This is a genomic window from Hymenobacter sp. BT730 (assembly GCF_030542105.1).
Classification (GTDB): Bacteria; Bacteroidota; Bacteroidia; order Cytophagales; family Hymenobacteraceae; genus Hymenobacter.
In genome coordinates, this window is record NZ_JAUOFB010000003.1 from 575,555 (window position 1) to 623,707 (window position 48,153).

The following is a 48,153-nucleotide window of genomic DNA, read 5'->3' on the forward strand; positions in this document are numbered from 1 at the left end:
GATAAGCTGCCCGCCGACCAGCTTAACGCCAAATGGTGGGCATTGGCCAAGCAGTACCAGGGCATTGTGCCGCCCACCACGCGCGGCGAGCAGTACCTGGACCCTGCCACCAAAACGCACATCAACGACGACCCCGCTCAGTATTATGACTATGCCCTGAGCTATGTTATCCTGTTTCAACTGCACGACCACATTGCCAAGAAAATCCTGAAGCAGGATCCGCATGCCACCAACTACTACGGCAGCAAGGAAGTTGGCCAGTTTCTGGCCGACATCATGCGCCCCGGAGCCAGCAAAGACTGGCGCACTGTGCTGAAAGACAAAACCGGGGAAGACCTCTCAGCCCGCGCTATGGTGGATTACTTCCAGCCTCTAATGGCCTATCTGAAGCAGCAGAACAAAGGCCGGAAATACACCATGTAATGGAGCAGCCCGGCTTTAAGTAAACCAAAAAGGCCCCGCCAGATTTGGCGGGGCCTTTTTGGTGGTGAAGAAAATCACCACAGAGTTACTTCTGGACCAAATGCTTATCCAGCACTTTCTGAATGCTTTCCAGGCGGGTATATACCATAGCCAGCACATCAGCATCATAGTTTTCTCCTCCCTGTGAGCGGGACGTCAGGTAGCGGGCCAAGGTGGTGTTTTCGTTCAGGCGCTCTTCCAGTTCATCGTGGGCATGCTCCCACTCTTCCTGCTGCCCCTGAGAGAGGTACTGACCACGCAACTCAATGGTTTGGCTCACAAGAGCGGCCAGCTTAGTGAGAAGCCCTGATTCCGTTTGGGTAAAGTCCCGCGCTTCCCGGCCAATGACACACAAAGTGCCAATGTTGGATTCATCAGGCATACGAATGGCTGAGCCGGCATAAAACCGCAACCCCGCCGACTGCGCCACATAGGGGTTCACTAACGCACAACGCTCCTTTTCCAGATCCGGATATACCAGTGGCTCATCCTGCAGAATAGCAGCGGAGCAGAGACTATCTGAGCGCCCCACACTTTCCAGGCCGGGCAATCCGGTATTGGCCTTAAAAAATACCCTCTCTTCATCTACCAGGGAGATAAGCGAAATAGGCACGTTGAAGAGCTGCGCAGTTAAGGCCACGAAGTCATCAAAGATTTTCTCCGGTGTGGTATTCACAATCTGATACTGGTGTAAAGTCCGCACACGGGCCCCATCTGCATCAGGTATCAGGGCGTTAGGAAGCCTACTATTCATTTGTCCTTATGATAAAAAAGGCAGGTAGCAAAGCAGGGAGCTTCATCCAGTCCACAACCCACACTGCCTTATTTGTCTGTCATTATGTTACTTACCGTAGTGCTCCCCAAGTGGTCAACACCTACCGGGCATTGGCTGGCTGGTCGGCAGTCGGGGTTCAAAGAGTTAAAGATAGGCTCAATAACACCCTGTTGAATTATTACGAACGTAACGCGGCCAGGAATGATGCCTAGCATAACCCGGAGACCTTCATGGAGCCGACGCACTTGGCCGTCTTAATGGGCCCGATCAGAAAACGGCCGGCTAAGCCGCAGCGTGTGTTGGTGCCTTTACTTTCGCCGTACCCGGATACTTACATGCTCCCCGTTTTCACTGGTTTCCGGCACTACTTCAATCCGCTCTTCCTCATTGAAATACACGGCCAGGCCCCGGATGATACCCACCGCCAGGGCCCCCATCCGGCGCGGTGAAACATAGTCTACCTGCAGCTCATTTTTGCCCAGCCGCTCTACCTTCAGCACAGGTGGCGTATGCCCAGGGTTTTGCTGCCGGATGTGGACATGCATGTGCATTTCGGTATTTTCCACCATTTCCAATGTCCGCCATTCCGGGTTCACCAGCTTGCCATACATCAGCATGAGGTCGGGCACCAGGTATTCGCCAAATTTTTCGTGCAGCTCTTCCGGCGGCACGCCGGCCATTTCAGCTGCATGGCCCACCAGAGCATACAGGTCCTGATCAGGATACACTTCCTGCACTTCAAAGTCGCTGCGGCTAATGCCGGAAGTTTCTACCAGCCGTATCCAGGTAGCATGGTCGTATTGCGTTTGAACGTAGCGTTTCAGTAAGGTCATGATGGTTCCGTGCACAGCAATAAGACTAAGTTAATGCATAAAAAAAGCAGCTCCGGCTCTCACCGGGGTTCCGGTAAAGATATAGAGCTGCTTCTTACATGTGTGCCAGGCGGTAATTAGTTCATATTGCCCAGCACAGCCATAGAAGAAAGCGTGGGACTGGCGCTGCCGCCGGCAGGTTCAACCGTCATGGCAAAGGCCTGGGCGCTGGCAATAGATTTCATTAGCTGCACACTGTCGCCCGTCATGGTAGCCTCAGCCAGCATACCGGCGTCTATGGGTTTGCCATTGTCCAGGGCCCAGAGTTGATACTGCTTGCCTTCCGGGGGCTTGGGCAGATTGCGCACTTCCACATAAACTGCCTTGGTAGTTGGGTTGAAATGTACCCGTGCCTTGGCCCCGGGCGCATTCGGCGTACCGTTCAGCTGCACGGTATGATAGGCATCATCCCGAAACATAGCCAGCTCATTGGTGCGCTGGGTTAGCCGTTCTTGCACTACGCGGGTATTGGCAGCCAGCTCGTCGCGGGAGCTTTGCATTGCGGTTAGCTCCTGCGAAGCATTCTGCCAGTTGCGGTAGAAAATAAAGTTGCTGATAAGCAGCAGGGCTACCGCTGCAGCCATGAGCCAAGTGAGGGCCCGCCCGCTGGTACGAGCCGGTTCCTCGGAAGCTGGCATGGCGATAACCCGGCCGGGCTCCGCAACGGGCGGCGTGGCAGCAACAGGTGCCTCCAGCTGGATAGCGGCCTGCCAGCCGGCCAGCACCCGCTCCCGCATGCCGGCGGGCGGCGCGGCAGCGTGAGCCAGGGCATAGCCTTCCAGGGCCTGCGTAATCTGGTCTAGTTCCTGACGAATCTCGGTGTGGGCGTCGGCCAGGCGCTCTACTTCCGTCTGCTCGCGCAGAGTGAGAGTCCCGAGCACATACTGCTCCAGAATACCTGATTCGATGTATTCCTGAATATTCACGGCTATCGAATCAGTTTTGCGAGTACTTTAATAGCTGCCCGGGCGCGGGTCTTAACGGTGCCGAGGGGTAAGTTGAGTTCTTCTGCCACTTCACTTTGCGTAAAACCGCCGAAGTACAATAAGTCAATAACCTGTTTCTGCTCCGGATTGAGCTTGTTGGTCATTTCCTCTAGCCCAATGTGCTCAGGGCGGAACGCCGTGGGGGCGGCCTGCCACTGTGCCGGGCTGTCTTCCAGCGGCTGTGTACGAGTACCTACGCGGTGCTGACGGGAGCGGATTTTGTCAATAGCCAAATTCCGACAAATGTTCAGCACCCAGGTAAACAAACGTCCTTTTGACGTATCGTAGCTCAGGAAAGAATGCCAGATTTTAACCAGTGCTTCCTGTAACACGTCTTCTGCCTCTTCTTCTTTTTTTACAATCCGCAGGATGACGCCATACAGCGCCGTACCGTACTTATCGTAAAACACCGTCATGGCCGATTCGTCTCGGATCCGCAGCCGATGTACCAGCTGCTCTTCGGTGATGGAGGCTAATTTTGTGGATGTTAAAGGCACAAAGTCTGGCGTGTAAGTAGGACGTAAAACCACATAGCGGGAATTGAGCCTATGGCCCAAATGTAACAGTTACCCCGGTCTCTTGCCACGTAAATAACTTAGCAGGCAAATTTGTTATAAATATTATCACTCAGCAAAGACAAAGCCACCCTTTGGTAGCTTTTCAGCCAGGGTCTGCGTAAGGCAACAGAAGGCTTTTCGTGAGCTGTCATCCGTTTTTCATGTCCGGTTTCATATGGCTATTGAATCATTTAACCCCTATACCAACCGTACCCTCCGCCGCTTTCGGCCCTTTAGCTGGGCAAAAGCAGAGCGCATCCTGCGCCTGACTCACCGCGAGGCGGCCCGTTGGCGCACCACATCGTTTGCCGAGCGGGCAGCTTGCCTGCAGGCCGCCGGCCGCCTGTTACGGGAACGGCAGGATGAACTAGCCCGCCTGATGGCGCTGGAAATGGGCAAACCCTTGAACGATGGCCGGGCCGAAGTGCTGAAGTGCGCCCTTACCTGCGACTACTACGCTGAACATGCCGAGCAATTTCTGGCCGATGAAATTATCAAAACCGAGGCCCGGCGCAGCCTTATTTCCCACGAGCCCCTTGGCGTGGTGTTGGCCGTAATGCCCTGGAACTTCCCTTTCTGGCAGGTGGTACGCTTTGCAGCTCCCGCCCTCATGGCTGGCAATGTGGGGCTGCTCAAGCATGCCTCTAACGTGCCGCAATGTGCTCTGGCCTTGGAAAAGATTTTTCAGGATGCGGGCTTTCCCACCAACGCCTTCCGCACGCTCCTCATCGGCTCCGATATAGTTGCGAAGCTTATTGCCGATGACCGGGTACGGGCCGTAACTCTCACCGGAAGTGAGGCTGCCGGCGCCAGCGTAGCCGCTACAGCTGGCGCCAACATCAAGAAAACGGTTCTGGAACTAGGTGGCTCTGATGCGTTTATTGTCCTGGCCGATGCCGACCTGGAACTGGCTGCTAAAACCGCCGCCCAGGCGCGCATGATTAACTCTGGCCAGAGCTGCATTGCGGCCAAGCGCTTTATTGTAGAAAAGCCTGTTCTAAAGGAATTCATCAGCAAGTTGAAAACGCACCTGCTGGCCCTGCGTACCGGCGACCCGCTGGAGGAAACAACCCAATACGGCCCCCTGGCCCGCCCTGACCTGGCCGACGGCCTAACTAAACAAGTGGAAGAATCGGTACGGAAAGGCGCACGCGTGGAGCTGTACGGCGGGCAGTCGAAACCCGGTACTGCCTTATTCCGGCCCATGATCCTTTCTAATGTGAAGCCTGGCCAACCGGCCTACCACGAGGAATTCTTCGGGCCGGTAGCGCTGGTGCTGGAAGCCCGCGACGCCGACCATGCCGTACAGCTGGCCAACGACTCTCCCTTTGGTCTGGGCGCCGCCATCTGGACGCAGGATGTGCGCCGCGGCGAAGCGCTGGCCCGACAGGTCGAAGCCGGGGCAGTATTTGTAAATTCCCTGGTGAAATCCTCGCCGGAAATGCCTTTTGGCGGCGTAAAGAAATCGGGCTACGGGCGGGAGCTTTCGTATCTGGGCATTCGGGAGTTTGTCAACCAGAAAAGTATCTGGATTGCAAATGAAGCCGTTACGCCAGCGCACAAAACCAAAACAGAATAGCGGTTTGATGGTCCAGCGCCTCTAGTTTGCTTTACTACTTCCAGTTGCTGGTTAGCAACTAGCAGTATCCCATCAGCTTATAAATGAAGTAACCGGCCATTTCGTGCAGCAGCGTACTCCAGCGCTCCAGTGCCTGGGTGTTGGGCAAGAGCCAATAATCGGGTGTGCTGCTGGGGTCTTGTGTCAGAAAGCCGGCCGGAAAGGCAGTGGGCTGTAGCCCCGCTTTCTGAAAGCAGCCCATGGCCCGGCGCTGATGAAAAGCTGAGGTAATCAGCACCAATGACTTAATCTCGGGGTGCACCTGCAACAGCTTTCGGGTATACAGGGCGTTTTCGTGGGTGTTGCGGCTACTGTCCTCTATCAGAATGCGGGCAGTAGGTACGGCGGCCAGCCGCAGCAGAATGGCCAGCTCGGCTGCCTCACTGCGCTGGCTGCCCTGCAAAGCTCCGGAGCCCCCGGAAATAATGATGTAGCGGATACGCCCGGCCCGGTACAGCCACAGCGTATGGAGCAGCCGGTCGGCCCCCTCACTTAGATATACCCGGTCGTGCGGCGACTTTTTTCCGTTGGCTACGCCGGTGAGCAGCACACCGGCATCATGCGGGGTTACGCGGCTCAGCGGCACGGGTGGCAGCTCCCAGGCAAGCATAGCCGCATTGGCCAGGGCCAGATTGGTCCCGATAATGGCTACAGCTAACGCCACCAGTTGCCAGCGGCGGCGCCATACAACCCGGCGGTCCAGCACTGCCGCCAGTAAAAGCAATACCAACCAGACGGCGGGCATCAGGGCCCAGTCCAGTACTTTGGAGTGCACAAAGAACATGGCCGCGAAGCTACCGCGAAATCCGCAGCTGTGCTTGCCCAGACGTATACTTGACGGAAAAAACCAACAGGAAAACCAACGTTAGCGCAAACGCGGCCAGGCACATAGTATTCCTATCTCAAGCAGACGAAAGTGCCTTAAAGAGACTGGGGCATATAGTGCCGCAGCCGAAGCACCATATTTTTCACTTCTGCTTCCGTGAAGAGCGTATCACATTCCAGCAGCTGCCCCTGGCAATACGAGACGAAAAATGGAGCCACTTTCTCCTGCATCATCTTACTGGCTACCGGGTTTTCCTCCGAATTCAACCGAACAAAAAAGATGCTTTCGAAAGCTGGGTCTGCGGCAAACTGCATAAAGGAAGGTGCTAATTCTTCGCAGGTAGGACAGTTTTCCGAGGTAAACTTGGCGAAAACCTTTGCTTTCTCGTGCGTCAGGCGGCGAAGGTCGGCATCGTGGGTATCAAGTACGTGCATAGGCGGGCAGTGCAAAGGGAGTAAAGAAGGCAGCTATTAGGCTCACACTATACACCTGTATAGGCTCAATAAATCCTTTTCCTTCAATATTCTGCATAAAATTCTGATTGTCAACATTTTAAATTAATATGAGAGATATTTTGATGAAGCGGTAATACAGGCAATAATCTTATCTGATCTAGCATTGAATAAAAGCCTCCGTAACCAATTTCCCTTTCACAACATGTTTTTATATATCTAATAATCAATATATTAAGTAATGTTTGCTGATTTTTTCAAAGGCGAGGCATCCTTTTGCTGCTTTCCCGGCTCTTACTTATTGATTTGTAACTGAGCTACATATAGCCAGTTTAATTTTATGACCAATACTATTTAAGATGATAACTGCGGCATCCCGTTATTCGCTCTTGGAGCAGAAGCACGAGCAGGTAAACCGCCTGTTGCGCACCTGGACGTTGCTGGGCGCTTCCCTCCTGACGCTGGCATTCCTGACCTGATTTCTGACCGGGTCTGCTTCAGCGCATAAATAAATCCTGCACTCCGACTGGTGTGTTATTTTTGCGCGCCTTATTTACTCTGACCATGCGCGCTATGCTGCCTTTCACCAGCCTCCTGCTGGGCCTTTCGCTTCTGGCTTGCTCTCAGCAGCAACCTCAGACCCCACCTACCGAGCAGACTACTCAAACTCCGGTAGCCGGCAGCTTTCCGGAAACATTTGAAACCGGTAGTAAAACAGCTTATGCGGAGGGCGACGAGCAGCTAGGCACCGGCACCTGGCATTTTACTGATGCCTTGATTGGCTCTGCCCCTGCCGACCATAAAAACGGTACCCACGCTGCCCGCTTGCGAGGTCAGGGCCGTTTGCGCATGAACTTTGATGCCCCGGCAACGGTGCGCACCATTCGCATCAGTGCCGCCGCATATGGTACCGATGGTGCCAGTACCTGGGAGTTGTGGCTGAGTCAGGATGGCGGCCGCAACTTTGTGCGCCAGGGCCAGCCGGTGCGTACTAGTGGTCCACGATTGGCGCCCGCTACGTTTTCAGTAGCTGCCACCCGCCCTATCCGGCTGGAAATTCGCAAGACAGATGGCGGTAGTGGGCGCCTGAACCTGGATGATATTGCGCTGGAAACTACGGCCAGCAGCGCGTCAATTGCCGGAACGCCGGCGCCTGTCCCTACTCAGCAGCAACCGACCGCAGATGCCATTGTGGTGTCCCGCGACGACAACATGGCGCTGGGAAACCCCAGCGGGGCCACCGGCAGCTTGGATAATGCCACCAACTACCTCATGGTGAAGCCGCAGTACACCCTCAGTTACAACGCTATGCGTGGCACACCTAACTGGGTAAGCTGGCATCTCAACCGTGCCTGGATGGGCAGCGCCCCCCGGCAGGACGACTTCCGCCCCGACCCCGCCCTCCCTCGTCAGTTTTACCAGGTAACGCCCCGCAGCTATTCCGGTGGCGGCTTCGATCGGGGCCACAATTGTCCCTCCGCCGACCGCACCACTGACCTGGACGACAACTCGGCTACCTTCCTGATGACTAATATGATTCCGCAGGCCGGCAACAATAACCAGCGCACCTGGTCAAAACTGGAGGAATATGCCCGCTCTCTCGTGCAGCGCGGCAATGAGGTCTATATCATCATGGGCTGCTATGGCAAAGGGGGCACCGGAACCGCAGGCTTCGCAACCACCCTCGATAATGGGCATGTAACTGTACCCGCCCGGGTATGGAAAGTGCTGGTAGTTCTGCCAGAAGGCACCGATGATATTATCCGCATTGGCACGGGTAAAGCCCGCATTATTGCGGTAGATACGCCTAATGACCAAAGCGTTAACCCCGACTGGAGCCGCTACCGGGTTTCAGTAGATGCCATTGAGAATGCCACCGGTCTGGATTTACTTAGCAAGCTGCCTACAGTCGTGCAGGAACGGCTGGAAAGCCAGATAGATACCGGAAATACCCGCTAGCTATTTTGGACTTCCGGCATGCCGCCTCCTGTATACCTGTCTTAGCTACCATGGCTTGCTTTCAAGTGTACAAGGTATGTCAATAGCTAGGCGAGGGGTTCTGTTCCCAGGTACCTTTCCTGATAAATTTCATTAATTGTGCTATTCCTTTATTTAATTATTTACTTTGATAATCAATCAGTTGCTTTAATTATTCAGGTTTCATAAAACATCGACCGTACCTTGCACGATTGATTTAGAAGTACGTTGGATTTAGGTGCGCATGCAAAAGTTTACTCTATTAGGAATACTGTTCTATCTACTGACAGCTCCTGCTTCATTTGCCCAAAAAATTGTATTTAGCGGTCAAATTACAGAAGCCGCTAATGGGCAGCCAGTGCCATTTGCATCGGTATTTGTGCGTGGCACCAGCTTTGGAATCACGGCTGATGAAAATGGCCGCTTTCAGTTGAGTGTTCCCCACTCCGTTGATTCTCTGACGGCTGGCGCGGTGGGCTTTCGGCCGCTGAGCCGGCGCGTTTCGCGGCAGCCGCAGCAAACCATCAGCTTCGCCCTGAAAAGCAGTTCATTTTCGCTGGGCGAGGTAACGGTACACGGCGGTGAGAATCCGGCCTTTGCCATTTTGCGCAAAGTACAGGCCCATAAGAAGGAGCATGATAAAGCCCAACTAACTTCATTTGAGTTTGATAGCTACAACCGGGTCGAGGTTTCTCTTTCTGATGTGACAGCCCGCCTGGCCAAACAGAAGGTTATCCGCGACATGACTTCTGTAGCACAAACGGTGGGCGAAATGGAGCGTAATGCCAGCGGTAAGCCCACCGTGCCGGTTTTTGCTTCTGAGGTGCTTTCGCGCTATTATGTGCGGCACCGGCCCACCCGGGAGCGGGAAGACATCCGGCACTCCCAGCTACATGGGGTAGCCCCACGGGATGGGTCCGTGTTGTCGCAAGTGCTGGGCTCCTCGTTTCAGGATTACGATTTCTACCCCAACTGGCAGATTGTGATGGGGAAAGATTTCATTTCTCCCATTGCGGAAGGCTGGCGCATCACCTACGACTACGACCTGGAGGACTCCGTGATGATAGGCCAGGACCGGTGCTATCAGCTGAAAGTATTTCCACGTCGCCCCCAGGACCTGGCTTTCACCGGGCGTATCTGGATTACAATGCAGGACTATGCTTTGCGCCGCGTAGATCTGAGTGTTGACCCTAAGGCCAACATTAACTTCGTGGATCAGATACGGGTATTCCAGGATCTGGCACCTACCCCGGCTGGGCCCTGGTTGCCGCAGCGTACGCGCGTAGTAGTGGGCCTTAAACCCAATAAAAAGCAAACCGGCCTGCTGGTTCGCTTCAATACCGTAAACTCCAACTTCGCCACGGACCAACCGCATGAAGCCAAGTTTTATGACCAACCCTTTGCCTCTGCAGTAGATGCCCTGGAGGTACCGGCCGGGTTCTGGAATCAGCACCGACCTGATACCCTGTCGGCGCAGGAGGTACGTACCCTTACGGCGCTGGATTCGGTTGGGAAACTCCGCTCGGTACGCTCGGCGCTGGAGTTAGCCGATTTACTGGTGACGGGCTACAAGCAAGTAGGTAAGCTGGAGGTGGGCCCTATTCCCAGCCTTTATACCTACAACAATGTGGAAGGGAGTCGCCTGCAGGTAGGCTTCCGCACCACCGGCGACCTGAATCCCAACTGGTTTGCGCGCACTTACCTGGCTTACGGCACCAAAGACCGGGACGTGAAATACGGCCTTTCCGCTTACCGCATTATGTCCCGGCGCAACTGGACGCTTCTGCGTCTTGAGCGCAGCCACGATGTAGACCAGGTGGCCCTGCTGGATAACGACTACGCCATTGAAAACCCGCTTTTTGATGCCGCCGTACGCTTTGGAAATATTAAACCGGGCCGGCCGCTGTGGCGGGATGTTACCGGACTCTCGGCGCAGTCAGACCTGTTTCACGGCTTCACGCAGAAGCTCACGCTGCGCCACCAGCGCTTCGATCCGCTCTACGATTTCGCCTATTACACCAGCGACCTGCACCAGCCCGGCGCACCTACGGCCGATAAGTTTTCCTTATCAGAAGTTATTCTGGAGTCGCGCTATGCTCCGGATGAAGTCCTGATTCAGAACAAGAACCGCCGGTATGCAGTAGGGCTGCGGAAGTGGCCCGTGTTTACCTTCCGCTACACGCTGGGCATTGATAATGTACTGGGTAGCGACTTCCACTATCAGAAATTTAACCTGCTGGTGTCCCAGAGCCTGCCGCTGGGCCAGTTGGGCCGCACCGAGTATACGCTGGACGCGGGCTACATTCCCAGCACGGTGCCCTACCCTGTGCTGAAAACGCACCTGGGCAATGAGTCGCCGATATATACCAGTAATGCCTACAACCTCATGCGGTACTTTGAGTTTGTGAGCGACCGGTATGCTTCCCTGCACGCCGAGCACTACTTTGAAGGGCTGTTCATCAACTCGGTACCCCTATTGAAAAAACTGGACTGGCGTCTGCTGGCCTCAGCCAATGTGTTATATGGCGGCGTAAGTGAAGCCAACTGCCGGGCTACCCCCACTGTGGACGCTCAGGGCCAGGACCTGCCTACTTTCCGCCCGCTGGGCACGGCGCCGTACATAGAAATGGGCTATGGCATCGAGAATATCTTCAAGGTTTTGCGTGTCGATTTCATCCACCGACTCACCTATCTGGATAATCCGGGGGCCAAAAGTTTCGGCGTAAAAGTGTGCGCTCAGTTTAAGCTGTAGCCAAAACGCTGCCTATATCTGTTGCCCCAACGTGCCGCCACGTTGGGGCAACCGTTTTTTAGACTGAAACTGTAATTTGCCGCATCCTTCCTTTTCCCGCGGCCCATGTCTAACGAAAACATTTACACCGCCCGTCAGCAGCACATCCTGCTTATTGTATGTCTGGTGGGGCTGGCTGCCCTTATTCTGGTGGGCCTGGGTAGCTACACTACGGCCTTTTTAGGCTCGGGCATTTTGTATGTGGTATTCCGCCCGTGGTTTCAGAAGCTGGTAAACGAGCGGGGCTGGAATAAGCAGTTTGTCTCGGCTTTCCTGCTCACTTTCGCCTTTGTAGTTATTATTCTGCCGTTCACTGCCCTCACCTTCATGCTGGTGGACCGCATCCGGCAGTACGCGCAGGACACCAGCCAGATTATGGCCGTGCTGCACCGGGTAGAGCAGCTCATTGGCTACACCTTTACCTCGGAGCAAAACGTGCGCACTATTGTGCAGCAGAGCATGAGCTGGCTGAGTCAGCGCATTCCGTCCCTGGCCAGCGGGCTGCTGCATTTCACGGTGGTAATTGGCCTGATGCTGTTTGCGCTGTATTTCATGTTCATTGAGGAGGCCGCCTTTCTGCGCGGGCTGCACCGCTACCTGCCCTTCCGGCCCGGCACGCTGCGCGAAATGGGTGAGTCTCTTAAAAACAATGTGAATGCCAACGTCATCGGGTCGGCGCTAATTTCCATAGTCCAGGCTATTCTGACGGGGGCAGCGCTTTGGTTTTTTGGTGTGAGCGATGCTGATTTCTGGGGGGTGGTGGCTTTCTTTATGGCTTTTATTCCTGTGTTGGGCACTCCGCTGGTTTGGGGCCCCGCCGCCATCATTAAAATTGCGCAGGGCGAAACTTCTCAGGGAGTAGGCCTGCTGCTGGTGGGAGTTATCGTTATCATGAACATAGACAACCTGCTACGCATTGTGCTGGCTAAGCGCATCGGGGATATTCACCCGCTCATCACGCTGGCCGGGGTGGTGCTGGGCGTTGAGATTTTCGGCATTCTGGGACTGGTACTCGGGCCTTTGCTCCTATCCTATTTTATCGTGCTGACCAAAGTATTTGAGCGCGAAAACCGCATCCGGAGGGAGTCCGGCATTTGATTTCAGACTACTACTCCTAGGCTATTCAACAAAGAAGACCACCTTTCCCAAGGTGGTCTTCTTTGTTGAATAGTATCGGGCGGTTGCCTTCCTCATTCTATGTTTCCGTCAGTACGGTTTTGAAGCCAGCCAGCTTTCCGTTATCGGTTTTGCCCAGGGCATATACAGCTACCTGGGGTCCAGCGCCTAGCCGATACACTTTTACGTCCTGCAGCTCCTGTTTCAGGAACATTTGTAGGGCCTTGAAGCGGTTAGCCAGCGCCGGGTCGCCCAGCACGCCATCATCGGCAGTGTGGTTGCGAAGAAAATAAGTAAGTTCTTGAGTTTCTACTTTAGTGTCATCGGGTTTGCCAACCAGCTTCATCAGGGCTTTATCCGTCAATGCTCCATCCGGGGCGGCCAGGCTAACGGCTTCCAGCGGCGCATCTGATTCGCTTATGTAAAACAGCCCTTTGGTAAGCTGTTGGAGCTGGGCTAGAGTAGCATCTGTCTCCGCAGGCGCCTTCTCCTCACTGCCTGTAGCTTTAGAAGCAGCTACTTTTTTATCATCATTTGCCAGACCATTATCCGGCACTTTGGCGGCAATGGCGGCGGCCAACTCCTTCATGCGCTCCTCAGCCACCTTAATCTTGGGGTTGGCAAAGTTCATATCCGAAACCTTGTGCATCGGTATTAGGTGAATGTGCGCGTGGGGCACTTCCAGCCCAATTACGGCTACTCCAATGCGCCGGCAGGGCACGGCAGCCTGCACTCCATTTGCTACGCGCTGTGCAAACTGGTGCAGGGCAGCCAGCTCAGCAGGTGGCAAGTCAAAAATATAGTCTACCTCTTTCTTCGGAATCACCAGCGTGTGTCCCTCTACCAGCGGCGTAATGTCAAGAAAGGCCAGGTGATGGTCGTCTTCGGCTACTTTGTAGGCTGGCAGCTCGCCGGAAACGATGCGCGAGAAGATAGAAGGCATAGGATGGGCGTTTAGAGTGAATATCAAGAAACCGGAAAAATCAAGCCTAAAGAAGTGGCCCGTCAACTCCTGGTTCATGGGGCAGCAAGGTGAGGCTTCAGGCCCGAAAATGCAAAGAGGCCAGGCCGCATACGCAGCCTGGCCTCTTGTAGATTAGTTTTTAAGCGCGGCAGTAGTAGCTCCGCACTTCAACCCGACTAACGGGAAATTTCCAGAATCTCGAACTGCAACTTGCCAGCGGGCACAGTAATTTCGGCCGTATCACCAGCGGATTTGCCCAGCAGACCTTTACCAATCGGCGACTTCACGGAAATCTTACCGGCGGCCAGGTTGGCTTCTTCCTCAGCTACCAGTGTGTAGTCGAGCACCATGTTGTTTTTCAGATTCTTCAGCTTCACCTTGCTCATAATGAGCACTTTGGTAGCATCCAGGTTGCTTTCGTCCAGCAGACGAGCGTTGCCCAATACTTCCTCCAGCTTGGAAATTTTCAGTTCCAGGTGACCCTGCGACTCCTTGGCGGCGTCATACTCGGCATTCTCGCTCAGGTCGCCCTTGTCGCGTGCTTCAGCCAGCTGGCGGGCGGCCTCGGCGCGGCCGCGGATTTTGAGGTCCTGCAGTTCGTCCTTGAGTCTTTGCAGGCCTTCCGGGGTATAATAGTTGACAGTAGACATGAGCGTGAGATGGTAAGCTAAAAAACAAGGAGAACGGTCAGCAGTGCCGACCGTTCTCCCGATACAGGTTTGAGACAAATATACGAACCTGCCACTAATGTTGCCATAGGCTGGCTCCCGAAGATTCCTTTACGGGCGCAGGAATGCCGCAATTTTATGAGCCAGCACCTGATTAATGCGCTCATACGACTGGTGCGTCCAGCCCCCAATATGCGGCGACAGCACCACGTTAGGGGCAGTTGCCAGAAACTCGAAGCGTGCATGCTGCTCCGGCGAAAGAGCCGGAAGTTTTTCATTTTCGAGCACATCCAGGGCCGCGCCCCGCACCTGCCCGCTTTGCAGCGCCCGCACCAGGGCCACGTGGTCCAGCACCTCCCCACGGGCCGTATTTACCAGCCAGATAGGGTTCCTGAAGCCGCTCAGCAGCCCTTCATTTACAAAATGATGGTTGGCCGCGAAATACGGAATATGCAGGCTCAGTACTTCGGCCCGGGCTTGCAGTTCAGCCAGCGTAACGGCACTGGCAAAGCCGCCGGTGTCGCAGAACGGGTCGTGGTCATAGGTCAAAACCGTGCAGCCAAAGGCAGCCAGGCGGCGCGCAAAGGCCTTGCCCATGTGCCCGCACCCGAGGATGCCCACGGTTTTGCTGCCCAGCTCCTCGCCGCGGTTGGCCTCGCGGCGCCACTGTCCCTGGCGTACTTCCTGGTCGGCGCGAGTGATGTTGCGCAGCAGCGCCAAGAGCAAGCCCAATGTATATTCACCCACGGCGTCGCGGTTACCTTCCGGCGCGTTCAGCAGGGTAACCCCGGCAGCTATAAGGGCATCCTCGTCAATGTTATCCACCCCGGCCCCGGCCCGGGCCACGTAGCGCAGCTGGGGACCGTGGGCGAGCAACGCGGCCGTAATGCGCAGCTTGCTGCGCACCATCAGGCCGTCGTAGGGGTGGGCGGCCAGGGCGGCGGGTACTTCGGCCGCGGTCAGATCAGGTCGGTAATGCAGCTTCACCCCTATTTCTGCCATATAATCGGGCAGGCTGGGGTGCATTTCATCGATAACTAGACAGAGAGACACTGGCTGAATTTTCTACAACTATTGATGAAGTATGCGGTAACGGTGGCGGGAGAAACCAGCTAATCGTTGTGCCGGAATTTCTCCACGTGCTGCGTCAGGCCCACAAAATCAGCCACGCTCAGCTGCTCCGCCCGCTTCTCAAAAATGGAGTCTGTAGTATTCTCTGGCAGCATGCCAAAGGGCTTTAAGGCATTGCGTAGCGTTTTGCGGCGGGTGGAAAAGGCCTGTTTTACTACTTTAAAGAACAGCTTCTCGTCGCAGTCCAACTTTTCGGTGGTGTTGCGGGTGAGGCGAATAACGGCCGACTGCACCTTGGGTGGCGGGTTGAACACGTGCGGCGGCACCGTAAACAGGTACTCTATTTTATAGTAAGCCTGCAAAAGCACGCTCAGAATGCCGTAGGTTTTGGTGCCGGGACCTTCCGCCAAGCGGTCAGCTACTTCCTTCTGAATCATGCCTACTACCTCGCGCACCTGCTGCCGGTGAGCCAGCACCTGAAAGTAAATCTGGGTGCTGATGTTGTAGGGAAAGTTACCAATGATGCTGATGGGCTGATCATTATAGAGCTTACCCAGATCCATCTTCAGAAAGTCGGCGGAATGAATGCGGCCATCCAACGAAGGGAAATGCTGCTGCAGATAAGCCACTGATTCGCGGTCAATTTCTACTACCGACGTGCGGTACTCCGTGTGCTGCAGTAAAGTACCCGTCAGCACGCCCATGCCCGGGCCAATTTCCAGCACCTCGGTTACGCCATCGGGCAGCTGCAACGACTCCACAATGCGTCGCGCAATGTTTGGATCGGCCAGAAAGTGTTGACCGAGGTGTTTTTTGGCTTTAACTGAATCCATTTTCAGGGAAGGTAAGGCGTGGGATGAGGCGGCAGGCCGTAGAGTACGTATGTAGCATTCTGGTGAGCAAACTGGGGAAGAAGGCACGCTACTCAAGTCAGCCTTTCTCGTACCAGCATCTCACTTCTGTAAAACAGCTACCTTGCACGCCCTCAAAGATACGTCTGACTATGTCGCTTCAGCTCGCCTACGCCACCGAATTCCCTAAAAACGCCAACACGGTTTTCCTGCTGCCTGCTGGCACCACCACGCTGCCCCAGGAAGCCACCGCTGATTTACCTGCCCAGGCCCTCCAGTTTGTGGCCGATCAGCTGGCAGCTGATAACAAGCTGATTTCGCTGAATCATTACTCGCACCGCCATTATTATGTAGTGGCTGCCGATAAAAAGACACCCTATCAGGTAGCCGAAGATTTGCGCAAGCAGGGCCACAAGCTCCACGCCCAGCTGAAAGCCGACAAGGTAAAAGAAGTCTTCGTGCAGGATCTGACAGCTGATGGCGCGGGCGCGCTACCCTTTGCCGAAGGCCTTGCCCTCACAGCCTACCAATTTGAAGGCTATAAAACCGATGCCAAGTCGAAAGCCGCGGCCGAGCTCACATCCGTGCACCTCTCCGCCCCTAACCTGACAGAAGCTGCCGTGCAGGAACTGGCTAACATTGTGGAAGGTGTTGTGCTGGCCCGCGACTTGGTAAATGCACCGCTGAATAAGCTGAACGCCATTCAGTTTGCCGAGCGCATGGCCGAGGCCGGTGAGCAGGCTGGTTTCCACACCGAAATTCTGGATCTGGTGCGCATCGAAGCTCTGCGCATGGGCGGCCTGCTGGCCGTGAACCAGGGCAGCCCCGAGCCGCCCACATTCACCATTATGGAATACAAGCCGGCAGATGCTAAAAACGACAAGCCGTTTGTGCTCGTCGGCAAAGGCGTGGTGTACGACACCGGCGGGCTAAGCCTAAAGCCCACCCCCGGCGGCATGGACACCATGAAGTGCGACATGGCCGGTGGCGCCGCCGTAGTAGGCACGCTTTATGCGCTGGCAAAAAACCAGGTGCCCCTCCACGTCATTGGGCTGGTTCCTGCCACCGATAACCGCCCCGGCGGCCTGGCCTTTACCCCCGGCGACGTGATTACCATGTACAGCGGCCTGACCGTAGAAGTCTTGAATACGGATGCCGAAGGCCGCCTGCTGCTGGGTGATGCCTTGGCATTTGCCAAAAAGTATCACCCCGAGCTGGTAGTTGATGTAGCCACCCTGACTGGGGCCGCTGCCCGCGCCGTGGGCAAAGAAGGTATTGCCGCCATGGGCACCGCCGAGGATGACACGATGGCTGCCCTAAAAACCGCCGGTAACCGCGTGTATGAGCGCATCGTGGAATTCCCGCTCTGGGAAGAGTATGCCGAGCACATCAAGAGCGACATTGCCGATCTGGCTAACCTGGGCAAGGCCGAAGCCGGCCAGATTTCCGCCGGTAAATTCCTGGAACGCTTCACCGAAGGCTACCCCTGGATTCACCTCGATATTGCCGCCCCCGCCTACCTGGCCGCCCCAGATAGCTACCGCGGCAAAAACGGCACCGGCACGGCCGTACGCCTGCTCTATGATTTCCTGAAAGCGAAGGCATAAAACGAATAGCCGGTTTCCCGTCTTCTTCGTTGCTACATTTGCCTAACCTTACACTTCTAGATAATGCTCCCACGCATTGGTATTTCCGTCGGTGACCTGGCTGGCATCGGGCCGGAAATCATTTATAAGACGTTTCTCGACAGCCGCCTGCTCAAGTATTGCACGCCCGTAGTGTACGGCACGGCTACCGTCCTTTTCGATGAGTTTCCGGTAGATGAGCAGGCCGGGCACCTCACTTTCCGGCAGGTGCGCTCCGCTGCCGATATCGACCCTGGCAAGCTAAACGCGGTAACCTGCTGGGAAGAGGATTTTGCACTCACGCCGGGCCAGCCCAGCGCTGCTAGTGGTACGGCTGCCCGGCAGTCGTTGCTGGCGGCCGCCCGCGACCTGAAGGCAGGTTTGCTGGATGCGCTGGTAACGGCGCCCATCAGCAAGGAAAACACCCAGGCCGATGACTTCCGCTACCCCGGCCACACCGAGTTCCTGACCAGCTTTTTCGGTGCGCCCGAAAGCCTGATGCTGCTGGCAACCGAAGACCTGCGCGTAGCCACCGTTACGGGCCATATTGCCCTAAAAGACGTGCCGGGCAAAATCACCAAGGAGTTGCTGGCTACCAAGCTGCGGATTCTGCTGAACTCCCTGAAGAACGACTTTGGCATTCGGAAACCCCGTGTGGCAGTACTCGGCCTCAATCCGCACGCCGGTGAAAATGGCCTGCTGGGCACCGAAGAACTGGAGATTGTGCAGCCCGTGATTCAGGACTTTCTGAATGATGGGCACTTAGTTTTCGGCCCCTTCCCGGCCGATGGCTACTTCGGCACCGGTCAGTTCCGGCAGTTTGACGCCACGCTTTCTTTATACCATGATCAGGGGCTGATTCCCTTTAAGACCTTGGCTTTTGAGCGAGGAGTGAATTATACGGCGGGCCTACCTGTTATCCGTACTTCCCCCGACCATGGCACTGCCTATGGCTTGGCTGGCTCCTTCCGCGCTGATCCAACTTCTTTCCGGGAAGCACTATACATGGCCTGCAATCTGGTGCGTGAGCGGGCAAGTCAGGTTGCTGTAAAGGAGAAAAGATAAGGCACCGAAATAAGCACATAAACGAAACAATCTTTCCAAAATTGAAATTTTGTTTGCGGTTTTAAAAATTCAGCCGTAGGTTTGCATCCTCAAATCCGGAGGATGCTTTGCCGGTTTGCTTTTTATCTGCTTTCCATGACGCTCAACACCCCTACTGATTACCGTACTGCGCTCCGCCGACTGGACGCGCTGGTAGCAGCAGGCGTGGAAGGGAATGCCGCCTTGGAAGCCGAGTTTCGGGAGCTGATTATTGCTCTGGACACGTATGAAAGCAAGCTGGGTCTGCTGCCAATTCCCAATCTACCGACCTCCCTGGCCGAAATGATTGAACTGAAACGGCAGCAGATGCGCCTGAAACAAAAGGATCTGGCGCAGTTGCTGGATGTACCCGCCGGGCGCCTCTCCCAGATTTTGAGTGGCAAACGGCGCGTTACGCTTGACTTGGCCAAACGCCTGTACGAACGGTTAGGCATTCCTTCCGATTTCATTTTAAAGAACGCCTGACCCTCTGTCATAAGCCGCTTTAACTTTTAGGAAAGCGGAAATATTCCTACTTTTGCCGCCTGCTATTACCCAATCTGTGAAAAAGGACGCACAATTTGATTTGGCTATTGCCAAGCTCGCGCTTAAAACGCATCCGTTTGCGTTTGAGCTTGACCGTGCGTTTTTCGAGCGGTTCGAGCAGAATATCATTCAGGATGGCAACCTGCACGTGGACCTGGCCCTGACCAAGACCGAGCGGGTGCTGACCTTGGATTTTCACATTAAAGGCACCGTGAAGCTGATCTGCGACCGGAGCCTCGACGAGTTCGATTACCCCATTGACGTGCAGGAGCAATTGCTGGTGCGCTACGGTGATAAGGTGACCGAGCTGGACGACAATGTGCTGCAGATTACTCCGGAGACACAGACGCTGCCCATTGCCGAGCACCTCTTCGATTACATTGCCTTGGCCTTGCCCATGAAGAAGCTGCACCCGCGCTTCCAGAATGAGCCCGACGAAAACCCTGACGCCGACAGTACTTTTATCTTTAGCACCCGCTCGCAGGACGATGCGGATGACGATGATGAGGATACCACGGACCCGCGGTGGAACGCTTTGCGCAACCTTAACTAGTTTTCTCTCGATTTTTCTTTGTTTTTTCTACTGACTTTTACTCATGGCACATCCTAAGCGGCGCACCTCCAAAACCCGTCGCGACAAGCGTCGCACCCACCAGAACCTGACCCCCAAGGCTATTTCTATCTGCAATACCACTGGTGAGTTGCACCTGCGTCACAAGGCTTATGTGGTTGACGGCGACCTGTACCTGCACGGTAAAGTAGCTATTAAGGGTTATGCTCCCGTAGCTACCGCCACCGCTGCTCCCGACGAAGAATAGCCCACCGCTCTTCCTCGTTTTGCCGGCCCCAGGCCGGAGTGCTCTCCCGACCATAGACCCCTTGAACTTTCGTACATGAAGATAGCCCTGGACGCAATGGGGGGCGATTTTGCTCCCCAGGCTGCCGTCGACGGCGCTGTGCTGGCCGCTGGTTTGCTGGCTGGCAAAGCTCAGATTGTGCTTATTGGCCAGGAAGATGCCGTGCGGCCCCTGCTGGAAAAGCATGGGCCCGCGGCTGCCAGCCTTATTCTCGTTTCTGCCTCGCAGGTAATTGAGATGGGCGAACATCCGGCCAAAGCCTACCAGCAAAAACAGGACTCCAGTATTGCCGTAGGCTACCGGATGTTGCATGCCGGCGAGGTAGAAGCCTTCTGTTCTGCTGGCAACACGGGCGCTATGCTGGTGGGAGCCATGTTCAGCGTAAAACCTGTTCCGGGTGTACTGCGACCCGCCATTGCCAACTTTGTTCCGAAGCTGGCAGGCGGGTTTGGTATTATGCTGGACGTGGGCGCCAATGCCGATTGCAAACCCGAAATGCTGGAGCAATTCGGCGAGTTAGGCTCCTTGTATGCCCAGTACGTGCTGGGTATTGCGCAGCCCAAAGTGGGCTTGATGAACCTGGGTGAGGAAGAAGGCAAAGGCACCGCCATTATGCAGGCCGCGCACCAGCTGCTGAAAGTAAATCCGCACCTGCACTTCATCGGCAATATTGAAGGGCGTGACCTGTTCAACGACAAAGCAGACGTAATTGTCTGCGACGGCTATACCGGCAACGTGCTCTTGAAAATGGCCGAGTCAGTGTACGAAATCATGGCGGAGAAGAAGATGCATGACCCCTTCTTCGACAACTTTAACTACGAAGCCATTGGCGGAAGTCCCATCCTGGGTATTAACGACAATGCCATTATCGGACACGGAGTGAGCACGCCGCAGGCTATCTGTAATATGCTCATGCAAGGTTTCCAGATGGCCGATTCCGGCATATCAGACCAGATAAAAAGCACCTTCAAGTCCTAACATGACGAAGTCCGGCCCCGGCCGGATTTTTTCTTAGCTGCGTTTTCTTCTTTTTTCGATGAATATCACTGCTGCCATTACCGGAGTAGGTGCTTACGTACCTGACTACGTGCTGACCAACAAAGAGCTCGAGACGATGGTAGATACCAACGACGAGTGGATCTTGAGCCGCACGGGTATCCAGGAGCGCCGCATTCTGAAAGGCGAGAACCAGGGCACCTCGGTTATGGCTATTAAGGCGGTGCAGCAGTTGCTGGCCAAGACGAATACCAAGGCCGAGGATATTGACCTGCTGATTTGCGCCACCACCACCCCGGACCTGGTTTTTCCGGCTACGGCCAACATTATTTCGGCGGCCATTGGCGCCACCAAGTCATTTAGCTTTGATATGCAGGCCGCTTGTTCCGGCTTCCTGTATGCCCTGGCTACGGGTGCCCAGTTTATCAAAACGGGCACCTACAAAAAGGTTATCGTAGTGGGCGCCGACAAGATGTCGAGTATTATCGACTACACCGACCGTTCTACCTGCATCATTTTCGGCGACGGCGCCGGCGCGGTATTGCTGGAGCCAAATTCGGAAGGCCTTGGTTTGATTGATCAGGAACTGCACTCAGACGGCAACGGCGAACCTTTCCTGCACCAGAAAGCGGGTGGCAGCCGCCGCCCTCCTTCCCTGGAAACGGTCCAGAACCGGGAGCACTACGTGTACCAGGAAGGCGCTACGGTTTTCAAATTTGCCGTGAAGAACATGGCCGATGTAGCCGCTCAGGTAATGGAGCGCAACCACCTCACCCACCAGGATGTGGCGTGGTTGGTCCCGCACCAGGCCAACAAGCGCATTATTGATGCCACTGCCCACCGCATGGGCGTAGGTCCGGAAAAAGTGATGCTGAATATTTACAAGTATGGCAACACTACTAACGGTACCCTCCCGCTCTGCCTGGCCGACTACGAACAGCAGCTGCACAAAGGCGACAACCTGATTCTGGCGGCCTTTGGTGGCGGCTTCACTTGGGGTTCCATTTACCTGAAGTGGGCCTATGACCCAAAACCTGCCGCGCAAAACGCCTGATTCTGGCGACTCTCACGCGGAAAACTTCTATACTTGCACCCGCTTCTGTTCAGAATTACAAATTATGACCGGGGCAGCCCACCGCTTGCGTTTCTCCCCAACCACTCATAATTCATAATTCTGAATTTCTACCTCAGAATTTACTACCATGGCCACAACCGCAGATTTTCGCAACGGGCTCGTCCTGAACTACAACGGCGACCTGCACGTCATCACTGAATTCCAGCACGTGAAGCCTGGCAAAGGTCCGGCCTTTGTGCGGACCAAGCTTCGTAACATCAAAACGGGTCGTGTTATCGACAACACGTTTAACGCTGGCGTGAAAGTAGAAACGGCCCGCGTAGAGCAGCGCCCTCACCAGTACCTATTTAAGGACGAATACGGCTACACTTTCATGGATAATGAGAGTTTTGAGCAGGTAGTACTGCCCGAAGCCATGGTGCCCTTTGCTGATCTGATGAAGGAAGGTCAAGTAGTGACCATCCTGTTTCACGCGGAAACCGAGCAGCCCCTCACAGCCGAGCTGCCCACGACCGTAGAGCTGGTGGTAACCTACACGGAGCCCGGCCTACGCGGTGATACCGCTACCAACACTCTGAAGCCCGCTACCGTGGAAACCGGCGCGCGCATTCAGGTGCCGCTGTTCATCGATACCGATACCAAAATCCGCATCAAGACCAGCGACTACTCCTATGTCGAAAGAGTTAAATAAGCAGCCGAAACAGCCAGCCGCCCCACCCATGAAAGCCAAAGAACTCCAGGACCTCATTGATTTCATCGCCAAGTCAGGTCTGAACAAAGTCAACATTGAAACCGAGGAGTTCAAAATCTCGGTGCAGCGTGAGCCTAACACCAGAATAGTTGGTGGAACTATGGCTCCTGCGGCAGCACCAGCACCACAGGCCGCCGCACCAGCGTCAGCCCCTGTGGCCGCTGCTCCAGCCCCAGCCGCTGCGCCCGCCGCTGCCCCTGCTCCTGAAGCCGGCGGTAACTATGTACCGCTGAAAGCCCCCATGATTGGCACTTTCTACCGCAGCAGCAGCCCGGAAACCCCGGCTTTTGTGCAGGTAGGAGACCTGGTGGAAAAAGGTCAGGTTATCTGCATCATCGAAGCCATGAAGCTTTTCAACGAAATTGAAGCAGAATTGTCCGGACGTGTGGTGAAGGCCATGGTGGAAAATGCTTCGCCCGTGGAGTTCGACCAGCCGTTGTTCCTCATCGAGCCGATGTAATTTTAGAACTTAGAGGTGAGAGCTTAGAGCTTGGACTCCTGAACGGGCATGTTTCCGCTTCATAGTCTGGCCTCTGGGCTCTCACTTCTCACATCTATACCAGAGCTGTGTTCAAGAAAATTTTGATTGCCAACCGGGGCGAAATTGCGCTGCGTATCATTCGTACCTGTAAGGAAATGGGCATTAAAACGGTGGCCGTGTACTCCACCGCCGATAAGGAAAGCCTGCACGTACGCTTCGCCGATGAAGCTGTGTGCATTGGCCCGCCTTCGTCTACGCTGTCTTACCTGAACATGCCTAGCCTGATTGCGGCGGCCGAGATTACCAACGCCGACGCTATTCACCCGGGTTATGGTTTCCTGTCGGAAAACGCGGAGTTCTCGCGCATTTGCCAGGAAAACGGCATCAAGTTCATCGGGGCTTCGCCTGAGATGATCAACCAGATGGGCGACAAGGCTTCGGCCAAAGCCACCATGATTGCAGCCGGCGTGCCCTGCATTCCAGGTTCAGTAGGTTTGCTGGACTCCGTACAACAGGGCCTCAAGATTGCGGCTAAAATTAAATACCCCGTCATTCTGAAGGCCACGGCTGGCGGCGGCGGGCGCGGCATGCGTATTATCAACTCTGAAGACGAGTTTGAGAAGGCCTGGAACGATGCCCGCACCGAAGCCAAAGCCGCTTTCGGCAACGACGGCATGTACCTGGAAAAGTTTGTGGTGGAGCCCCGCCACATTGAAGTACAGATTGTAGGCGACCAGTACGGCCGCGTATGCCACCTCTCAGAGCGGGACTGCAGCATTCAGCGCCGCCACCAAAAGCTGGTGGAAGAGGCTCCTTCACCCTTCATGACCCCCGAGTTGCGGGAAAAGATGGGTAAAGCAGCCGTAGCAGGCGCCAGTTCTATTGGCTACGAAGGCGTAGGCACCATTGAGTTTCTGGTAGATGCCAACCGTGACTTCTACTTCATGGAGATGAACACCCGCATTCAGGTGGAGCATCCTGTGACGGAGGAAATCATCAACTACGACCTCATCAAGGAGCAGATCAAAGTTGCGGCCGGCATCCCAATTTCGGGCCGCAACTACGAGCCGCAAATGCACGCTATGGAGTGCCGCATTAACGCCGAAGATCCTCAGAACGGTTTCCGTCCCTCACCCGGCAAAATTACTACGCTGCACATCCCCGGCGGCCACGGGGTGCGCGTAGATACGCACGTGTATGCCGGCTACACCATTCCGCCCAACTACGACTCCATGATTGCCAAGCTCATCACCGTGGCCCAAACCCGGGAAGAGTGCATTGTGAAGATGAAGCGGGCCCTGTCGGAATTTGTTGTGGAAGGCGTGAAAACCACCATCCCCTTCCACCTGAAACTGATGGACGACGAACAATTCAAAGCAGGCAACTTCACCACGAAATTCCTGGAGTCATTCGACTTTACAAACCTGTAAGCCCAGACTTATAGTGTTAAAAGAAAAGCCCGCCATTTCTGGCGGGCTTTTCTTTTGGGCGGCAAAGTAGCGGCTAGTAATTGGCCTCGGTTGCAGGCAAATCAATCAGAATAAATTGAGCGTCTTTGGAAGCACGAATTTCCAGCACGTACTCATCCGTCATGCGGGCCTGGTCGTTGGGGCCCAGTTCAGTTCCGTTCACGTAAATGGTGCCTTGCTTGATGTAGAGGAAAGTGAGGCGAATGGGAAACGTCTTAAACGTTACGGTCTTTTCCTCGTTTAAATTACACCAGTATACGGTGGTATTCGAGTTCATATACACCACGTCTTCCAGCACTTTCTGGCCAGAAACAAGCGGAATGAGCTCATTTTTAGTATCCAGGAAATCTACGTCCTTTTGCTCGTAGCTGGGCGCCAGGCCTTTCTGATTGGGCAAAAACCAGAGTTGATAAATATGTAGCGGCTTTTCGCTGCGGTTAAATTCGGCATGAGCCATGCCGGTGCCGGCCGTCATACGCTGCACTTCGCCTTTGGTGATGGTAGTTCTGTTTCCCATCGTGTCTTCGTGCGTTACTTCGCCTTCCAGAACCAGCGTAACAATTTCCATTTCGGCGTGAGGGTGCTGCGGAAAACCGGAATGGGGCGCAATGTTGTCATCATTAAAGACACGTAGCGGGCCAAACTGCACGTTGTTCGGATCAAAATAATCGGCAAACGAAAACAGGAAATAGCTACTGAGCCAGTGTACGGGAGCAGCATGATACCTGTCGGAGGAGGGAATGTATTTAAGCATAGGGATGAGGCTAAGATGATAAAGGGCACTTACGCAGGCAATCCTCCGGAAGTTAAGTTTATAGCTTAGCTAGCATAAACCAAGGTTCTGCGTGGACAAGAACAAAAAAGCACTGTTCCTTTGAAGAATATCAAAGGAACAGTGCTTTTTGAAGTTAAACCGCTTGTGAAAACTGGGTTAGACCTTTTTCATGGTGGTCATCTGCTGCTGCAGGTCCAGTACAATGCTGGCCAGACGGTTCAGCGAGAGGTCGGCAATGGGGAAGGTATTGCTGATATATGACTTCGCTTCCCAGATTTCCACTACATCCTCCACGTCAATTTCGTAGGGAGAATACACGGGGTTGTCGGAGTGCAAGGCCAGCATGGCAGAATCCTTCAAGCGGTTGAACACGCGCTTAAAGACAATGCCCTCTTTGCTGCTTACCACGATGCAGGGGGTTCCATCCTTAATGCTCATCCAGTCATCCACATAACGGCCTACAATCACCGTTCCGGAGGCTATAGGCAGCATAGAGTCACCACTGATTTCGAAAGCACGGTAAGTGCCGTTGGTTCCCAGCATGGGCAGGCGGAACTTAGGCAGCTCCTCCAAGTACTCCGGGTCGGCGTAACCGTTAAGGTAACCGGCGCTAGCTTTTAGGGGTACCAGCTCAATGTTCTCATTCTGGTCCTTGTCTACTGTCAGGGCCAGTATGCGCAGGTTGCCACCGGGGCGGGTGGCCGTAGCGTCCAGAGCGGGGGTTGTAGTCTGGGTTTGCATCTGGAGCAGTGCAGCTTTAGCATTCTTTTTCTTGCTAAAGTCAGTGGTAACCAGTGCATCCAGGGTAATACCGAACAAGCGGGCCATGTTCACCAAGGTAGTTAGCTTGGGCTCGGCGCGCCCTTCTTCGTAGGCTCCTACCAAAGAACGTTTTATACCCAGCTTTTCAGCCATCTGCGCTTGCGTCAGGGCTAATTCACGCCGCCAGAATTTAAGATTCGTGTTGATCATCGCAAATAGGAGCCGGGGAATAAGGTCAGTATCAGCAGGTTATTCGGCTCGTGAAAATACTAACAAAGATCGGTGTTTACTAATTCATTTAGCGCAAATTTTTGCTAATTATTTTTGACAGAATGCCACTTCCTAAACCCTCTAGCTGCGCACTACCCCAAAACGTCCCGCTTTTGTGTCCAAAATAATAGTTCGGGAGCTAAATGGCTCGTTACCCAGCATACCACCCATTCCGGAGAAGCGCATCATGAGCTGCTGCGATAAACTAGTTCCTTCCATGTGGGTAACCGTACGCAGCGGAACTGTACTCTTGCCCATCTGCATGGCAGCTGCGGTAGATACCGTATGGGCCGTCAGGGTTTTACCAAAGGAATTGACGTTCACGGTTTGGGTTGGCGAGCCAGGAGCAGCCAGCTTCTGCCAGTTATCCTGACTGGACAGCAACGAAAAGGCACTGCTGCCGGAATCAAATAGAAACTGCTGTGACTTGCCCTGCATACCCACATTCAGCAAAACCCGACGATCCGTAAAAGCCATAGGCACAAAATCGGTTTGCTGTACCAAGTCGCTGGGCACGCTGGCGACGAGGCTAAACCGGCGCTGGCCATAATCCAGGATCAGTGCGCGGCCATCCAGCACATCAGTGCCCAGCGTGCCAATAATGAAAGGAGCCGTAGTATCGGACGGCATGGTGGCCATGCCCATGTGCAATACTCTCAGTTTGCGCGCCTGCACTTTTCCATCTCCAATTGCGAAGCTGAAATTCCGAACGGTATCAGGCGCTTGCTGGAAGGTATGGCGGGTAGCAGGGTAACGCTCCTGCAGCGCAGCTAGAGATTTATCATACAGAACAGAGTACGGAGCCCCTGTATCAAATTGCAGGTAGCATGTACGGGCACAGTTGGCCAGCTTCACTGGAATGAGCAGCGCGGCATGCGGCATGGCGCGTTGCTCTACCGTATCAGCTAGCCAGACAAAGGAAGTGGCGGCAGGCAGCCCGGTTACAGTAAGCTGATTGGTGGGTGCCTGGAACTTCTTACGAGCATAAAAGTAGCCGCCAATACCACTAACGATAAGGAAAGCCAGAACTGAGAAAAGGATTTTAATGAGCAGTTTCATAAGGGGTAGAGCTGAGTGATTTGATGGATCAAAACTACCCTCGCTCCTGCCCCAGGTCGTGCGCCATTATCCCGTCATTTCTACGCCATTTAATACAATGGTCTTTATATCAACAACTTATTATTTTCATTATAGCCGAACCGGATACAGGTTCAGGTTGCCCTGCTTTAACAGCCGATGGTTATAGAGGATTGTTCCGGCATTCAGAGCATAGGTAATTCCGACGATGGCCACATATACTCCAGGCACTTTCAAGTGATAAAAGCGAGCCGCCACTATCTGGGCGGCCAGGGCCAGAGCAAACAGCAGGAAACTAGTAGCCTGCCATAGAATTTGGAACCCCAGCACGCGTCTGCCCACCTCCGCTACATGTTCTGTGTCGAGGCGGTGGGTACGCCATAGCAGGAAAGGCACTATCAGGTTCAGCAGGGGAAAGACCAGGAAGCTGAGCGCGCTCAGGTTGAGCAGCTGTAGATATTGGGGGTCGGAGCGCAGAACGGGAGCGGCACTTGGCTCAGAAGCAACTGCCACAACGGGCACTGGCTTTGGCTCTGTGCGTAGGGCTTCCAAGGGTACTTCCAGCGCCGCCGCCAGTGCCTGCAGGGTATGGCCGCGCGGTATGGTGTCGCCCTGTTCTACGCGCTGAATAGTGCGGAGGCTGATACCTGACTGCTCTGCCAGTAACTCCTGCGAAAGCCCTTTACTTTTTCGGATAGTCAGAATACGTTCGGCAGAAAACATGACGCGTGTAGCTTGAGGAACCAGGTTGTTCCCAAAGCTACACGCGCATTTCACGTAGGCCAATAATTTTTCGGATGATTACTCGCCGCGCAGTTTTTTCTGATACAACATAGCCATGCGCAGCTTGGAGTAGTCATACTTCTCACGCAGGTGGTCGAACAGGTCACGCAACAAAGGCGCGCCACCCAGCTGGCCAATGGCCGTCTGAATTTCGGCAAACTCATCCGTAGTCAGAAATTCTTCCAACCGAATCTGGGCACCCTTGGCGTACAGCGTTTCTATATGGGCCCTAATGGTGCTGGGGCTCAGGCTACGGCGTTCGGCAATGGCATCTATGCTTAAGCCCAGACGGTGTAGCTGCAGAGTAGCTTCGTGCGTGTCGCCGGCTTCGCGCTTGGCGCGAGGCTTACGCGCCGGGGCTTCCTCGGGCGGCACGTCATTGTCCTCCACGGCATCATCCGGACTGGGTGCACCACCCTGGGCCAGGATTTCCCGGATGAAAACGTCACCGTAGTTTTCAAACTTCTTCATACCCACACCGGAAATACCCAGCATGGCTACCCGCGTAACGGGCCGTTCGGCGGCCATTTCCTGCAGCGTAGTATCGGTGAAAATAACATAGGGCGGTACGCCCTGTTCGTCAGCAATTTGCTTGCGCAAAGTGCGCAGGCTTTCGAACAGACGAGCTTCGGGCGTGGCGGGTGTGGCCGTAACGGCTTTCTTGCCCCGTACGGGTTTCTCGGCCTTTTCCGTCACCTGGAATTTCTTCATGGAAACGGTGCGCTGGCCTTTCAGCGTTTGCTGGCCCAGCTCCGTGATTTTCAGCGTGTAGCCATCCTCATAGGCAATATAGAACAGGCCATCATTCAGCATCTGGTGAATGTAGCTGTACCAGTCCAGGTAGGGCAGGTCGGCGCCGGCCCCGTAGGTTTTAATCTGGTCGTAGCCACCCATGAGCACAGCCTGATTACGCATACCGCGCAGCACATCAATCAGCAGGCCAATAGATGCTCGCTCACGCATGCGAAAAACGGCTGACAGGGCTTTCTGGGCCAGCAGCGTGCCGTCGAAAGTAGTGGGTGGATTGCGGCAGATGTCGCAGTTGCCACAGTCCTGGGCCAGGGTTTCGCCAAAGTAATTGAGCAGCACTTTCCGGCGGCAGCCGGCAGCCTCGGCAAACTGCTGCATGCGCTCCAGCTTGGTAAGATTGAGCTGGGTGAGGTGCGGATTCTCCTTGGTGAGCATTTCCCGCAGGCTCATGACATCGGCAAAGCTATAGAACATCACGGCCGTAGCCGGGGCTCCGTCGCGGCCGGCGCGCCCTATTTCCTGGTAGTAGCCTTCAATATTTTTGGGCAGGTTGTAGTGCATCACCCAGCGCACATTGCTCTTGTCGATGCCCATACCGAAGGCAATGGTGGCCACAATCACCTGCAGATCATCCTTCAGGAAGCCTTCCTGTGCGCTGGCCCGCTGATTGGGCGTCATGCCGGCATGGTAGAAGCCCGCCCGAAAGCCTTTGGCTTTAATTTTCTGGGTGAGCGTTTCGCACTGCTTGCGTGAGAGGCAGTAGATGATACCTGGCTCGTCGGGGTGGCGCGCGAGGAAATCCAAGATACTGTCTACCCGGTTCTGGCCGGGACGCACCATCAGGTTCAGGTTAGGCCGGTCGAATGAGGACAGGTACACCTGCGGGTCGCGCAGACGAAGTTGCTGCTGGATGTCGCGCTGCGTGAGGCGGTCGGCGGTGGCGGTGAGGGCAATGATGGGCACCGTCGGGAACTGGTCGCGCAGTACCCGCAGCTGGGTGTACTCGGGGCGGAAATCATGTCCCCAGGACGAGATGCAGTGCGCCTCATCAATAGCGAACATACTCACTTTCAGGCGCTGCACAAACTGCAGAAAGCCATCTGACAAAAGCTTTTCCGGGCTAACGTAGAGCAGTTTCAGGGCGCCAGACTGACAGTCCCGGCCGATGCTGCTTTGCTCGCTCTGGCCCACGCTGCTGTTGATGTAAGCAGCCGGAATGCCATTGGCGCGCAGGGCTTCCACCTGGTCCTTCATTAAGGCAATGAGCGGAGACACGACGATGCAGACTCCTTCCTGCACCACAGCCGGCACCTGAAAGCAGACGGACTTTCCCCCACCCGTGGGCATCAGCACTACGGTGTCCCGGCCTGCCATGATGTTCTCAATGATATCCTCCTGCATGGGCCGGAAGGTATCGTAACCATAGTATTGCTTAAGGACGCGGCGGGCAGATTCGAGGGTAGGCGCGAGAGGCTGAGGAGTAAATAGCATTGCGTAAAAATACGGCGGCTAGCCGGGAAGTCAACGAAAGAAGAAAACCCTCCGGGCCTGGAAATGGTGCACCTTCCGCGCGGAATTCTGTACTACCCTAGTAGTGCTGGTTTTCGTATGAATTAACACCGATTAATTTACCTCAATCCTATCTGCCATGAGCCCAAATCAGCTAAATGCTACCTCCGCCTCTACCAAAGCCAACCAAGCCGTGCTGGATGCGCTGTACCGCTGCATAACGGCCTGTGAAAACTGCGCCACGGCCTGTTTACACGAAGAAGATGTGCAGATGATGACCGGCTGTATTCTGCTGGATCGGGACTGCGCGGATATTTGTTCACTCACCGCCCGCTTAGTGGCCCGCGACTCTGAGCATGCCAAGCACTTAATGAAGGAGTGTATTGAAGTTTGCCAGAAGTGCGCCGCTGAGTGCGGTAAGCACGACCACGACCATTGCAAGGCATGTGCAGAAGCCTGCCGCGCCTGCGCCCACGCCTGCGGGCTGTACGCGGGCTAAGCGCAAAATAAAAACCAAAAGGCCGCTTACAGAAGTAAGCGGCCTTTTGGTTTTTAGATGTCAGGTCTTGATTCTGCTCAATATGCTGTGCAAAACCCCAGCTTACTTCGCCGTCCACTTATTATTAGACTCGTCGGCATCCATGAAAATGCCGCCGTCCAGCTCTACGCTTTGGATAGCCTTGGTGGAAGACAAAGCAACCGTTGCCTGCTGGGGGTTGGCCCGCCAGATAATGGGCGTTTGATGTAGCATTTGCCGCGTACCATCAGTGTACAGAACATGTACATCTACGGGCACGGCAAAGCCCCCAATATTTTTGATGGTGATAGTGGAGCTGCCTTGCGCCGCGGCTACCTGATCAACGGCCAGATCAATGTAGTTATTGGTGAAAAACCAATTCTGGAAAAACCAGTTCAGGTTCTGGCCGGCAGAAGTGTTGAAGGAGTTGAAGTAGTCCCATGGAATGGGGTGCTTACCGTGCCAACGGTCCATGTACTCATGCAGCGCCTTGGTAAATAGCTGCTCGCCCAGCAGGTCGTGCAGAGCCAGGTAGCTCAGGGCGGCTTTGCCGTAGGAGTTGTTGCCGTACCCGCCGGTCAACTCGTTAGAGGGCGTTATAATGGGCAAATCCTGGCTGGTAGACGGGTTGTTTATCCAGCCCTTCACCCGAAACTCTTTGAACAGGGAATCTGCTTCGGCCGGCTTCTTTTCCGTGCGGCCAATCCATAGTTCAAACGTGGTGGCCCAGCCTTCATCCATGAAAGCGTAGCGGCTCTCATTGATGCCCATGTAAAAGGGAAACCAGGTGTGAGCTATTTCGTGGTCCTGCACAAACTGCGCAAATTTTGGGTCCTCCTGCGGGCTGTCGTTCACCATCATGGGGTATTCCATGTCGGCGAAACCCTGCACGGCCGTCATTTTGGGGAAAGGATAGGGCACTCCCGGCTGATTCTTCGAGAACCAGCTCAGGGCGTTGCGGCCGTTCTGCACCGACTGGCGGAAGTCGACGGTTTTATCCTGGTAAGCGGCCTGCATGCTGACCCGGCGCTGGGTAGCATCGTCTACCACCACACTGGCGCCATCCCAGATATACTGGTCGCTCAGGGCCAGGGCTACGTCGGAAATATCATTGGCTTTCCACGTCCAGGTATTCTGCTTGCGCTGGGCCGTGATGCGCTTTTTGGCCAGGTCTTCCTTCGTGACAATGTGTACGGTCTCGTCGCTGGTCATGGATTTTTCCAGACGCTGCGCGTAGGTGGGCTGCAGTACTTCCGTGGGGTTTTGCAGGGTGCCGGTGGCCCACACCAGGAAGTTTTTGGGCACTTTCACGTGCAGGGTGTAGTCGTTGAAGTCGTTGTAGAACTCCTGCGCGTCGGTGAAATCGAGCCGGTCCCAGCCGTTATAGTCGTCATAGACTGCCACGCGGGGGTAGAAATATGCCAGGTAATACGTTGTCTTCTCCAGCATCCCCTCCCGGCCGCTTTCCATGGAAACCGGGAAGTGCCAGGCAAACGACATCTGCACCGAGTCGTGCGGCAGCAGCGGCTTGGGCAGCTGAATCATTTTCCAGGTTGCGCGGCCCTGCTCGTTAGGGAAGGGCTGTGTTTTGCCCGCCACCATAAACGTATCCACCTTCACGCCATCGGTGAGGTAGCCCGCCGACGCATCGCCCAAGCGGGTAGCGCCAGGCTTATGAATGTTCTGAATCAGCTTGATCACGATGCGCCGGAGCGTATCGGGGCTGTTATTGATGTAGGTGATTTTCTCACTGCCCTGGATATTGCGGCTGGGCGGCGTGGCCCGCACCGTAATGGTATAGCGGGCCCGGTTTTGCCAGTATTTGGGGCCGGGGCGGCCGTCTGCGGATCGGGTGCCTTTGGTAAAGGCCTTCTGAATATCGCGCGGCATATACAAGGATTGCGTCTGCGCATTCAGCGTAAAAGCGCCCAGCAACAGGGCACTGAGTAGAAAAAGCCGCATAGTTTTCAGCTTAGGGAGAAAGGAAGTTGCCAGAAGACAGGCCCTCCGAGACGGAGGTTGCTCGGGCTAATCTGTTTTCGAAGGTATATTTTTCGTCGATTCCGGCAATTGCTGCTCCTGCTGCGTAGTGAAGTTCTGACGGCAGAATCCTCCCTGTTAACGTATGTCGCGACTTTTGCGCATTAGCCTTTACCTACTGGCCGCCCTGTTTTTGGTGGGCGGCACGATGCATTTTCTCACACCGGAGCCCTACGCGCGCATTATTCCGCCTTATCTGCCTTTTTCCCAATTACTGGTATTTCTAAGCGGAGTGGCAGAAATCGGACTGGCTGTTCTTTTGCTTCCGAAGCCAACCCGCCGCTGGGCTGCCTGGGGGCTTATTGCCTTACTGATTGCCGTTTTTCCGGCCAACATCTACATGGCTCAGCACATTCCTACTGGCCTAAATATCCCAGCATGGCTGTTATGGGCCCGCCTGCCCGTGCAGCTATTCCTGATCTGGTGGGCGTGGCTATACACGCGCAAAAGTGCATCTAGTTTATAGCTCGAAAGTAATTGCCGGGAACTACTTCATATCCCGACTTCCCCTGCATATGAGGATAGGTTTATTCCATCAGGATGCCGGCTGTGTTTGCTTGCGCGTGCCCTGGTAAAGCTCATACTTCAGCAGCCGGCAATCAATGGGTCCGTTGAAGAGCGGAATTCGGCGAGAGGTTTTCAGGCCAATGCTTTTGGCTGCCTGCAGGTTACCAGTAAACACGTAGGCATCATAGCCCTGGAAATTGGTTTTCAGCGTATCGCCGATGGTTTTGTAGAGGGCGGCCATTTCGGCTTCCTCTCCTATTCGCTCCCCGTAAGGAGGGTTCATGATGACGATACCGGGCTCCTCTTTGGCGGGGGCTTTGGCGTCTTTCACGTCGCGCACCCCCAGGCGGATGTAGTCTTCCAGGTCAGCAGCAGCCACGTTTTCGCGGGCCAGCTCTACGAACTCCGCGGACAGGTCCGAACCCGCAATGTAAGCCTGTGGCTCCTCAATGCGCATTTGTTTGGCATCCATCTGCACCGACTCCCACAGGGCCTTGTCGAAATCAGGCCAGTTTTCGAAGCCGAATTTCCCCTGATGATACAGGCCGGGGGCGATGCGCTGGGCAATGAGCGTCGCCTCTGTGAGTAGCGTTCCGGAGCCACACATAGGATCGATGAGCGGCTTTTTACCATCCCAGCCGGTGAGCAGCAGCAGGCCAGCAGCCAGCACCTCGTTCAGCGGAGCAGCATTGGTCTGCTGGCGGTATCCGCGCCGGTGCAGCGACTCGCCGGAAGCATCCAGACTCAGTACCACTTCATTTTCCAGCATATGCAGGTGCAGGCGAATATCAGCGTTGCGCACATCCACATTGGGGCGCACACCAGTGCGGTTGCGGAACTGGTCTACAATGGCATCCTTAGTCAGCTGGGCTACATACAGGGAGTGCTCCAGGTTGGATTTATTGACTACAGCCGTAATGGCAAAGGTCTGATCCGCGCCTATGTACTTGCTCCAATCGATGCGGCCTACCTCGCGGTAAAGGGACTTTTCGTCGGGGGCGTAGAAGTCGGCGAAGGGCTTAAGGATACGCATGGCCGTGCGGCACCACAACACCGCCTCATACATCTGCTGGGTGGTGCCGGTGAACTCCACCGCACGCTGGCCCATCTTTTCAATCTTCGCGCCCAGGGCCCGCAGCTCATCGGCCAGCACTTCTTCCAGCCCAAACTGGGTGGTGGCGGTCATAAAAAATGGGGCGGAGCGGCGGTTATCGGCCATGAGTGGGAGGCAGTATGAGGTATAGAATGCACAAAGGTCGGCTTTTTTAACCTGTCATCCTGAGCCTGCGAAGGACCTTCTCCCGGCTGAACGACTAGCATAACCACGACTCGTGCTAACGTGACAAGGTCCTTCGCAGGCTCAGGATGACAGATTGGCCCGGGCTTCGCCCGAATTCCTATCTTTAAGGCTCTGTCATTCCTCTTTTTCTACCGCGCATGGCCGCTCCCGCCTCTACTTCTCCCCTTCCTCACACCAGCGCCGCCCCGGCCCACTCCTACGCTGGCCCCATGGTGTTGATGACTACTCTGTTCTTCCTGTTCGGGGCTGTTACTAATTTCAATGATGTGCTCATGCCTTATCTAAAGGACGTGTGCCAGCTGACTGATTTACAGTCGTCGTTAGTGCAATCAGCCTTTTTCGGGGCGTATTTCCTGATGTCATTGCCCGCGGGCTGGGTGCTGAAAAAGCTGGGCTATCAGCGGGGTATTGTGGTGGGCCTGCTGATAATGGCCGGCGGGGCGCTGCTATTCATACCAGCCGCTGATTCGCGGGCTTTTGCTCTGTTTCTGACGGCGCTGGCAGTACTGGGCGCGGGTATTACGCTGCTGCAAGTTGCCGCAAACCCCTATGTGAGTGTACTGGGCCCAGCCCGCGCGGCCGCGGCCCGCGTGAGCATTGTAGGAGTGGCTAACAACTTTGGTGGCAGCCTCTCGCCTCTGGTGGGCGGCCTCGTACTTTTTGGCGGCTCCGTGGCCCTGAAAGCCCGATTGGCAGCCCTACCCTTGGCTCAGCGCTTGGACGAAGAGGCCCAACTAGTAAAAGGCCCTTATATGGGTCTGGCGGTATTTCTGGTGATACTAGCTGCTGTGTTTTTCTTTCTGGTGAAGCTGCCTGAAATTGAAGGCATTCCATCGGAGGGAGAAGTTCGGGGTGCGGAATGGAAGGAAGATGGCCAACTGAGAATAACCCGGCGTACCAGTGCACTGGGCTTTCCGCACCTGGTGCTGGGCATTGTGGCTATTTTCGTGTACGTGGGCGTAGAGGTTGGGCTCGGCTCTTTTCTGATTCGATACGGCGAAAGTCAGGGTATTCAACAGCTCTCTGCATTTACCCAAAGCCTTGTACGAGGGCTGAATGTGGCCACCAATTACGCCTTGGTGCTTTTCGGTCAACATGCCGCTCCCATTGATACCACAGCTGGCTTCACTAAGGCCGTGGGCGCGGTGCTGGTCTCGTCGTATTGGTTTGGCTCCCTAGTGGGCCGGCTTGTGGGTATCCCGCTACTGCTTCGCTTCCACAACCGGGCGCTGCTCATTGCAGTGTGTGCCGCTGCAGCCGCACTGGTACTTGCCTCCATTATGAGCCAAGGCGAAGCTGCTTTGTGGCTTATCGTGCTCTGCGGCTTGATGAACTCCATCATGTGGCCGGTCATCTTCCCGCTGGCTATTACCGGCTTAGGTCGTTTCACTAAGCAAGGATCCTCCTACCTGATTATGGCCATTGTGGGTGGGGCACTCATCCCACCTCTCATGGGCTTTATTGCCACCCACGGCGGCGGACTCCGTATGGCGTTTGTAGTGCCGGCACTGTGCTACGTGTACCTGCTGTTCTACAGCCTCAGCGGCTACCGCGTGCGGTAACGGTATTCCCACTAAACCTTCTGTCATCCTGAGCCCATGCGAAGGGCTTGGTCACATTAAAAAGTGTCGTTGTTACGATGCACTTTCAGCCGTGAGAAGTTTCTTCCCTTCGGCGCAGGATGACAGGAGGTTTTTAGGCATTTGTCCAGCGGCAGCTACATTCTCCAAACCTCTACCTTTGCGGTAGTATTCCTCCTATTTCCGCTTGCCATGACCCCGGCTCCACTGCTTGAAACTAACGTCTCGCTCCGTCCTTACAACACTTTTGGCATGGAGGTGACAGCGCGCCTGTTTGCGCGCTTCACGTCGGTGGAAGAGTTGCGGGCGCTACTGGCTTTGCCCGAAGTACAGGAGGCAGAAAAGTTGGTATTGGGCGGCGGCAGTAACCTGCTTTTCACGCAGGACTTCAACGGCGTAGTGTTGAAGAATGAAATCTGTGGCTTGGAAATTATCCGTCAGGATGAGGCCACCGATACGGCCCTGGTTCGGGCTGGCGCCGGCGAGTCGTGGCATGGGTTGGTGCAGTACACGCTGGATCAGGGGCTGAATGGTATCGAAAACCTTTCTCTGATTCCCGGAACCGTGGGTGCCGCGCCGCTGCAAAACATTGGGGCCTACGGGGCGGAGCTGAAAGACACTTTCGACCACCTGGAAGCGGTGGAAATCAGCAGTGGTGAGCTGCACACATTTACGCACGAGCAGTGTGGCTTTGGCTACCGCGAATCGGTGTTTAAAGGCCCGTTGAAAAACCGCTACATCGTAACGGGGGTGGTGCTGCGCCTGCACCGCAGCCACCAGCCCAATGTTAGCTATGGGGCCATTCAAACCACGCTGCAGGATATGGGCATCGAAAACGAGCCCACCGCCCGCCAGGTGAGCGACGCCGTTATCAGCATCCGGCGCAGCAAGCTCCCCGACCCCGCCCAGATTGGCAACGCCGGCAGCTTCTTTAAAAACCCCGAACTCTCCCAGCAGAAATACGACGAGCTAAAGGCTCTTTTTCCCGACCTGCCCGGCTACCCCGTTCCCGGCGGCGTGAAGGTGCCTGCCGCCTGGCTTATCGAGCAGTGCGGCTGGAAAGGCCAGCGCCGCGGCCCCTACGGCGTCCACGACCGGCAGGCGCTGGTGCTGGTAAACCACGGCGGCGCGCAGGGTCAGGACATCCGCGACCTGGCGTATGAAATCATTGCCTCCGTTCGCGAGAAGTTTGGCGTGGAGCTGCACCCCGAGGTGAATATTCTGTAAGAGAAGGGTTCTGGTTTTTAAGTAAACGAAAGAGGAGATTCCTGAGCTCAGGAATCTCCTCTTTCGTTTACTGCTATTGGGCAGCAGACCCACTATTACCTAGCCTGTAAAACCAATTCTGGAGTACAAGCGGCGGATAGGCATGCAGCAAAGAGAAACCTGTAATGAACCAGCCCTCGATAGCCAGCCAGGCATTGGGAGCATGCTTTGGTAAACCCTCGGCATCATATACTAGCTGCTGATTCAGCACAGAAGAAACCAATAAAGCTATACCCAGCACCAGCAATCCAAACCGGATGGAAGTCCGATGCAACCACCAGTCCCGTAATTTCCCCTGCAGCCGCAGAGGAAGGCCAATACAGGCACACAGACCAATAGTGATTAATGTAAGAATAACACCAAAAAGCGGCTGAACCACTATTAATCCCAGCAACCCATCTATTCCACCCTGATAATCCATTAAGGCAAACAGCAGGTAAATACCCAGTAAACTGCAAAACGTAAGGGCTAACTGACCGAACAAGACCAGCGTGCGATAAATGAATGACATGATGGTTTTTAAGTTGTTGAAAGGTTACTTCAACACCGCCACCGTAGCCCCATCCCCGCCTCTATCAGCGTGCTCATCGGCAATGCTGGCCACGGCGCGCGTGGAGCGGAGGTAGTCGCGGACTACCTGACGCAGAACACCGTTTCCGCGGCCGTGCAGGAACTTGATTTCCGGGATGCCCAGCATAATGGCATCGTCTACGTAGGCCATTACTTTGTGCAGGGCGTCTTCGGCCCGCTCACCGCGCAGGTCCAGCGTGGTATCAAAGCCCGACATCCGGCCGGTGAGGTCGAGGCTGGCGTTGGCGGCCGGGGCCAGGCGTGCGGTTTCCTTCTCCCGCTCCCGAATCTCAGAGCGCGTGAGCTTTTCCAGCAGACCAATCTTCACAATGGTCTTCATGCCGCCGAAGGAAACCTCCGCCGTTTTGCCTTTCACGGCCATAATCTCGCCGTGGCCTTCCTGGCCGATGAGCGCCACTTTGTCGCCGGGCTTGAGCGTGCCGGCTTCGGCCAGCTCGCGGGTGGCTTTGGGCTTGGGCGGCTCAATCTGCAGCTTCTCCCGCACAAACGTATCCAGCTTCTCGCGGGCACCCTTGGTCTTTTCCTTATCAGCCTGCGACAAGCGAATTTCCTGAATGGTAGCCTCAATCTGCTGGTTGGTATCCTTTAGCAGCATTTTGGCTTTGGCCTTGGCATCACGCAGCACATCGAGTGTGGTTTCGTCGAGGTACTTCTTGAGGTCCTGATATTCCTGGGCGGCTTTTTTCAGGCGTCGTTCAGCTTTGGCAGCTTCAGCAGTGCGGTTTTCCAGCTCGGTTTTTTCCTTCTCCAGGCCTTCCAGCAGCCGGTCGTAGCGGATTTTATCCTTACCTACCAGTTGGGAAGCGCGCTCCACTATCTGCTTGGGCAAGCCAATCTTGCGGGCAATTTCAATGGCGAACGACGAGCCCGGCTTGCCAATTTCCAGCCGGTAAAGCGGCTGCAGTTGGTCGGGGTCGTAGCGCATGCCGCCATTCACGATGCCGGGCGTGCGCTCAGCAAAGTTCTTCAGGTTGGTATAGTGCGTGGTGATGACGCCAAACGCACGGGCACGGTTAAGCTGCTCCAGCACCGCCTCGGCAATAGCACCGCCCAGCGCTGGCTCCGTACCGGTACCAAATTCGTCAATCAGCACCAGGCTGCGCTTGCCGGCCAGCGTCACGAACTGCTTCATGCTGAGCAGGTGCGAGGAATAAGTACTGAGGTCGTTTTCCAGACTTTGCTCGTCACCGATGTCGAGAAAAATATCATCGAACATACCCGCCTCAGAGCCATCCCCTGCCGGGATTAGCAGGCCGCATTGCAGCATGTACTGCACCAGCCCTATTGTCTTCATGGCCACTGACTTACCGCCGGCATTCGGCCCCGAAATCAGCAGAATGCGCCGTTCCGGGGTCAACTCAACGTCCAGCGGTACTACTTCGCGTGGGTCGTCCTTGGGGTGGTTCTGAAAGGTCAGGTACAGCAGCGGGTGACGCACCTGCCGCCAGCGCAGCAGCGGCCGCCCCGACAGTGTAGGTAACGAAGCCTCCAACTGGCGCGCCAACTGCGCTTTGGCTCGTACAAAATCCAGCAGGCCCAGGTATTGATAGGCCTTGCGCAAATCAGGAATATGCGGGCGCAACTGGTCCGTTAGAGCTGTAAGAATGCGCACCAGCTCTCGCTGGAAGGCATTTTCCAGGTCTTTGATGTCGTTGTTCAGCTCGAACACCGCTTCCGGCTCAATAAAAACCGTCTGGCCGGATGCTGATTCGTCGTGAATGAGGCCCTTTACACGGCGCTTGTGCTCCGCAATGACGGGTAGCACCAAACGGCCACCGCGGATGGTAGGCTCGGCACCTTCAGGCACCCAGCCTTCCTGGCGGGCGTGCCGCAGAATGCCAGCAATCTGCTTGCGCAGCTGGCCCTGGCGGTTGATGAGTTCCTGACGGATCTGGCGCAGCAGCGGCGAGGCATCGTCGCGCACGTGGCCTTCATCGTCCACCACTTTGTCCATGGCGGCCAGCAGGTTGCGGTCTACCTGCACGCCAATGCCCAGTAGGCGCAGTGTGGGATATAGGCTTTCCTCGGCCTGCGTAAAGAAAACCAGCGCCTGCCGGATGGTGCGCAGCGACATCTTTACCGCAAAAAAAGCGGGCACGTCGAGGTAAGCTCCCGGCAGGGAGGCGCGCACCAAATGCGGATGCACATCGTGGTAATGCTGGCTGGGAAAGTCGGCGCCGGAGTTGAGCAGCTGGCGGAACTCGTCGGTTTGTAGCAGCAGCTTTTGAAGCTGCTCGGCATTGGTCTGGAAGTGCATCTTGGCCACAAACTGCCGGCCCAGGGCACTTAGGCACAGGCCATCCAGCATGGTGCGCAGCTGTGCGAAACCAATTTTTTGCTCGAAATTATTGGGAAGAATCAAGTAGGGTCAGATCAGGGTACTCGGAATAGAATGCTAAGGTAAACAGTCTGAGCGGGGTGAAAGATTCAGCAAGATTAATAAGATGTTTCTTTAAGAGGTAGCTTGCTTTCGCCTGTCCGCCGCGGCTAGCCACGGTCCTAAGTAAGATATATAAGCACCTATAGCACCAATTAGACTGCCCGCCGAAGCATTACCTCCGAGTAGCAGCTTCCCAAAAACCATTAAAAGTACAATGGTGGCAACTCCGAGCAGCACTGTCGAGGCGGGTCGCTCAAAGAAACTGCAGCTTCGCTTCAAGACCAACGGGTTCTGCTGCCGATATTTATTTGCCGCGTTTTCTACTGCTTGCACTAACCCAATAAAGTCGCCAATGGGGCCAAACAGCTTATTAGAACTGATTTTTATGTTACGCCCATTCTCCAGCTTAAAAACAAACTCTTCCCGGTCACGCAACGATTTATACTTGAAGTGCGCCACTTCAATAAATGGAATCAGCAGTGTTTTCGGGCGGCTCTTGAAGTGCACTACTAATTGCTCCGCTTCTACGAAAACTTGTGCTGGTATCGTCACCAGCCATTTCAGCAGCAGATAGCCACCGATTGCCCCCACCGCCAGCGTAGCCCCACCCATCACCTTTATCCAGATTGACCCATCTAATTCTAGCAGCCGAACGAACCCAACTAACAAGACCATTATAGCAGGTAGTCCCAGCGAAAATGCCAGAGTTGAATTGCATAGCCTTACCTCGAATTTCTCCACTACTTATAGCAAATTAGTCATAAAGTATAACCGGGCTTCACTCTACTTCTCTCCGGATACCCCCAGCCCAAATAGCGCGAAGTCATACTTCACTGGGTCGTTGGCATCAAAATGACGTAAGTTTTCCGTCAGCTCCTCGGCGGCGCGCCAATCAACCTGCTCACGCTTTAATAAGCCCAGCAGCCGGGCCTGCCGCTCCACATGCACATCAATCGGACAGATCAAATCTGCTGGTGACATGCGCTGCCAGAGGCCGAAATCTACGCCCTGGTCGTCGTGGCGCACCATCCAGCGCAGGTACATATTGATGCGCTTACAGGCCGAGCCACGGGCGGGCGTGGCAATGTGCTTGCGGGTGCGCTGGGGTGCATCTTCCAGACTAAAGAATAGGTTGTGGAAGTTTTCGAGACGCTGCTTTTGGGTGCTGCCGTGCAGGAAAGCATCTTCCAGCGTTTCGTGCTGCTGATAGAACCACTGTAGCCAGTGCACAAAATAGAGCAGGTCCGTGTCGCAGAAGGTGCGGTGGCAGAAGTGCAGCAGACCCTTCAGGTCCTCATCAGAATGATGCAGAATGAACTGATGCGGCGCATAATCCATGCGCTGCATCAACTCCTGACACTTATTGATAATGGTTTTGCGCTGCCCCCAGGCCAGCAGCGCCGCAAACAGCCCACTGATTTCAATATCCTCCCGCTGCGAGAAGTGGTGGGGAATGCTGATGGGGTCAGCCACAATGAAATCCGGCTGGTTGTAGCGGTGATACCACTCTTCCAGCCGGGCTTTTATTTGTTCGTGTTTCACTGGCAATGCTTACGGCATGTAAGACGTTTCTACCCGGAAGCGCGCATCAGGGGTAGACAGCATCTGCACGGCGCGGGGCGAGAGACGAATCAGGATGTTGCTGTTTTCGCCGGTATCGGGCAACTGACCAATCACGCGCACATACACCGACACATTGTTCATGATGTTGCGTACCTGCACAATAGTGCCTACCGGAGCGGTTTTGTGCAGCGCCAAATACTTTACGGAGGTAGTATTGGGAATAACGGCCGCCAAGCCACTTTCCGTCACGCGGCGAATAACTTCATTGGCTCGTTCCGGGCCCCGCTCCTCTTCTGGCTTGGTGGAAGCCGTAGCAGTTTCGTCAGAATCCGTTTCCTTCTTTCTGGGTTCTTCTTTTTTGGGCTCCTCCTTTGCCACTTCTTTAACTACCGGTGGGGTTTCCCGCTCGGGCCGTGAGGTGGGCAGTGTGGCCGGAGCGTGTGCCGGCAGTGCAGTTACCGGCTCGGGGGCCGATACCGAAGCAGGGGCCGCTGGCTTTACTGCGGCTACGGTCTCGCGGGGAGCAGCCGTTTGGCCGGCAGGTATAATAATGAGCGTTTGTCCCGAGTTTACGGTACCGCTGGCCGGCAGGTGGTTTTGCCGGATTAAAGTACTGGTAGAAACGTCAAATTTGTTGGCGATGGAAAACAGCGTTTGCCCGGGCTTTACCCGATACACGCGGTTGCCCTTGGCATCGGCTGGCAAGCCTTTGGCAGAACCCGCGGCGGCAACGGTTGGTTTAGCACTACGACGGGCCGAGGCGGTAGTAGTGGCTGCGGGAGCCAGTACCACGCGCGTACGGGGTACCAGCACAATCTGGCCAGTGAGCAAGGCCCCTTTTACCTTTGGGTTGGCCTCTAAAATATCTTCTACAGGCACTTTATAGCGCCGCGCCAAACCATAGAGGGTTTCGCCGGGCGCTACCCGGTGCTTAATGAGAAGTTTATTGTTTTGATACTCCACGCCAATAGAATCGGCAGGAAATACCCAAGAGGAAGTAGCAGAGGCGGAAAAACCAGCGAGTAAGAGCGCGGCGAACGGCAACCAAAAACGAATCATGAGCGGTTCGTGAGAAAACGAAAAGTAAAAAAGCAACGAGGACGCCGGGCCTCTAGCATAAACATTGCCGAAAGATAAAACATTATCCTGCTCAAGTACCAGATTCGGCCTGTTTTCGATGAAATTACTGCCTTTGTGCCTGATATTGTAAATACTGATCTACGGGGTGCTTCTTTTACCTTTACCCCCTCATCAGGTCACTCCCCTTCTATATGCTGAATGCCATCGGAATTATTCCTGCCCGCTATGCTTCTACCCGTTTGCCCGCCAAGCCGCTGGTAGATCTGGGCGGTAAATCCATGATTCAGCGGGTAGTAGAGCAGGCCCGGCAGGCTCAACTGAGCCGCGTAGTAGTGGCCACCGATGACGAGCGGATTTTGCGCCACGTACTGGATTTTGGGGGTGAAGCCGTACTAACCTCTCCCGAGCACCCCAGCGGAACCGACCGGGTGTACGAAGCCTACCAGGTACTAGCCCAGCCAGCAGATTGCGTGGTGAATATTCAGGGCGATGAGCCCTTTATTCAGCCCAGCCAGATAGATGCACTTCTGGCATTGTTTGCCCAGGAGACCACACAGATTGCCACCTTGGTGAAGCCCGTTCTGACCACGGAAGAGCTCTTTAGTCCACATTTGCCTAAAGTGGTCCGTAATACGGCCGGGGAAGCGCTTTATTTCAGCCGGCATCCGCTGCCTTACCAGCGTCAGAAAGGTCAGGAAGAATGGCTGGCGCATCATCTATACTTCCGGCATATTGGCTTATATGCCTACCGCCCGGTGGTGCTGGCCTCGTTAACCCAGCTCCTTCCCTCGGCGCTGGAACTGGCCGAAAGCCTGGAGCAGTTGCGGTGGCTGGAACACGGCTACCGCATTATAACGGCCGAAACCGAAGTAGAAACCATTGGGATTGACACCCCAGAGGATGTGGAGCGCGCCCGGCAGTTTCTGGCCCACGCCCTGCCTGGTTAGCAGTTGCCAGTTGCCTACTCTGTACTTACTCCAGCGGCATCATCAGCTTGCTTTGTTATGTGATGCTCGGCCGTGATATGGCGCTCATCCTGCATTTCCTTGGAGAGAAAAAAATTGAGTGCGGTACGAATAACGGCAATGGCACCCAGCTTCCCAATCTGTTCCCAAGTGGGTGCAATGGCCGTTGTCAGGATATCAGCACCGAGCTGAAATTCCAGCGCCAAGGCTAAGTACCGCGCCAGCACCAGCCGGATTGCCGTAAAATTGGCTGTGCGCCTTTGCCATAGTGCCAGAATAAACAACCTTCCTGCAACCAGAATACCCAGGCCAATAATAAAGGCCCCGATGGTTTCAATGCTCAACTTCAGCCACTGCACGGCATTAATTACCCATTCCTCAGCGAGTGTATGAATGGTAACGGGCTCCAGTAGCAGCATAGCAGTTTGAATAGTGGGTCAGGGAGCAAAAGCCTATGTTTTCTGCCCGACAAATTTCCCTACGGTTTTTCTGACGGCACAGCTACCCTGAGCCCAGCGGGCCTTTTGTTTCGAAGTACCAGCGCTACCGATATTCGGCTGATTTAGCCACCTATTTTTTTCACCTTATAGCGCAAATCCGTCAGCACAGCCATGATCTTCTCCCGGAAGTCGCCCTGAATCAGGATTTCGCCATCCTTAGCATTGCCGCCTACGCCGCACTTAGTTTTGAGCAGCTTAGCCAGGGTTTGCAAATCCTCGTCTTTGCCTACGAAGCCGGTGATGAGCGTGACCTGCTTGCCGCCCCGGGACTTTTTATCCAGCTGCACGCGCAGGTTCTGCTGCTGAGGTGGCAGGGTGTTGGTTTCTTCTTCCTGATTGTACTGGTACTCAAAGTCGGAGCTGGTAGAGTAGACGATTCCGTCCCTTTCGCGCCGGTTTTTATCGTTTTTCATCGGTAATTATTATGGATGTTGCTGCCTGCCAGGCAGCAACCATTAGGTTCTTTAAACAGCTACTTCCAGGGCCAGGGGCAGCAGCTCTACCTCAAATTCGGTGTTTTCGCCCACATAGTCGCCATCTACGTGAAAGCCCAAAGCGGCGGCGGCGGTTACCCGCACCTTGTTGGAAGTATGAAAGGCGGCGGCACCGGAGGTAGGCAGGTCGCCGAGGGCGAGGCCCAGGCCTACGCGCACTGCCCGCAGCAATGGTAAGGCATCAATCAGGCATAAATCCAGCAGCCCGTCCCGGATATCGGCCAGGGGGGCAATGTAGGCGTTGTTGCCGTACTGGGCGGCGTTGGCAAAGGCCAGCACGTAGCAGTCGGTGGTCAGCACTTTTTCGTTGAAGTGCACCTGCACCGGTACTGGCTGGAAACGGCGATACTCGCGCAGGGCTACCTGTACATAGGTGGATAGCCCGCGCGTGCCAGCCACCGCAAAGCATTTGCTCACGTGAGCATCGAACCCCAAACCTGCCGTACAGAAGAACTCCCGGCCATTGATGCGGCCCACATCCATGCGCTGAAACTCGGGCTCATTCAGGCGCTGAATGGCCGCTCCCAGGCCCAGAGGTATGTGCAGGTGGCGGGCCAGGCCGTTGCCGGATCCCCGCGGCAGAATACCCAAAGCCGCTTGTGTACCCAGCAGACCACGGCCTACTTCGTTCACGGTACCATCGCCGCCCACGGCTACCACAATGCGGAAGCCGCTGTTAGCCGCCTGGCGGGCCAGCTGCACGGCGTGGCCGGCATATTCGGTGTACAGCACTTCATACGCTACCGCCGCCGGGTTGAGGTAGCGCGCCAGCAAAGCGGGCACGTCCTGCTTGCGGTTGGTACCGGAGGCGGGGTTCAGAATAAAGCAGATGCGCGGCTTGGCAGGCATAGACGACAATGAGCAGGCAACGGAAAAGAAAAACCGGACAGCGCTCCGCCTCAAACATAAGAAAGCCCGCCCTAACGGGCAGGCTTTCCGGAAATCAAAGCAGCAGGACTGCTTACTTGGTCATGGCCTCACCCAGCTTCTGGATCAGGTCGGCGGTGCGGGTGCTGTAGCCGGTTTCGTTGTCGTACCAGCCAATCACCTTGGCCAGCGTGCCGCTGGCTGAGGTCAGCTCCGAATCGAAGATGCAGCTGTGGGGGTTGCCCACAATGTCGATGCTTACGATTGGGTCCGTGGTGTACTCAATGATGCCTTTCATAGCACCTTCTGAGGCCGACTTCAGAGCGGCGTTGATCTGCTCTTTGGTGGCTTCTTTCTTCAGCACAACGGTCAGGTCGGTCATGGAACCATCCGGAACGGGTACGCGCATGGCCAAACCATCCAGCTTGCCCTTCAGGGTGGGCAGCACCAGACCTACGGCCTTGGCGGCACCAGTGCTGGTGGGGATAATGCTATAAGCAGCAGCGCGGGCACGACGCAGGTCTTTGTGCGGCGCGTCCTGCAGGTTCTGGTCAGAGGTATAGGCGTGCACCGTGGTGATGTAGCCTTTCTCGATGCCGAACACCTCGTCCAGTACCTTCGCCATAGGCGCAAGGCAGTTGGTGGTGCAGCTAGCGTTCGAAATGATGGTTTCGTCGCCGGTGAGGATGTCCTCGTTTACGCCCAGTACTACGGTAGGAATGTTGCCGGTAGCGGGAGCGGAAATAACTACTTTCTTGGCACCAGCGGTGATGTGCTGGCCAGCACCAGCTTCGTCAACGAAGCGGCCGGTAGATTCCAGCACCACGTCAACGCCCATTTTGCCCCAGGGGAGCAGCTTGGGGTCACGCTCGGCCAGAGCGGCAATGCGCTGGCCGTTTACGGTGAGGCTTTCCTCGTCGTATGCCACAGTGCCATCGAAGCGGCCGTGTACGGAGTCATACTTAAGCAGATGCGCCAGCGTCTTGTTGTCGGTCAGGTCATTAATGGCCACAACTTCAACGTTGTCTCGGCCCAGCAGCGACTTAAACGTCAGGCGGCCAATGCGGCCGAAACCGTTAATGGCGACTTTGATTTTTGCCATGGTATAAAGAGAAAGGGGTTAACGGCCCCGCAACGGGGCCTGATGCAAACGCGGAGCGAAGGTACAGGGCCCTGGTAACTTCGCCAAATCATTTGCGCACCATGTATAAAATGGCAGGCGAATTTTCGCTTCTGGTACCGCTTACTACCTTCTGTTGGGCTTGTAGGAGCTGAAAACAACTGATGAGGTACTCAGGTTTGAAAAATTCCGCGCTGAGAATCAGCTGTTTTTCTGCCGAAACATCATTTTTCTTGCGGCAGGCTATTGCGCTCAAAGATTCGTCTTCTATCTTTGCAGCACCAAATCGGAAATGGCCTTCATATCTGGTCCGTTCGTCTAGGGGTTAGGACAGTAGATTTTCATTCTACCAACAGGGGTTCGATTCCCCTACGGACTACTCGCCTTCCGATTTGGCATTGGTTTATAAACCGCGCTGGTTTACCCCAGGGCGGTTTTTTTATCCAAACTGAAATACTGGCCGCTTCCGGCAGCTTCGTTTTTCGGTTTTATTGAAACGACGGAAAATCACCATATCTGGTCCGTTCGTCTAGGGGTTAGGACAGTAGATTTTCATTCTACCAACAGGGGTTCGATTCCCCTACGGAC

At 55.1% G+C, this 48,153-nt stretch carries 46 protein-coding genes and 1 tRNA gene (1 of these 47 running past the window's edge); 21 read left to right on the top strand and 26 right to left on the bottom strand.

Going from position 1 to position 48,153, the window contains the following annotated elements:
• On the top strand, positions 1-423 hold the end of the coding sequence (locus Q4G72_RS12375) for a M2 family metallopeptidase (RefSeq protein WP_303311733.1). Its footprint begins 1,434 nt before the window's first position; only the last 423 of its 1,857 coding nucleotides appear in the window; the start codon falls outside the window, past its left edge; the stop codon is at positions 421-423.
• Between the two features lie 85 nt (positions 424-508).
• Here Q4G72_RS12375 and Q4G72_RS12380 read toward each other — a convergent pair whose 3' ends face one another.
• From Q4G72_RS12380 to Q4G72_RS12395, 4 genes are all read right to left on the bottom strand, one after another.
• The gene (locus Q4G72_RS12380; RefSeq protein ID WP_303311734.1) at positions 509-1,216 is read right to left on the bottom strand and encodes a GAF domain-containing protein; all 708 of its coding nucleotides are present in this window, start codon (positions 1,214-1,216) and stop codon (positions 509-511) included.
• 329 nt (positions 1,217-1,545) lie between these two features.
• A complete protein-coding gene (locus tag Q4G72_RS12385) occupies positions 1,546-2,070 on the bottom strand; it encodes a heme NO-binding domain-containing protein (RefSeq protein WP_303311735.1) in 525 nt (174 codons plus the stop codon).
• A gap of 116 nt (positions 2,071-2,186) precedes the next feature.
• Complete coding sequence (locus Q4G72_RS12390) at positions 2,187-3,035, bottom strand: anti-sigma factor (protein ID WP_303311736.1); 849 nt, start codon at positions 3,033-3,035, stop codon at positions 2,187-2,189.
• Between the two features lie 2 nt (positions 3,036-3,037).
• Positions 3,038-3,592 (bottom strand): RNA polymerase sigma factor, encoded by a 555-nt coding sequence (locus Q4G72_RS12395; protein ID WP_303311737.1) that lies wholly within the window; start codon positions 3,590-3,592, stop codon positions 3,038-3,040.
• 235 nt (positions 3,593-3,827) lie between these two features.
• On the opposite strand from Q4G72_RS12395, the gene Q4G72_RS12400 reads away from it, so the two are divergent.
• Positions 3,828-5,231: an NAD-dependent succinate-semialdehyde dehydrogenase gene (locus Q4G72_RS12400; RefSeq protein WP_303311738.1), complete on the top strand. Its 1,404-nt coding sequence runs from the start codon at positions 3,828-3,830 to the stop codon at positions 5,229-5,231.
• Between the two features lie 58 nt (positions 5,232-5,289).
• Here Q4G72_RS12400 and Q4G72_RS12405 read toward each other — a convergent pair whose 3' ends face one another.
• Both Q4G72_RS12405 and Q4G72_RS12410 read right to left on the bottom strand, forming a co-directional pair.
• The gene (locus Q4G72_RS12405; RefSeq protein WP_303311739.1) at positions 5,290-6,054 is read right to left on the bottom strand and encodes a YdcF family protein; all 765 of its coding nucleotides are present in this window, start codon (positions 6,052-6,054) and stop codon (positions 5,290-5,292) included.
• A 137-nt stretch (positions 6,055-6,191) separates the two neighbouring features.
• Positions 6,192-6,530 (bottom strand): thioredoxin family protein, encoded by a 339-nt coding sequence (locus tag Q4G72_RS12410; protein ID WP_303311740.1) that lies wholly within the window; start codon positions 6,528-6,530, stop codon positions 6,192-6,194.
• Positions 6,531-7,112: 582 nt separating this feature from the next.
• Between Q4G72_RS12410 and Q4G72_RS12415 the strand changes: the two genes are divergently transcribed.
• The 3 genes from Q4G72_RS12415 (at position 7,113) to Q4G72_RS12425 (ending at position 12,414) form a co-directional block, all read left to right on the top strand.
• Complete coding sequence (locus tag Q4G72_RS12415) at positions 7,113-8,507, top strand: DNA/RNA non-specific endonuclease (protein WP_303311741.1); 1,395 nt, start codon at positions 7,113-7,115, stop codon at positions 8,505-8,507.
• A 262-nt stretch (positions 8,508-8,769) separates the two neighbouring features.
• Positions 8,770-11,277 (top strand): DUF5686 and carboxypeptidase-like regulatory domain-containing protein, encoded by a 2,508-nt coding sequence (locus tag Q4G72_RS12420; RefSeq protein ID WP_303311742.1) that lies wholly within the window; start codon positions 8,770-8,772, stop codon positions 11,275-11,277.
• A gap of 105 nt (positions 11,278-11,382) precedes the next feature.
• Positions 11,383-12,414: an AI-2E family transporter gene (locus Q4G72_RS12425; protein ID WP_303311743.1), complete on the top strand. Its 1,032-nt coding sequence runs from the start codon at positions 11,383-11,385 to the stop codon at positions 12,412-12,414.
• A gap of 97 nt (positions 12,415-12,511) precedes the next feature.
• On the opposite strand, the gene Q4G72_RS17895 is transcribed toward Q4G72_RS12425, so the two are convergent.
• The 4 genes from Q4G72_RS17895 to rsmA all read right to left on the bottom strand — a co-directional run bounded on the left by Q4G72_RS17895 (position 12,512) and on the right by rsmA (position 15,968).
• Positions 12,512-13,375 (bottom strand): nuclease A inhibitor family protein, encoded by an 864-nt coding sequence (locus Q4G72_RS17895; protein WP_368408996.1) that lies wholly within the window; start codon positions 13,373-13,375, stop codon positions 12,512-12,514.
• A gap of 197 nt (positions 13,376-13,572) precedes the next feature.
• Complete coding sequence (gene greA, locus Q4G72_RS12440; protein WP_054412511.1) at positions 13,573-14,046, bottom strand: transcription elongation factor GreA; 474 nt, start codon at positions 14,044-14,046, stop codon at positions 13,573-13,575.
• A 129-nt stretch (positions 14,047-14,175) separates the two neighbouring features.
• On the bottom strand, positions 14,176-15,117 hold the full coding sequence (locus Q4G72_RS12445) for an NAD(P)-dependent oxidoreductase (RefSeq protein WP_303311744.1): 942 nt from the start codon (positions 15,115-15,117) through the stop codon (positions 14,176-14,178).
• 59 nt (positions 15,118-15,176) lie between these two features.
• Positions 15,177-15,968 carry a 16S rRNA (adenine(1518)-N(6)/adenine(1519)-N(6))-dimethyltransferase RsmA gene (rsmA, locus tag Q4G72_RS12450; protein ID WP_303311745.1) on the bottom strand — a complete coding sequence of 264 codons (792 nt, stop codon included), beginning with the start codon at positions 15,966-15,968 and terminating at the stop codon, positions 15,177-15,179.
• A gap of 170 nt (positions 15,969-16,138) precedes the next feature.
• On the opposite strand from rsmA, the gene Q4G72_RS12455 reads away from it, so the two are divergent.
• The 10 genes from Q4G72_RS12455 to accC all read left to right on the top strand — a co-directional run bounded on the left by Q4G72_RS12455 (position 16,139) and on the right by accC (position 24,830).
• Entirely contained in the window at positions 16,139-17,593 is a 1,455-nt protein-coding gene (locus Q4G72_RS12455; protein WP_303311746.1) for a leucyl aminopeptidase family protein, read from the top strand.
• A 63-nt stretch (positions 17,594-17,656) separates the two neighbouring features.
• A complete protein-coding gene (gene pdxA / locus Q4G72_RS12460) occupies positions 17,657-18,676 on the top strand; it encodes a 4-hydroxythreonine-4-phosphate dehydrogenase PdxA (RefSeq protein WP_303311747.1) in 1,020 nt (339 codons plus the stop codon).
• A 135-nt stretch (positions 18,677-18,811) separates the two neighbouring features.
• Positions 18,812-19,180 carry a helix-turn-helix domain-containing protein gene (locus Q4G72_RS12465; RefSeq protein WP_054412501.1) on the top strand — a complete coding sequence of 123 codons (369 nt, stop codon included), beginning with the start codon at positions 18,812-18,814 and terminating at the stop codon, positions 19,178-19,180.
• A gap of 76 nt (positions 19,181-19,256) precedes the next feature.
• Entirely contained in the window at positions 19,257-19,793 is a 537-nt protein-coding gene (locus tag Q4G72_RS12470; RefSeq protein WP_303311748.1) for a YceD family protein, read from the top strand.
• A gap of 43 nt (positions 19,794-19,836) precedes the next feature.
• Positions 19,837-20,058 (top strand): 50S ribosomal protein L32, encoded by a 222-nt coding sequence (gene rpmF / locus Q4G72_RS12475; protein WP_121236918.1) that lies wholly within the window; start codon positions 19,837-19,839, stop codon positions 20,056-20,058.
• Positions 20,059-20,133: 75 nt separating this feature from the next.
• Entirely contained in the window at positions 20,134-21,075 is a 942-nt protein-coding gene (gene plsX / locus Q4G72_RS12480) for a phosphate acyltransferase PlsX (RefSeq protein ID WP_303311749.1), read from the top strand.
• 58 nt (positions 21,076-21,133) lie between these two features.
• Entirely contained in the window at positions 21,134-22,147 is a 1,014-nt protein-coding gene (locus Q4G72_RS12485) for a beta-ketoacyl-ACP synthase III (RefSeq protein ID WP_303311750.1), read from the top strand.
• Between the two features lie 148 nt (positions 22,148-22,295).
• A complete protein-coding gene (efp, locus tag Q4G72_RS12490; RefSeq protein ID WP_121236915.1) occupies positions 22,296-22,859 on the top strand; it encodes an elongation factor P in 564 nt (187 codons plus the stop codon).
• A gap of 28 nt (positions 22,860-22,887) precedes the next feature.
• Complete coding sequence (gene accB / locus Q4G72_RS12495) at positions 22,888-23,379, top strand: acetyl-CoA carboxylase biotin carboxyl carrier protein (RefSeq protein WP_303311751.1); 492 nt, start codon at positions 22,888-22,890, stop codon at positions 23,377-23,379.
• A 107-nt stretch (positions 23,380-23,486) separates the two neighbouring features.
• Positions 23,487-24,830, top strand: a complete 1,344-nt coding sequence (gene accC, locus Q4G72_RS12500; RefSeq protein WP_303311752.1) for an acetyl-CoA carboxylase biotin carboxylase subunit — start codon at positions 23,487-23,489, stop codon at positions 24,828-24,830.
• A gap of 73 nt (positions 24,831-24,903) precedes the next feature.
• Here accC and Q4G72_RS12505 read toward each other — a convergent pair whose 3' ends face one another.
• The 5 genes from Q4G72_RS12505 to recQ all read right to left on the bottom strand — a co-directional run bounded on the left by Q4G72_RS12505 (position 24,904) and on the right by recQ (position 30,777).
• Positions 24,904-25,623, bottom strand: coding sequence for a pirin family protein (locus Q4G72_RS12505; RefSeq protein ID WP_303311753.1), 720 nt, complete (start codon positions 25,621-25,623; stop codon positions 24,904-24,906).
• 177 nt (positions 25,624-25,800) lie between these two features.
• Entirely contained in the window at positions 25,801-26,616 is an 816-nt protein-coding gene (locus tag Q4G72_RS12510; RefSeq protein ID WP_303311754.1) for a helix-turn-helix domain-containing protein, read from the bottom strand.
• Positions 26,617-26,757: 141 nt separating this feature from the next.
• The gene (locus Q4G72_RS12515) at positions 26,758-27,735 is read right to left on the bottom strand and encodes a hypothetical protein (protein ID WP_303311755.1); all 978 of its coding nucleotides are present in this window, start codon (positions 27,733-27,735) and stop codon (positions 26,758-26,760) included.
• Positions 27,736-27,864: 129 nt separating this feature from the next.
• The gene (locus Q4G72_RS12520; RefSeq protein ID WP_303311756.1) at positions 27,865-28,476 is read right to left on the bottom strand and encodes a helix-turn-helix domain-containing protein; all 612 of its coding nucleotides are present in this window, start codon (positions 28,474-28,476) and stop codon (positions 27,865-27,867) included.
• Between the two features lie 78 nt (positions 28,477-28,554).
• Positions 28,555-30,777: a DNA helicase RecQ gene (recQ, locus tag Q4G72_RS12525; RefSeq protein WP_303311757.1), complete on the bottom strand. Its 2,223-nt coding sequence runs from the start codon at positions 30,775-30,777 to the stop codon at positions 28,555-28,557.
• A gap of 157 nt (positions 30,778-30,934) precedes the next feature.
• Between recQ and Q4G72_RS12530 the strand changes: the two genes are divergently transcribed.
• Positions 30,935-31,294, top strand: coding sequence for a four-helix bundle copper-binding protein (locus Q4G72_RS12530; RefSeq protein WP_303311758.1), 360 nt, complete (start codon positions 30,935-30,937; stop codon positions 31,292-31,294).
• 102 nt (positions 31,295-31,396) lie between these two features.
• Here Q4G72_RS12530 and Q4G72_RS12535 read toward each other — a convergent pair whose 3' ends face one another.
• On the bottom strand, positions 31,397-33,274 hold the full coding sequence (locus Q4G72_RS12535) for a M1 family metallopeptidase (RefSeq protein ID WP_303311759.1): 1,878 nt from the start codon (positions 33,272-33,274) through the stop codon (positions 31,397-31,399).
• 163 nt (positions 33,275-33,437) lie between these two features.
• On the opposite strand from Q4G72_RS12535, the gene Q4G72_RS12540 reads away from it, so the two are divergent.
• Positions 33,438-33,818 carry a DoxX family protein gene (locus Q4G72_RS12540; RefSeq protein WP_303311760.1) on the top strand — a complete coding sequence of 127 codons (381 nt, stop codon included), beginning with the start codon at positions 33,438-33,440 and terminating at the stop codon, positions 33,816-33,818.
• A 69-nt stretch (positions 33,819-33,887) separates the two neighbouring features.
• Here the strand turns inward: Q4G72_RS12540 and Q4G72_RS12545 are convergent, their stop codons facing one another.
• Positions 33,888-35,078, bottom strand: a complete 1,191-nt coding sequence (locus tag Q4G72_RS12545) for a THUMP domain-containing class I SAM-dependent RNA methyltransferase (RefSeq protein ID WP_303311761.1) — start codon at positions 35,076-35,078, stop codon at positions 33,888-33,890.
• 218 nt (positions 35,079-35,296) lie between these two features.
• Here Q4G72_RS12545 and Q4G72_RS12550 point away from each other — a divergent pair, with 218 nt between their 5' ends.
• Both Q4G72_RS12550 and murB read left to right on the top strand, forming a co-directional pair.
• Complete coding sequence (locus Q4G72_RS12550) at positions 35,297-36,721, top strand: sugar MFS transporter (protein ID WP_303311762.1); 1,425 nt, start codon at positions 35,297-35,299, stop codon at positions 36,719-36,721.
• A 210-nt stretch (positions 36,722-36,931) separates the two neighbouring features.
• Positions 36,932-37,966 carry a UDP-N-acetylmuramate dehydrogenase gene (gene murB / locus Q4G72_RS12555; protein ID WP_303311763.1) on the top strand — a complete coding sequence of 345 codons (1,035 nt, stop codon included), beginning with the start codon at positions 36,932-36,934 and terminating at the stop codon, positions 37,964-37,966.
• Between the two features lie 73 nt (positions 37,967-38,039).
• On the opposite strand, the gene Q4G72_RS12560 is transcribed toward murB, so the two are convergent.
• From Q4G72_RS12560 to Q4G72_RS12580, 5 genes are all read right to left on the bottom strand, one after another.
• Entirely contained in the window at positions 38,040-38,516 is a 477-nt protein-coding gene (locus tag Q4G72_RS12560; protein WP_303311764.1) for a hypothetical protein, read from the bottom strand.
• A gap of 24 nt (positions 38,517-38,540) precedes the next feature.
• On the bottom strand, positions 38,541-40,958 hold the full coding sequence (locus Q4G72_RS12565) for an endonuclease MutS2 (RefSeq protein ID WP_303311765.1): 2,418 nt from the start codon (positions 40,956-40,958) through the stop codon (positions 38,541-38,543).
• A gap of 90 nt (positions 40,959-41,048) precedes the next feature.
• Positions 41,049-41,645, bottom strand: a complete 597-nt coding sequence (locus tag Q4G72_RS12570) for a hypothetical protein (protein WP_303311766.1) — start codon at positions 41,643-41,645, stop codon at positions 41,049-41,051.
• A 114-nt stretch (positions 41,646-41,759) separates the two neighbouring features.
• A complete protein-coding gene (locus Q4G72_RS12575; RefSeq protein WP_303311767.1) occupies positions 41,760-42,518 on the bottom strand; it encodes a TIGR02757 family protein in 759 nt (252 codons plus the stop codon).
• Positions 42,519-42,527: 9 nt separating this feature from the next.
• On the bottom strand, positions 42,528-43,598 hold the full coding sequence (locus tag Q4G72_RS12580) for a LysM peptidoglycan-binding domain-containing protein (protein ID WP_303311768.1): 1,071 nt from the start codon (positions 43,596-43,598) through the stop codon (positions 42,528-42,530).
• A gap of 212 nt (positions 43,599-43,810) precedes the next feature.
• On the opposite strand from Q4G72_RS12580, the gene kdsB reads away from it, so the two are divergent.
• Complete coding sequence (gene kdsB, locus Q4G72_RS12585) at positions 43,811-44,566, top strand: 3-deoxy-manno-octulosonate cytidylyltransferase (protein ID WP_502213677.1); 756 nt, start codon at positions 43,811-43,813, stop codon at positions 44,564-44,566.
• A 14-nt stretch (positions 44,567-44,580) separates the two neighbouring features.
• Here the strand turns inward: kdsB and Q4G72_RS12590 are convergent, their stop codons facing one another.
• The 4 genes from Q4G72_RS12590 to gap form a co-directional block, all read right to left on the bottom strand.
• Complete coding sequence (locus tag Q4G72_RS12590) at positions 44,581-45,003, bottom strand: DUF1622 domain-containing protein (RefSeq protein WP_303311769.1); 423 nt, start codon at positions 45,001-45,003, stop codon at positions 44,581-44,583.
• Positions 45,004-45,146: 143 nt separating this feature from the next.
• Positions 45,147-45,497 (bottom strand): translation initiation factor, encoded by a 351-nt coding sequence (locus Q4G72_RS12595; protein ID WP_303311770.1) that lies wholly within the window; start codon positions 45,495-45,497, stop codon positions 45,147-45,149.
• Between the two features lie 51 nt (positions 45,498-45,548).
• Positions 45,549-46,427: a diacylglycerol/lipid kinase family protein gene (locus tag Q4G72_RS12600; protein ID WP_303311771.1), complete on the bottom strand. Its 879-nt coding sequence runs from the start codon at positions 46,425-46,427 to the stop codon at positions 45,549-45,551.
• Positions 46,428-46,539: 112 nt separating this feature from the next.
• Entirely contained in the window at positions 46,540-47,547 is a 1,008-nt protein-coding gene (gene gap, locus Q4G72_RS12605; protein ID WP_054412447.1) for a type I glyceraldehyde-3-phosphate dehydrogenase, read from the bottom strand.
• A 325-nt stretch (positions 47,548-47,872) separates the two neighbouring features.
• Between gap and Q4G72_RS12610 the strand changes: the two genes are divergently transcribed.
• Positions 47,873-47,944: transfer RNA gene (locus Q4G72_RS12610), tRNA-Glu, on the top strand.
• Positions 47,945-48,153 lie beyond the last annotated feature (209 nt).

Bases quoted from the DNA above. Each gene is read 5' to 3' on its own strand.
- Q4G72_RS12380 (WP_303311734.1), bottom strand. From the start codon at position 1,216: ATGAATAGTAGGCTTCCTAACGCCCTGATACCTGATGCAGATGGGGCC.
- Q4G72_RS12385 (WP_303311735.1), bottom strand. From the start codon at position 2,070: ATGACCTTACTGAAACGCTACGTTCAAACGCAATACGACCATGCTACC.
- Q4G72_RS12400 (WP_303311738.1), top strand. From the start codon at position 3,828: ATGGCTATTGAATCATTTAACCCCTATACCAACCGTACCCTCCGCCGC.
- Q4G72_RS12405 (WP_303311739.1), bottom strand. From the start codon at position 6,054: ATGTTCTTTGTGCACTCCAAAGTACTGGACTGGGCCCTGATGCCCGCC.
- Q4G72_RS12410 (WP_303311740.1), bottom strand. From the start codon at position 6,530: ATGCACGTACTTGATACCCACGATGCCGACCTTCGCCGCCTGACGCAC.
- Q4G72_RS12415 (WP_303311741.1), top strand. From the start codon at position 7,113: ATGCGCGCTATGCTGCCTTTCACCAGCCTCCTGCTGGGCCTTTCGCTT.
- Q4G72_RS12420 (WP_303311742.1), top strand. From the start codon at position 8,770: ATGCAAAAGTTTACTCTATTAGGAATACTGTTCTATCTACTGACAGCT.
- Q4G72_RS12425 (WP_303311743.1), top strand. From the start codon at position 11,383: ATGTCTAACGAAAACATTTACACCGCCCGTCAGCAGCACATCCTGCTT.
- Q4G72_RS17895 (WP_368408996.1), bottom strand. From the start codon at position 13,375: ATGCCTTCTATCTTCTCGCGCATCGTTTCCGGCGAGCTGCCAGCCTAC.
- greA (WP_054412511.1), bottom strand. From the start codon at position 14,046: ATGTCTACTGTCAACTATTATACCCCGGAAGGCCTGCAAAGACTCAAG.
- rsmA (WP_303311745.1), bottom strand. From the start codon at position 15,968: ATGGATTCAGTTAAAGCCAAAAAACACCTCGGTCAACACTTTCTGGCC.
- Q4G72_RS12455 (WP_303311746.1), top strand. From the start codon at position 16,139: ATGTCGCTTCAGCTCGCCTACGCCACCGAATTCCCTAAAAACGCCAAC.
- pdxA (WP_303311747.1), top strand. From the start codon at position 17,657: ATGCTCCCACGCATTGGTATTTCCGTCGGTGACCTGGCTGGCATCGGG.
- Q4G72_RS12465 (WP_054412501.1), top strand. From the start codon at position 18,812: ATGACGCTCAACACCCCTACTGATTACCGTACTGCGCTCCGCCGACTG.
- rpmF (WP_121236918.1), top strand. From the start codon at position 19,837: ATGGCACATCCTAAGCGGCGCACCTCCAAAACCCGTCGCGACAAGCGT.
- plsX (WP_303311749.1), top strand. From the start codon at position 20,134: ATGAAGATAGCCCTGGACGCAATGGGGGGCGATTTTGCTCCCCAGGCT.
- Q4G72_RS12485 (WP_303311750.1), top strand. From the start codon at position 21,134: ATGAATATCACTGCTGCCATTACCGGAGTAGGTGCTTACGTACCTGAC.
- efp (WP_121236915.1), top strand. From the start codon at position 22,296: ATGGCCACAACCGCAGATTTTCGCAACGGGCTCGTCCTGAACTACAAC.
- accB (WP_303311751.1), top strand. From the start codon at position 22,888: ATGAAAGCCAAAGAACTCCAGGACCTCATTGATTTCATCGCCAAGTCA.
- Q4G72_RS12505 (WP_303311753.1), bottom strand. From the start codon at position 25,623: ATGCTTAAATACATTCCCTCCTCCGACAGGTATCATGCTGCTCCCGTA.
- Q4G72_RS12510 (WP_303311754.1), bottom strand. From the start codon at position 26,616: ATGATCAACACGAATCTTAAATTCTGGCGGCGTGAATTAGCCCTGACG.
- Q4G72_RS12515 (WP_303311755.1), bottom strand. From the start codon at position 27,735: ATGAAACTGCTCATTAAAATCCTTTTCTCAGTTCTGGCTTTCCTTATC.
- Q4G72_RS12520 (WP_303311756.1), bottom strand. From the start codon at position 28,476: ATGTTTTCTGCCGAACGTATTCTGACTATCCGAAAAAGTAAAGGGCTT.
- recQ (WP_303311757.1), bottom strand. From the start codon at position 30,777: ATGCTATTTACTCCTCAGCCTCTCGCGCCTACCCTCGAATCTGCCCGC.
- Q4G72_RS12530 (WP_303311758.1), top strand. From the start codon at position 30,935: ATGAGCCCAAATCAGCTAAATGCTACCTCCGCCTCTACCAAAGCCAAC.
- Q4G72_RS12535 (WP_303311759.1), bottom strand. From the start codon at position 33,274: ATGCGGCTTTTTCTACTCAGTGCCCTGTTGCTGGGCGCTTTTACGCTG.
- Q4G72_RS12540 (WP_303311760.1), top strand. From the start codon at position 33,438: ATGTCGCGACTTTTGCGCATTAGCCTTTACCTACTGGCCGCCCTGTTT.
- Q4G72_RS12545 (WP_303311761.1), bottom strand. From the start codon at position 35,078: ATGGCCGATAACCGCCGCTCCGCCCCATTTTTTATGACCGCCACCACC.
- Q4G72_RS12550 (WP_303311762.1), top strand. From the start codon at position 35,297: ATGGCCGCTCCCGCCTCTACTTCTCCCCTTCCTCACACCAGCGCCGCC.
- murB (WP_303311763.1), top strand. From the start codon at position 36,932: ATGACCCCGGCTCCACTGCTTGAAACTAACGTCTCGCTCCGTCCTTAC.
- Q4G72_RS12560 (WP_303311764.1), bottom strand. From the start codon at position 38,516: ATGTCATTCATTTATCGCACGCTGGTCTTGTTCGGTCAGTTAGCCCTT.
- Q4G72_RS12580 (WP_303311768.1), bottom strand. From the start codon at position 43,598: ATGATTCGTTTTTGGTTGCCGTTCGCCGCGCTCTTACTCGCTGGTTTT.
- kdsB (WP_502213677.1), top strand. From the start codon at position 43,811: ATGCTGAATGCCATCGGAATTATTCCTGCCCGCTATGCTTCTACCCGT.
- Q4G72_RS12590 (WP_303311769.1), bottom strand. From the start codon at position 45,003: ATGCTGCTACTGGAGCCCGTTACCATTCATACACTCGCTGAGGAATGG.
- Q4G72_RS12595 (WP_303311770.1), bottom strand. From the start codon at position 45,497: ATGAAAAACGATAAAAACCGGCGCGAAAGGGACGGAATCGTCTACTCT.
- Q4G72_RS12600 (WP_303311771.1), bottom strand. From the start codon at position 46,427: ATGCCTGCCAAGCCGCGCATCTGCTTTATTCTGAACCCCGCCTCCGGT.
- gap (WP_054412447.1), bottom strand. From the start codon at position 47,547: ATGGCAAAAATCAAAGTCGCCATTAACGGTTTCGGCCGCATTGGCCGC.